The sequence below is a fragment of the Leptospira ainazelensis genome, from assembly GCF_016918785.1.
Lineage (GTDB): Bacteria > Spirochaetota > Leptospiria > Leptospirales > Leptospiraceae > Leptospira > Leptospira ainazelensis.
On the sequence record NZ_JAFFPT010000027.1, the window covers coordinates 1 to 57671 of the forward strand.

The window sequence follows — 57671 nt, forward strand, 5'->3', positions numbered from 1 at the left end:
ATTTTAGGAATTTTCCCAGATTGAAATAATCTTGTGATTCTCTGATCCGGACAGTAAAGATCGAAGTCTTTTAAACTGCGAAAGTTTGCTTCACTCGCATAACCTGCATCCAAGACGTATTGAATTCTTCTTGAATCTTCCTCCTTTGATTTTAAAGAAGAATAAGAAGTTTCTACCTTTTGAATCATCTTTTCCGCAAACTGAGTATCCGATTGTCCTGTCTCAACACACTGTGAGACGATCATGTTGGATTTGCAATCGACCGCCGCCTGAGCGTTGTAACCTACGAGAAAGCCGTTTCCTTTTTTCTGTAGATCGCAATTTCTCTCAAAGAGATGAATCCGACGACGGTCTTTGTGCTTTTTTAAGAATTCTACCGCTTCCTTTAACTTGTCTGTTTTCCGTTCTAATTCTTTTTTCTTTTTTTGAATTTTAGAATGTTCTAAATCTGCAGACTTCTCCCATTCTTTGAATTTGGTTTTACTAACTTCTTCGATTTGTTTCAGCCTCTTCTCAAATCTTTTTAAGTCTCCAAGATCGTCCGGATTGGCGTTTGCCTTGATCTTTGTTCCGTCGATCGAAATCGTTTCAAAGTCGATAAAGCCGCTTTCATATCCAAGAAATACCGTCTGGGAAAATAGATCCTCGATTTCATTTTTATGAACTTTTCGAAACTTGGAAATAAATGTATGATCCAATTCTTCTCCATCCAAAAGATAGATCAGCTCGGCCCTGAGTTTCGATAACCTGCAGAGTTCTCTCATCGAAAGATTGCCGATTAAGATGGAATAGAAAAGGGCCGAAATTACTTTCTTCGGAAAAATCGCAGGTCTTCCCGTTTCGTCATTTTGATAATTTTTCTCAAAATCCTCAAAATCTAAACGTTCCATGACTTTCTTAAATCCATGGATCGGATGTCCTTCTCCGAACAATTCATGAAAGTCTAAAACATGCATCCTTAGCTGATTCGGGTCTGTATTCTTGAACTTTGCCATTGTGCTAATCTAGCAGGTTCGTAAATATTGCACCTCTTTTTCAACAGGGTATTGGGTGGAGGGGCGGGAGGTGGAAAACTCCGGGAGATTTTTCTCTATCAGAAAAAACGTATCCTTGCAAGTAAAAAGTTTCCTCTCCCTTTTGTCGGAACTCCTACAAAGAGATCGATTTGGGTGTCATCGTTTCTAAATAACTTTCTCAACTTGTGGCTAAGGGTATGTTGTTTTTGGGAACTCAGCGCGTCATTTCCTATAGGTCAACCGCAGAAAAATTTTCACGGTAACTTTAAAGTAGGAACTCTAACAGTATTTCTTCAAACAAATAGGCTCGCAATACTATCCATTCTCTGTAAAAAAATCTTTTTACACCTTGAACAACGAGAATAAAAATAGAAGAAATTGAATTCCATTTTTAGAATATACTAAAAATTAATTTCAATTTCTTCAAAAGTCTCATTCTAAAGTTCCCTTAATTTGCGAAAAGATCGGGTCCGGGCACTCACTGAGTTTAATTCCCCCGGAGAAGGGGGGAGCGAAAGCCGCATTTTGCGGCTGAAGCGAGGGGGAAGCCTTTCCCCCCGCAAAGCGACCCATAGGAAAGCTTTGCGTTGAGTTCAAGCGACCCATAGGAAAGCTTTGCGTTGAGTTCAAGCGACCCATAGGAAAACTTTGCGTTGAGTTCAAGCGACCTAATTCCTATTTTAGAATCTCGTCTTGCCTTCCCATCAATTTGATTCCGAGCCTAGGTCCGATTTCTTGGACGATTCTGGAAGCGACGTAGTTTCCCCAACGGGTCGCCCTTTGCAGACTGTAACCTTGGGTCAGTCCATAAAGAACACCCGCCGCAAAACAGTCTCCGGCTCCCGTTGTGTCGAGAGGTTTTACCGGAAATCCTTCCACGTGGGAGATCGTTCCGTTCTCCGCAAAAAAAGCGCCGTTTGCAGAATCGGTCATAAATACGAGAGGAGCAAGACCCGCGATAAATTTGAGGGCTTCCTGTTTGTCTTCTTTTTGAGAAAGCGCCTTTGCCTCTTCCGCGTTGCAGAATACGATATCAAAGTAGTCTTTTGTTAAACGAATAAAGTCCTCTCTGGAACGATTCACACAAAACGGATCGCTGTATGTGTAGGCGACTTTGACTCCGTTCTTTTTGGATTCTTCCATCGTCAAAAGCGAAGCTTCTTTGGTTCCGGGTCCGTCCCAGAGATATCCTTCTATATAAGAAATCTTTGATGTTTTTAATTTTTCAACGTCTATATCTGATTTTTGTAATGTGATGGAAATCCCCAAGTGCGTCAACATCGTTCTCTCCGCGTCCGGAGTGGTGAGAACCACACAGGTTCCTGTATGCCCTTTGTCTTCGGGGGCGACTTCGAAAAAGATTCCGGCCTCTTCCATGTCCTTTTTATAAAATTCTCCGTAGGTGTCTTTTGAAACCTTTCCGGTATAAGTTCCGGTTCCACCCGAGTTTGCGATCGCGATCATCGTATTGGCCGCGCTTCCCCCGGAACGAAGTTCTCTTTTACTTCCTTCCAGCGCCGTCAAAACTTCCGCCTGTTTTTCCGCGTCCACAAGGGTCATGATCCCTTTGTCGAATCCCAGACGTTTGATAAATACGTCTTCCGTAGGAACTAAAATATCCACGAGTGCGTTTCCGACTCCGAATACGTCGTAGTGTTTCATCGGTTTATCCTTTTCTTTTCCATTCGATCAATTCCCAGCCTGTGTCTTCCTGAAAGAAAATCCCTTCTCCGCCCACAACTTCCGCGAGGAGTTTTAAGAATTCTTCCTTTCTCTCGGTGATCACGCCGCTAAAGAGAAAATGATTTGTTTTTACAGATGCAATTTTTTGAATATTCGCTTTTAATACCGCGAAGGTGATGTTTGCGATCAATAGATCCCATTCTTCTTTTTGGATCGGTTCAAAATCGAAACCGCCCTCTTCCACCACTAAAATCTCCGGTGAAATCTCATTGTCGTCCCGATTGAAGGTCGCCGACCTCACACCGTTTGGATCGATATCCACCGCGAGAATATGAGAAGCTCCCGACTTTGCAGCCGCCACGCTCAAGATCCCGGAACCGGTTCCCACGTCTAACACACGTTTGCCGGAAAGCCCGAGACTTCCCATTCTTCCCAAAACGAGTCTTGTGGTTTCGTGATGTCCCGTTCCAAACGCGAGTCCCGGATTGATGAGCATTGGAATGATCCCGGGAGGTGTCGTGCTCACTGCGATGTCTTTTTCCCAGGTCGGAATCACACGATAAGAGCCGATCACAAAGGGTTTATAAAATTCTTTATAGGCTTCTTCGTATTCTTTGGTTTCGATCCAACGGGATTCTAAGAAGAAATTTTCTCCGGCGTTTACTTTTAAGAAGATGAGAATTTTGGTTTCATTCTCCTTATCTTCTTCCGCCAAATAAACGCGGAACTTCGTATCGTCCGAGATGATCTCTTCGTTTGGAGCGCGCGGAACTTCCCGATCAAAGAGAATCTCGTAGTAGCCTGCGACCCCCGCTTGATCTAAGAAGTCTGTAAAATCGTCTGCGATTTCTTTCGGTATGGTAAGAATGATTTCTCTGTATCTCAACTTGTTTCCCGGGTCGTATCCAAAATTTCCGCTTCGACCGGACTGTCATCTAGGATTTCATCCTCAGAGATGAAAGTCCGAAAGTCTTTTACGATCCAAACCCAGATTCCGATAAAAAGCGCGGTGGAAAGCCATCCTCCAAATCGAGATTGAGGAAGGACAAAAAAGTTAAAAAGTCCGTGTTGTGAGACCGCGAGAAGAAAGGCTAAAAAAAGATAAACCGGTCTGTCCTTTGGTTCCTTCCGATTCGATTTCACAAAGGCCAGAGCAAAACAAAGATTGATAAGAAAGTGTGCGTTCGAAGATCGAATCGTGCGTCCCACAAACATCGCGATTCTATCTTCTTCCTTTGCGTTGAAGATATAGTTCGCGTTTTCGATTCCCGCAAATCCGAGCGCGACAAACCCACCGATCAAAACCATTTCTTTACGAAACGTGTAGGTCTTCCAATCAAAGGCGAGAAGAAGTCCCGCAAAAAGAATCAAAATTCCCTTACAAAATTCTTCCATCATCCCCGCTTGGATGAAGGCGATATGAGCCGTCTGTGTAAGAATATGCCCCGCCCGTTTGGGAGCGGCCATCTTTACCTCCGGCCAAAAGATCGGATGTAATTTTAAGACGATCTCCGTGGAAAGATAACCAAGAAAGATCGCAAGAAGAATTAGGAAAATTCTCTGCGGTGTGTTCTTTCCCGGAAAAATAAGGATCAGAAAAAATCCCCAAGGAAGAATGGAAAGAAACCCGAGGAGTGCGACGTCTACGCTCATAGTTCCTCCATATAACGTCCGTCATACATCATCACGAGTTCTTTCTGAAGAGGCGTGGGCATCGCTTCCGGATCGATGCTTCCGTTCCAAAAAAGTTCGGTGACTCTTACATAACCTTTCGTGCCAGGAGGAGGCATGAGAGGAGAAAGACTTTCTATGAGTTCCAAGGTCATCTGATCCTGTTCAGGATAACCGGAGGCTTCCACAAGATCCACGTCCACAACTTCTCCGTCCGGAGTCACCGTATAAGCGACCACGGAAGAATAGTTGCGAGGAGCCCTTCTCCAGTATTCCATAAAGGATTCCGGACCTCTCATCTTCGCGGAAATATAATTCGAATAGGTCGAAGGTAATTTTTTTCCTCGAACCTGACGGACTTCTCCTTTGACCCTTCCTTCGTCCGCAGGCTTGTCGTCCGGAATTTTATCTCCTTCCTTCTGGGTCGGGGTTTCGGTTCCGGATACAACTCCTCCGTTCAAACCTTCGATTTCGCTCGGAAGATTCGGATCGATAAAGTAGAATTCCATATTCTCCGGAGTAAAATGAGTTCTTTGTCTTTCCTGTTCTTTTTGTTCCTTCTTTCTCTGAAGGGTTACGGGAATGATCAGAACCAGAGAAATCAAAATCATATGAAGAAGAATACTGTAGGAGAGATTGCTGATGAATACGTTTCTCGGACTTGTATCTTCGGATTCCGGCTTTGCTTTGATCGTTCGATTGAGAAGAAATCGGGAAAGAAGATGGATCCCGACGATTCCCGTAAGAACCAAAAGAGCCGGAACGATACTCGAGGTGATCGCGAAAAATTTCTGATCTCGAATTCCCGGTTTTAAACCCATGGACATGAGAAAACGAATTCCATCCGCGGGTTCGAGCCAAGAAAAGAACGCCGTCGCAAAAAACAAAAGTAAGAGAAGAAATAAAAAGAGAATCGAAAATCCTTTCCAGAGATTTCCAAGATAGATATGCCCCCATCCCGGAAAGATCCAATCTCTCAACTTGGCGTATTTTTCTTTCCTGCGACCCCATTCTCCCTGAAAGCCTGAAAACTTTGCGACACGCGCGTGTTTTTCAAAAATTCTCCAGGGTCTTCGAAAAAGAAAGAAGGGTTTGCCTCGGCTGAGGAGCGTGTCTCCCGCGATAAGAACGGAGAAAAAATAGAGAAAGCTGTCTTCTACGATTCCCAGCTGACCGTATTCGAGACGATACGGATCTTGAAAAACCAATCTGGAAGTGAGATAACCGGCGACGAGAAGGACAAGAATCTTAAAGTGAAATCTTTCGATCTTTTCTTCTTCCACCACCTTGCCGCGGTTCGATTTCGCCTGACGTTCCCTTTCCTTTTTTAGAGAAAAAGAATGCCAAAAAAGAATGATGATTCCCAGGAAGACGTAAAATCCGATCAACCATTCCCCGAGTTCCATCACCAGAGAACGGACAAAGGCTTCTACGACCGGAAAGAGAATCGCGGATATTTCCAGAGGATAAAGAATACTCCAACAGAAGATCTGAAAGAGAAGAGATCCAAACGCGGAAGAACGGATTTCCTTTCCTTTGGGAAAGGAAAAAAGAACCCCCAATGGAAAAAAGATTCCCAGACCTAGAAAGGGGGAACTCCAGGACAAGAAATTGACACCGAAGATGACTAGTTTCTTTTTCAGGCAAGGTCTCCTTGGACGCTGCAAAACGGATTTCTATCAACCATTGGACCCGAACAAGGAGCGTAGGCAAACAAGAAATCCTTTCAAAGAGAGAATTAAAATACTTTATTCCCGAATCCAGAGCAAAATCCTGGGCACATGGAAAAGAAAGAAAGTCTCGATTCCTCTTTGAAGGAAATCGTATCCGTCTGCAAACGTAGAGGGTTTGTTTATCCCGGTTCTGAAATTTACGGAGGACTCTCAAACACCTTCGATTACGGTCCTTACGGAGTCGAACTTCTCCAAAATCTAAAACAACTCTGGTGGAAGTATTTTGTTCACTTAAGAGAAGACGTCGTCGGACTGGATTCTTCCATTCTTCTCAACCCAAAAGTCTGGGAAGCATCCGGACACGTTTCCAATTTTACCGATCCATTGATCGATTGTAAGAGCTGTAAGACCCGAATCCGCGCGGACAAGTTCCTAGAAGACCAAAAGGGAGAAGGTTTTGCGACCGGCCTCACCCTGGAAAAGATGAACGAAGTGATCAAGGAAAACAATTTCGCCTGCCCGAACTGCGGGCAAAGGGGAACGTTCACCGAGGCGAGAGACTTCAATCTGATGTTCAAGACTTCTCATGGCGCGAGCGCGGAAGACGCACTCGATATCTATCTTCGTCCGGAAACCGCACAAGGTATCTTTTTAAATTTTAAGAATGTGGTCTCCACCACCAGAAGAAAGATTCCCTTTGGAATCGCACAGATCGGAAAGTCTTTCCGAAACGAAATCATGGCTCGTCAGTTCGTCTTTCGGACGAGAGAATTCGAACAGATGGAGATGGAATTTTTCTGCGAACCGGGAACTCAGAAAGAATGGTTCGATCACTGGGTAAGTTATTGTATGAATTGGCTCACCGATCAGGTGGGAATCAAAAAAGAAAACCTGAGAGTGAGAGAACACGAAAAGGAAGAATTGTCTTTTTACAGCGAAGGAACTTCGGATATAGAATTCAAATACAACTTCGGTTGGGGGGAACTCTGGGGAATCGCTTCGAGAACCGACTACGATCTAAACCAACATCAGAAATTTTCAGGAGAAGATCTGAAGTATCAAGACCAGGTTCAGAATAAAAAGTTTATTCCTTTTGTCGTAGAACCCGCGTTAGGCGTGAATCGTCTTTTTCTCGCGGTCGTAACCGACGCCTATGAAGAGGAAAAACTTCCGGACGGAGAAGTAAGAACCGTTCTTCGTTTTTCTCCGAAGATCGCTCCCGTAAAAGCGGCGGTTTTTCCTTTGATGAAAAAGGACGGTCTTCCTGAAAAATCCAGAGAGATCTTTGCCGATCTTTCCAAACTCGGAAACATTGAATACGACGACGGCGGCGCGATCGGAAAAAGATACAGAAGACAGGACGAGATAGGAACTCCTTTTTGTATAACAGTAGATTATGATACTCTAAAGGATAATACCGTCACCGTAAGAGAAAGAGACAGCATGTCTCAAGAGAGAGTTCCGGTCGATAAACTTGCGACCTGGTTGTTTGAGAGATTGTAAGATTTTTTTTTGCAAAGAATTCGGCTCTTCCGATTGAGAAGGGCCGTTTTTTTGTACAGTCAGTCGGCGGGGATGGTGTTTAGGCGAACTTCGTGAAGTCGCGGGGTGGTGTTTCGGTAGGAGGTTCCGACGGCGTTTATACGAACTTCGTGAAGTCGCGGGGATGGTGTTTCGGTAGGAGGTTCCGACCGCGTTTAGGCGAACTTCGTGTAGTCGCGGGGATGGTGCTTCGGTAGGAGCTCCGATGGCGTTTAGGCGAACTTCGTGAAGCACCGTGGATGGTGTTTCGGTAGGAGTTCCGACGGCGTTTAGGCGAACATCGTGAAGCACCGTGGATGGTTTTTCGATCGGAGTTCCGACGGCGTTTAGGCGAACTTCGTGTAGTCGCGGGTGGTGATCTTCAGTAGGAGTTCCGACGGCGTTTAGTCGAACTTCGTGAAGCACCGTGGATGGTTTTTCGATCGGAGTTCCGACCGCGTTTATACGAACTTCGTGAAGCACCGTGGATGGTTTTTCGATCGGAGTTCCGACCGCGTTTATACGAACTTCGTGAAGCAGCGTGGATGGTGTTTCGGTAGGAGCTCCGATGGCGTTTAGGCGAACTTCGTGTAGTAGCGAGAGGGGCGGGCTCTTAGTAGGAGTTCCGATCGCGTTTAGTCGAACTTCGTGTAGTGGCGTGGATGGTGTTTCGGTAGGAGTTCCGATGGCTTTTAGGCGAACTTCGTGTAGGAGCGAGAGGGGCTTTGTTGTCGGAGTCGCGACCCCGCGTTTAGGCGAACTTCGTGAAGTAGCGAGAGGGGCGGGCTCTTAGTAGGAGTTCCGACCGCGTTTAGGCGAACTTCGCGAAGTAACGTGAGAGGCATTGTTGTCGAAGTTGCAACGGCGTTTATGCGAACTTCCTGAAGTCGCGCGAGCGGCATTGTTGTCGAAATTGCTACGGGGTTTATACGAACTTCGTGAAGTCGCGGGGATGGTGTTTCGATAGGAGCTCCGATGGCGTTTAGGCGAACTTCGTGTAGTCGCGGGGATATTTCTTCGGTAGGAGTTCCGACCGCGTTTAGGCGAACTTCGTGAAGTTGCAGGGATATTTCTTCGGTAGGAGTTCCGACCGCGTTTAGGCGAACTTCGTGAAGTTGCAGGGATATTTCTTCGGTAGGAGTTCCGACGGCGTTTAGGCGAACTTCGTGTAGTAGCGAGAGGGGCGGGCTCTTAGTAGGAGTTCCGACCGCGTTTATACGAACTTCGCATATTTCTGGTCTTATTTCTTCGATCGGAGTTTCGACTTTGCTCTTACGGGAACTCCAGGCGAATCAGTATTTTCATCGTAAAAAAGTAGCGTCAGAATCGACAACCGGATATTATTTCCTATTCTTCTTTTCATTGTTATTTGAAGTTCTATCGATTCATTTCTGCTTTCCATTTCTTAAAAAAATCAAACACCTTCTGACCCAATAAAGGAGGGACATCGAATAAAAAGGTTCTTCCTTTAAAAACTTCTTCTTGAAAGGGAAACTAGGTTGGAATTCAATATCTTTCTCTAGTTTATCTTTCTCGTTTGATAGAGAAAATTCTTATCCCATGGCAAAAATAAAAAAAGTGGTAGCGCCGTTCCAAATCGCAAACCTTCTCCCTGAACACAGAGAAAGTGCGATCGAACTCGTAAATCAATTCTTCCGTTTTGTGAATTCTCTCACGTTAGACGGTATTTTTAAAATTCGTCCACGCGCCGGAACCAAAATGATAGATGTCTACTTAAAACTCCGAGGAACCGGCAAAGTGCTTCTTCTTGGCGGCTTCTTAGGTGAAGAATTGGTCTCCATCCTCATTGCCCGAACGGAAGATAAACCCTATTTAGAAGAAAACAAAACTCTTTTTATCGATTTAGCAGTTACAAAACGAGGAAAACAAAAGTCAGGGTTTATGAAACCTCTTATCCTTTCTTGCGAATCCTGGGCAAAGGAACAAGGTTTTCAAAGCGTAGAATTGAGAGCAATTTCCGAAAATGAAAATGCCGTTTCTTTCTGGAAAAAAATGGGCTATGACCCCTTTTACATTCGTTTTAGAAAATCGATTTGATTTTTCGCACCAGTAACGTTTAAACTTTTTTTTGGAGAATAAAAGAAGAATGATTTACCTCCTTTGAACGATCGCTATAGATCATCAAATTGTAGCCATGCTATTTTTGTTCTTGATTGCAAAACGGATTCGAGAATATAAATCATCTATCCAAAATGGATAGTTATGATCCTTAATTTTAAGTACGTTCTTGTTGGGTGAAATAATTACTCTTACATTTTCTTTCCCGACTTTGGCTACCAATGCAAACAATTCTTCCGCAACGTCATCCCCCATTGCCAAACATCCTATGGATACGTCCTTCCCATGAATAAAAATATCTCCGCCTAATGTGACGCGCCCGTCTATTAATGCTTTTTCTTTATCATAGCTATTTGGGTAATCCAATTTTAAGGAAAGATGGAAACGACTATTCGGATTCAGTCCAATGATATCGTATATTCCTTCCGGAACTTGCTGATCCCCTTCTAATAATTTAGGACCAGGAAGTCCGCTTGCCTTCCTGATTCTATAACTCGTAATCCGTTTAAAATCCGAGTTCGATTTTCCCCACAACTCTAATATCTTTTCCTCTTTATAAACGATAAGCAACAATGCGTTCGGCGGAAACTCAACTTGTGAAGTTCTAAATAAATTTTGATATTTGAATTCGATTCGCGCCCCGATTCTCTCCATAACATCTTCTACAGTTTGTTTCCCTCCTCTTCCAATTTTTAAATTTAAGAATCCCGAATAATCCAGACTTAAAATTAAAACTAAGGCGCCTGCGAGAGAGAATAGAAATAAGATTATCTTTTTTTTCATTGATAAATTCTCTCCATCCTGTCGCTTAAAAAAGAGACCCTCTACATTGGCGTCAAGTTCCTTTGCTTAGGGTTTGCCATGAAGTCTCCAAACTTACATCGATACACCTCTCGAACCGAAGCGTTAAACAATGTATCCAACCCTTCGCGAGCACGGATCTGCAGGACGTAACTGGCAGGAGCAAAGAGTAGTTACTTCTTTCTTCGATACTTCCTCTCAAATCTGGTTTGGAACTTACTTTGCCAATATTTAAGTTCAGCTTCGACTGGAATGGAACGAGAAGATAAATTCTCCCATTTTCCCGAGTACGCGGCGATTATCAAATCACCGACTACAAACGGCCTCTTATTTTTATTAAAGTAACTAATCTTGTAGGCATAAAAACCGGAATCAATTCTAAAGAATTTTAGGATTCGCTCGATGATCAAGCTCAAGAGAAAAAATGGTAAATACAAAAAGAGAAAGAATCCACGCCGGAATGAAATATCACCCTCTTCGTAAAAATATTCTTTGAAGTTAAGGGATGACCAATCTATCTCTATGTAGCGATTAATATCGTTCAATAGATCATCAACATCATCTCCATGTAGTCCTAGGTCATTATTTAAGGACAGATTGAGATCGATCGTTTCCATCTCCTCTGCTCTATTTCGAACAATGCATATAAGTATCCTTTTAGCAATTTTTAGCATTCGTTTCTTTTCATGCTCATTATATTCCATCTACGAATTTCCGTGCCTATCTTACACAATGAAAAAGACTTCACGAAGTTCGCATAAACGCCGGGTTTTTCAACCCCCGCACCAAGCCCGGCAATTTCACGAAGTTCGCATAAACGCCGGGTTTTTCAACCCCCGCACCAAGCCCGGCAATTTCACGAGGTTCGCATAAACACCGAGTTTTTCAATCCCCGCACCAAGCCCGGAACTTCACGAAGTTCGCATAAACACCGGGTTTTTTCAATCCCGCCCGCACCAAGCCCGGACCTTCACGAAGTTCGCATAAACGCCGAGCTTTTCAATCCCCGCACCATGCCCGGACCTTCACGAAGTTCGTATAAACGCCGAGTTTTTCAACCCCCGCACCAAGCCCAACCTTCACGAAGTTCGTATAAACGCCGAGTTTTTCAATCCTCGCAAGCCCAACCTTCACGAAGTTCGCATAAACACCGAGTTTTTCAATCCTATCTGCCAAGCCCGGACCTTCACGAAGTTCGCATAAACGCCTTCATAAAAACCACATCAACGATACGACGAGAGCAATACCGCGCACACAAACCAAAAAGCCCAAAAACTTATTTTTCCTGCCTTAAGATTTTGTCTCATTTCATTCGCTAAACTTTCTTATCGAATGCAAAAAGAAATTACGCGTAATGGATATCGATTCAAAAAAGGAAACAATCTGTTACCCTTCTCGAATCACATCGACTTCGACTTTTAATTTGTGTTTTCCGCCTCCGAATAGAATTCCTTTGAGAGGAGAGACATCCGCAAAATCTCGACCGATAGAAGTAAAGATGTATTCTTCGCTTAACATTTTTCCGTTTGTTGGATCGTAATCCACCCAACCGATCCCGGGAGAATAGATAGAAAACCAAGCGTGTGACGCGTCCGAACCTTGGAGCTTGGTCTGACCAGGAGGAGGAAAGGTTTCTATATACCCGGAAACGTATCGACAAGGAATGCCAACACTTCTCAATGCGGCGATCGAAAGATGTGTGAAGTCTTGACAAACCCCTTTTCGATTTTTCAAAACTTGAGCAGGCGGAGTTTGTATCGTGGTAGCGCCGGCTTTAAATTCAAACGATTGATAGAATTGAATCGTATAATCCATCACGGCTTGTAAAAGCGGTTTTTCAAAATCCATCATCTCCATCGCAAACTTTGCAAAAAGAGGATCTCGGATTGCAAACGCCGAGTCCGCGATGTATTCCAGCGCTTCCAAATCCTCTCTTAAATGTGAAGCGGCCAAAAGTGAAGGAATTTCGGAAACCCTCGGAGAATGATTCAAATCTCCATAATCGATAGGATGTGTGCTCACCCGACTTTCTGAAACGATCTCCAAGGATTGATGTGAGTCCTCAACGGAAAATGAATATACCAAATTCCCAAAATAATCCTTTCTATAACCGGAGACGGAAGGCCCCGGATGAACCCTCAGCTTGAGATCCTTACAATCCTGATGGCGATTGGTCCCAGGACACATATGCGCGAGATTATGACAGTGGGAAACTTCTTCTTGATAGCTGTATCGGGTAACGTGTTTTACTGTGTAATCAGCCATCGTTGTAATCTCCAAGCTGAATCTGTTCTTCCAGGTAACGGAAATATCTTGCGCTGATCGAATCGGATAAGGAAGCGATCTGATAGTTGATATCGTTCAACCATCTTACGATGCTCAAAGAAGGATTTACGTATTCAAAAAGACGTTTTGCATCCTCTTGGATAAATCGATTCCGAACCTCGGAGACGATTCTTTCCTCCGCGGTCGCCTCTTCTTTTTCGGAGTGAGGAAGATAGGAAACGTATTCTCCGAGTTTACGCAATTGATAAGCCAAGGATCTCGGGTTAGTTTCGTCAAAAAGAAGAATATCCAAAACGGATTCGGCTTCGATTCTATATCTATATCTTCTTCTATAAGTGATCTTGATATCGTTGATATTCAACAAGGCTTCGAACATACTTTTGTTATACAGAGTGGATTGGTTTAAAACCGTCGTCACAAGTCGGATCGTGTAAGAAGCTCTTTCGATCCGTTTCCCGATATTCATAAAATACCAGCCTGTTTCCCGGGACATACTCTCGATACCGAGACCGGACATGGAAGCAAGTCTTGTGATCAAAAGGATCAGATATTCTAAGATCTCATCGTAAGAACCGTATTTAAAAGAGTCGTCCGCTTCGATCATGGAAAGAATGTACCGGCTGTCTTCCGAAAGTCGATCTCTCACAGACTTGGATGATCTAACATAGGCGTTCAGATCCGAACGAATACTCCCAGTCTGTTGTTGAGAGAAAACTTGAGAAAACATCTGTTCTCGCGCGCCGTTCAACGGATCTTCCAAATTCAGTTGTAAAAATCCGGGATACGTCGCCGTAACGTGAGTCGCGATCTGAAGGAGAAGTTGGACGTGGTCCTTTTCATACGGTTCGTCCATATGAATCATATTCAAAATGACTTCGCGTAACAATCTCGCCTGGTTTTCCGAACGTTCCGCATAACGTCCCATCCAGAACATATTGTCCGCGACCCTGCTCGGAATACCGGCCCCGCTCCGTCTGATCTGCATTCTTTCGGTCTTTCCGGGAAGAAGAGTGACGTCTTTTTTCTCTTCCGAAGCCAGGATCCAAAGATCCTTAGAGATAGCGCCGGTTTGATTGGTGACCACAAGATCGTTAACGTTCTCGGTGACTCTTACCAAACCTCCGGACATCGTCATATAACCGTTTTCCGATAGAGTCGTAAACGCCCGAAACACCGATCTTCCCTGGATAAAACTTTCACCCGAAAGAACCGGACAAGTGGAACCGTTTACGATTTCCTGAGCTACGTATTTTTCCGGATGAGCAAAAAGTTTTTTCCAGATTCTTTCTCTTTCGCTATTGGGAATGGAAGAAAGAAAAACACCAGGCTCCATCGGATCTCGAACCGCACGTTTGAATACGAATCGATCCGGATAATCCAAAACTTCCTGTCTAGATTCCGAATTTCCCATCCAAAGGGTTCTCACGTTAGGCAAAATCAGATCTTCCGAAAGATAATATCTGCAAAGAGAGGATAAGAACGGATGGATCGCCCGATTCTCCAAAAAACCGGAACCGATCGGATTTGCAACACGGACGTTTCCTTCCCGAATCACATTCAAAATTCCTGGTACACCCAAAAGAGAATCTCCTTTGAGTTCGAGAGGATCCATGTATAAGTCCACAACTCTTCGAAAGATCACGTCGACTTGCTGCAGACCTTCGACAGTTTTGATAAAAACGAAATTATTTCTTACGGTTAAGTCTTCGGCTTGTGCAAGGGTAAAACCTAAGTAACCCGCGAGATACGCGTGTTCAAAGTAGGTTTCATTTCCTGCGCCGGGAGTTAATAAAACGATGACGGGTTCTCTTTCTTGAACCTTCGATAAGGACTGCAAAGCCTTTCGCAAAGAACGAAAATAAAGTGCGACTCTATGCACTTGGGAATCCCTGTAGATCGAAGGAAAAATTCTGGAAAGAACGATCCGATTCTCCAGAGAATAACCGGAACCGCTTGGAGCTTGGATTCTATCCCCAAGAACGACAAAATTCCCGTTCTCTTGTCTCGCCAAATCGGAAGCCATAAAACAGAGTTCGTTCGAAGTCGAATGACCGAAACCGTTGCACTGTCTTAGAAAATCCGGTGAACTAAAAAGAATCTCGGGTGGAATTTTTTTATCATAGAATAATTTACGCGGCCCGTAGACGTCCTTAAAAAGCGCATCCAAAAGTTCCGCTCTTTGAACGAGTCCTCTTTCAACACCTTCCCATTCCTTACTTTCCATCAGAACCGGAAAAAGATCCAAGGACCAGAGACGTTCGACGGCGCCGGGTTCTTCATAGACGTTATACGTCACACCGTTTTCCTGAAGAATTCGAAGCGAATCTCTTTTTCTTCGAACCAATTCTTCCGGAGATAAGGATTCAAGAGAGTTGATTAAGAATTCGTATTTTGTCCTAAGTTTGCCTTCTCCGTCATACAATTCGTCATAGATGGACGGATTCGGGTTGTATCCTTCCCGCAGATTCAATCTTGCGTTGGTTGGGTTGACCATAAAATTCTGAACCATCTTTCAAAGTCCTTACATTTTGGCGATTCTTTACGGAGTCTTTTTTTTCCAACCGGGACCGGGCGCCAGACGCAGATCCAAGGTAAATGGAGAATGCGGATGTGCAAGATTCTTCGGACGACTCGTAGCTCCGGCCGTATGTCCCTGATCCGAAAAACGACTGATTCTTCTGCTCTCCGCTTCGAAAGAATTAACCGGAAACGTATCATACGATCTTCCGCCAGGGTGGGAAATAAAATATTTACAACCGCCGATCGACCGTTCGCTCCAAGTGTCCCAGAGATCGAAAACCAGAGGATTTGTGATCGGAAGATTCGGATGAAGAGTAAAAACGGGAGCCCAGGCCTTGAACCGAACTCCGGCGACGGCTTCTCCGTTTTTTCCGGTCGCCCTCAGAGGAACTTCGTAGCCGTTACACGAAAGAATATACCGGCCTTCAGTCCATCCGTCCACTTTGACTTGAATTCTTTCCAAAGCCGCATCGACGGCCCTGGAAGTTCCGAAAGAATTGGCCTCTTCCCCTAAAACGTCCCAGGGTTCCAACGCCATTCTTATTTCGACCCTGATCGTATCCTTTTGAATGTGACCATATTCAGGAAATCTAAATTCAAAAAATGGAATAAAGTCGTCTTCGTAAAAAGGATAACCGTTCTCTTTTAGATCTCTGAGAACGTCCTTAAAATCCTCCCAGACATAAAACGGAAGAAGATACTTATCGTGAAGTTCGGTTCCTCTTCGGATCGGCGCGTGTTTGTAAGGTTTCTCCCAAAAACGGCACAACAGGGAAAGAACGAACATCTGCTGCACGACGCTCATCTTATAGTGAGGCGGCATTTCAAACGCGCGGAATTCCACAAGACCCAAACGACCAGTGGAGCCGGTTGGAGAATAGAGTTTATCGATGGAGATTTCGGAACGATGAGTGTTACCCGTGATATCAACTAGCAGATTTCGGAAAAGACGATCCACGAGCCAAGGAGGAACGCTTTCCAAATTGTCAACTTGTCTACAAGCGACTTCGAATTCATAAAGAATATCCTCTCTTCCTTCGTCCATCCGAGGAGATTGCGAAGTGGTTCCGATAAACAAACCCGAGAACAAATACGAAAGAGAAGGATGGTGTTGCCAATACGTCGCGAGACTTCTCAAAAGATCCGGTCGCATTAAAAACGGACTTTCTTCCGGAGTCAAAGCTCCTACCGTGATATGATTCCCGCCGCCCGTTCCGGAAGCCCTTCCATCGACTTGAAATTTTTCAGTGCTGAGTTTTGTTTCCGACGCTCTTTTATAAAGAATTTTTGTTTTGTTTTCAAGTTCGGCGAACGAAGTAGAGGGATGCAAATTCACTTCGATTACGCCCGGATCCGGAGTGATTCTAAAAAGTCCGATTCTTGAATCGCTCGCCGGCTCGTAACCTTCGAGACGCACTTGAAAACCGGAAGCAAGAGTCGCCTGTTCGACGCTTGCGATGAGATCGACCCAAACGTCAGACGTAGGAACCGGAGGTAAAAATACGTGTAGAATTCCGTCCCTCACTTCCACAACGAGAGTGGACTGAATCGGCAATTCCTTTTCTCCAAACATCTTAGGGGAGGAATCCACCCTCTTTCGGATTTTTTCCTCCAAAACTTTTCGAGAAGGAAGTTTGTCTTTTTTTTCAATCGAAGTAAATTCGGGAATTTCTCGAAAACGATCGCTGATAGAAGAAAACGGAATCCTAAGACCCGCCGGAGAATCTCCGGGAATCAAAAAAAGTTTTTCCCTTCTGAAATCCCAAACCGAACTTTCCCACTCATTATTTACATAATTATAATATACTGGAATAGCAAAAGCGACTTCCTTTTTAAAACCCTTGTCCAAAACCTTGAGCAGTCTCTGTCTTTCCAGAGTATCGAACGCGGTAGCAAGTTTTTTTTCGAGCTCAAAGGGAAGATTGGCTTCCTTCCAAAGATAATAAAGATTATCTTCATACATCGGAATCATATACGAAAGATCGATTCCGAGAGTTCTACAAATCGCACACGCCAGAGTTTCCGAAGCTTTGTGCGGATCGATCTCTTCCTTTTTCTTTTTTGGAGAATCGGGAGTGTCTATCAAAAGAGAATCGTCGTTCCATAGCGGAACCTCGTCCTTTCTCCAAAGACAATTCATACTCCAACGAGGAAGCGGTTCTCCCGGATACCATTTTCCTTGGGAGAATTGCAAAAGAGAACCCGCGGTAAAGTCCTTCTTCAAACGAAACATAAGTTCTTTGGAAAGCCTAAACTTCTCCTCTCCGAGAGCCTCGTGATTCCATTCCGAACCTTCTCGGTCTTCGTCGGAAATAAAGGTCGGTTCTCCGCCGATTGAAATTTTCAGTCCGAGATCTTTTATCTTATGATCGAGAGCTTTGCCCCTTCTAAGAATATCGTTCCATTTGGATTCCGCGTATGGAAGTGTGACCCGAGGACTTTCTAAAATTCTTTCGACCTCCATTCTAAACTCAAACTTTGTCTCTGCCGGGTCCGCATAACCGAAGATAGGCGCCGCACTCATCGGTTCCGGTGTTGCGGCTAACGGAATATGACCTTCTCCGGTGAGAAGTCCGGAAGTGGGATCCATTCCCACCCAACCCGCACCCGGTAGAAAAACCTCCGCCCATGCATGCAGATCGGTAAAATCTTTCTCAGGACCTTTCGGACCTTCCAAAGGAGTTTGATCCGCTTTCAACTGGATGAGATAACCGGAGACGAACCGTGCAGCCAAACCGAAATGTCTCAGAATCTGAACCAGCAAAAAAGAAGAATCTCGACAAGAACCCATTCTTTTCTGAAGAGAATCCTCGCAGGTCTGGACTCCCGGCTCCAACCGAATGATATAACCGATGTCAGACGAAATTCTTCGATTGAGCTCGACGATAAAATCGATGATCCTTTTTTTTTCGGTGATCCCGTCGGCTCTTAAAGTTTTAAGATAAGATTGCAAAAGTGTTCCGTTTTCGGAGGGAGTCAGATAGGGAGCCAATTGTAATTTTAGAATTTCCTCATATTCGAAAGGATAATCCTCGGCGTAGGCTTCCACAAAAAAGTCGAAAGGATTGATGACCTTCATATCCGCGATCAGATCGACGAGAACCGAAAGTTTGTCGGTTTTTTCCTGAAAAACTAGTCTTGCTTGAAAATTTCCAAAGGGATCCTGTTGCCAATTTAGAAATTGTTTTTCGGGTTCCACCTTTAAGGAATAGGAAACGATATTCGTCTTACAATGAGGCGCCGGACGAAGACGAATCACATGAGGAGAGAGCGTAATCTTTTTATCATACTGATAGATCGTTTCGTGCGTAAGAGCTACTCGAATGGACATAGAATGTTTTCCGCCTAAGTATCGATTCCAAAAAAACTTCGATTACAATCGAAAGTAACGTTCATCGATTCGATCGTGAATCCCGTTGATCTGAAGTTGAAGACGATCCAGATATTCGTGCATTCCGGAGCTGAAAATCTCATCGACCGAAGTATAACTGAGCTCGGACAATAAGACCCCTACTCTTTTTTCAGCTTCGCAGGAATATTCGTCCATATCGGTTCCGCTCAGAAGTTTTAGACTTTCGAAGATTTTTCTTAGGGAAAAACGCACCGCCCTCGGAAACTGTCTGTCGAGAATCAAAAATTCTGCGATGTTTTTCGGAGTGATTTTTTGATAGATCCGATTGAACATCTCGTGTGCGCTCGTCGACTTCAAAAGGGAAAGCCATTGAAGAAGATCCAAATTGGAACCCACGTCATGCGAAGGAAGAAGAATAAAATACTTCATATCCAGGATACGAGCCGTTTTATCGGCTCTTTCCAAAAACCTTCCCAACTGAGCGAAATACCAGACCTCGTCTTGCGAGATCGTGGCCTCTTGACATCCGTAAAAAAGAAGACACTGATTTCGGATGGTCTTAAAGAATTCGCCTAACGCGGAAAGATCCGTATCGGAAAAATGTTTTTTCGATTTAAAGTTGAGATAGAATTCGTTGATTACTTCCCACATCGGCGTGGAAATATTCTCCCGAATTGTTCTCGCGTTTTCTCTCGCCCTTACAAGACAATTGATAATCGAATTCGGATTGTCGGTATCGAAAGTCATAAAATGGATCACGTTTTCTTTCGAAGCTTCCGCGAACTTTTTTTGAAAGAGCTCGTTGTCGCCCGTCGTAAATACGAGAGGCATCCACTGTCTGTTTACGTCTTCGTTTAGATCCAGGGACAATTGAAAATTTACGTCAATGAAGCGGGAATAATTCTCCGCCCTCTCCATATATCGGTTCATCCAATATACGGACTCAGCTACTCTGCTCAGCATAGCAACCTCTCTCGTTCTGATTTATGTGTATCGTTTTAGCCTTCGCCCATCACCCAGGTATCTTTTGATCCGCCTCCCTGCGACGAGTTGACAACAAGAGATCCCTTTCTAAGGGCAACACGAGTCAAACCGCCCGGCATCACATAGATGTCTTCTCCGTAGAGAATAAACGGCCTGAGATCCACGTGCCTTCCTTCCAATTTATCTTCAATCAGAGTGGGAACCCTGGAAAGACTGAGAACCGGTTGTGCGATATAATTTCTCGGATTCTGATCGATGAGCTCGCAGAATTCTTCCTGTTCTTTTTTGCTCGAACGGGGACCGATCAACATTCCGTAGCCGCCGGCTCCGTTAGCCGCCTTTACTACGAGATTGGCTATATTCTCTTTTACGAATATTCTATCCTTTTCATTGGAACAAAGATAAGTTGGAACGTTCGGAATGATCGCCTCTTCGCCAAGATAGTATTTGATCATCGCAGGAACAAAAGTGTATAAGACCTTATCGTCCGCAACACCGGCGCCTGGAGCGTTTACGATCGCGACGTTTCCTTTTTTATAAGCTTCGAAAATTCCTGGAACACCCAAAAGGGAATCCTTGTTAAAAACAAGAGGATCCAAGAAAGAATCGTCGATCCTTCTATAAATGACGTCTACGATCTTGAGTCCACGAGTGGTCCTCATATAAACCTTTTCGTCTTTGACAACGAGGTCGCTTCCTTCCACAAGAGGAACTCCCATCTTTTGAGCCAGGAAAGAATGTTCATAGTAAGCGGAGTTATAAATCCCCGGAGTCAACACCGTAATCGAAGGATTGGATTTACCGCTCATATATTCGAGCATTCCTCTGAGACGAATCGGATAGTCGTAAGTAGGACGAACTGAAAGACTTGCAAAAAGTTCAGGAAACGTTTTTTTCATCACTTCACGATTTTCTAATACATAGGAAACTCCGGAAGGACATCTGAGATTGTCTTCGAGAACGTGAACCGTACCATCTCCGTTACGAACCAAATCGGTTCCTGAAATATGAATCCAAGTTCCTTGGGGCGGGTTGATTCCCTTACATTCCTTGAGATATCCGGGCGAAGAATAGACGTATTCCGCAGGAACGATTCCGTCCTTGATGATCTTTTCGTCGTGATAGATATCGTTGATAAAAAGATTGAGAGCTCTTGTCCTTTGTTTGAGCCCTTCTTCCAACTTTCTCCACTCGTGTGCGGTGATGATCCGGGGAATGATATCGAAAGGCATGATCCTTTCTTCCTCTTCCTCGTCGCCATAGACGTTAAAAGTGATTCCAAGAGATAAAAGGGCTTTTTCGGCGCTTGTCTTCCTTCGGACCAATTCCCGATCGTCCATGGTTTCGATTCTCGATTTTAGAAAATGATAACTTTGGCGAATTCCGCCTTCCGGAGAAAACATCTCATCATAAAAAGAATCGGTCTGGTAATTGGTCAGAAGCATAGTAAGTACCTCAATAAGAATGTCCCAAATTGCGCTCAATACGCAAGCAGTTTTTAAATATGTTGTTTAATTTTTAATTATATAATTTCATATTGCTTATTTTTTAATCATTTTGACAGACTTATCAGAGAATTTTTTAGAAAAAGAGCGTTTTCCCGAAGAGAAAAGTCACGTGGAAATGGAGAATCGGCTCCTTTTTGGTTTCGTGTGAGCCTCCACAAAACGAAAAGCCCCTCGCCGATTACGAGAATCACCTTTTTAAGCCTTTTAAAATCAAAGAAGTTAAGTTTATAACTTAGAAACACAGACCTTGGATCGGGAAACTCAAAACGTAAAACTCCGGCTAAAAGGCGCGCGCTTAAAGTTGGCTCGTACGCGTACCGAACTTTCTTTTGATAGAATTGCGAAAAAAACTCCCACCCCTCCTTTGGTTCGTTCTTAAATGGAGAAAACCAAAACTATAATTTCGGATAGGCCAAAAACGATTCTACTCGTATCGCTTCGTTTTGGAGGATTGGCGGCAAGAAGTAAAATAGAGGAAAGATTGAATTCCCAAAAGGCGTTTAAAAAATCATTCAAACATTAGAATATTCTAAAATGCGTGACTGAAGTCTAAAAAAAACTGAGTATCTTCCTTTGATTTTGCAAAATCGAGAAGGATCACTGTGGCCTGATTCCATATAATTCTCAAACCGCTTCCCCAGGAATGTTTATAACCTACGAGGCCTAGATTTTTTTCCGAATTCCAAACCCTGCCTATGTCGAAAAAAGGAACTAAACTCATTGTAAAGAGTTGATCTCCGATTTTAAAAGTGACGAATCTCCATCGAAGTTCGGCGCTTCCAAAACCGACCATAGGCGCCACAAATCGATCCTGTCTGTATCCTCGCATCGTTTGAAGTCCTCCGATCCCCGTAATCGGGCCGTCCAAACTCCATAGATAACGCACTTCGGAAAACGGAGCCCCCGAGGATGTGTAGCCTAACGCGCCTCTGGTGGCAAAAACCAATTCTTCGAATACGCTCGGAAACAGCTTATGAAAGTATTTTGTCTGGAAGAAAAGTTTATTATAATTAAAGTCGGAGCCGGTTCTTTTGGATACGTTGGCTACGTTCATCTCGATCAAAATCCCTCGATCCGGGTCCGGTTCAAAGTCTCTCGTATCGTAAGCGATTCCCGCCCTCATATAAACGATTTCACCGCCGTTATAACCTTTTATCTTTCCCGCTTGATAGTCTTCCGTGAGTTTTGATTCTCCATTGGGAACCGAGGTTTCCCAGATACTACCTGCGAGATACGGATCCTTGGATGGATTCCATTTTCCGTCGGAATGACCGATGATATTTTTGGAAATCTCGTTTGCCAAAACCCATTTGAACGCTTTCCAAAACGTATAGTCGATACTGTTGAACAAGGTAGTCGAGTTGAATAGATATTGATTGTATCCCTGATCGCTCACGGTCGGTGTCACTTCCGATCCCGCCCTTGCAGGACGAATGTAAACTTGAGAATTTTCATAATCGTCGAAGTTTGCGTTGTTTATGGAACTCATACCCGGCTGGTTTCTAGGACGATACGAAAGAGAATTTAAGGAAGACTCTCCGATCCCGAAGTATTGAGAATTGGGATTGTAATCCAAACCAAGGCTGCTCTTCCATCGAAAAGCCGTATTTGCGATATAAGGAGAATCAAATTGGATAAAATGATTTTTCACTCCCTGGTTTGTTTGAAAAAGTTGAATCGTAAGTTTGCTTCGATAAGGTTCGTATTCGTAATACGGATCGTTTTTTTTTCCGTTAAAAAAGAGGGTGGCTCGGATTCCTCCTCCCTGACCACGAACCGGGTCCGAACTAAAAAGCGGGAGCGCGGTAATATACATCCCTTCCTTTTTTTCAGCGAGTTCACCCGGATCGAGTCTCTTACTTTCATCCAAAGGAATTCGTGCGCTCGGTTGATTTTGGAGTCCTTCCGCAAAAATAGAAACGGTATTCCCAAAGATTACAAAAATCCCAGTAAAAATAAAAATTCTATATTTTTCGAACATGGACGCGGATTTCTTTTACAACCAAATGGGGGAAAGAATTTTGTTTGTATAGGTTTATTCCTGCTAGGTTTCGACTTTCTTATGGTTTGGAACCCCCCACGGTCCGGAAAATCCTCTCCGTTTGGATTTTGAAAATCCTATTTCGTATCCATCCGGCAGAAAAGCCCGCCGGCAAACCCAGTCTCTGAGAATACAAACGGCGTTTTTGAAATTTTTGATTTCGCTTAACAACAGAGTGGAAAAAAATTTCTTCTTTTTTTTGTATTCCCGTCTTTGTTTTCTTTCGATTTCAAAACGGCGTTTCTCCCATTGAGAACGCATCCACGACTCGTTCCGTTGAACCGAAGAACTGCGTTTCCTCCTTATCAATTTTATCGAATTATAATGCAATCAAGACTCTACGTTATAATTGTGCTACTATATTCAGTCTCAAAAGGCATTGAGAACCGATGCGGAGACCTAACATGAAACCATTTTTATCCTTACCTATGATTCTCGTTTTATCCTTTTTTTCTTTTGTCGATTGTTTGGATAGAGGTTCCAACAACCTCCCTCCGATCTTTTCCTATATCGATCTCAAAAGCGGAACCCCGACGGTTCCGTTCGGCGTTTCACAAATCAGTCCGGGCTCGAGCGTGAGCGGAGTCACTTTGAATACTTCGATTCAAATAGGCTTTAATCGAAATTTGGATTCTTCCACGATCAACTCGTCGACCTTTCGTTTGGTTCAAGGTTCGACTCCGATCCCGGGATCTTTCAGTCTGACAAACGCGGGAGTTGTCTTCACACCTTCTTCTTCCCTTGCGTCCACCACCGTTTATACGGTAACTCTTACCAAGGAAGTCAAAGCCGCGGATGGATCCTCTCTTGGAGATGATTTTTCCTGGAACTTTACGACTTCTTCCACGGTGGATACGACGGCTCCGATCGTTTCCCTCACGACTCCCTTAGTTTCCGCGGTTTCCGTTCCGGTCAATACTTCCGTCAGCGTCGCGTTTAGCGAGACGATGAACTGCGCCTCCTTAAACACGACCTCGTTTCAACTAAACAATGGAGCCGTCGTCGCGGGTACCGTTTCTTGTTCTGGATCCACGGCAACGTTTACCCCTTCCGCGGCTCTCGCCTTTAACACGAGTTATACGGCAACGATTTCGGTGGGGGCCCAAGATCTCGCCGGAAATCCGATAGCTTCCGCCTTCAGTTGGAATTTTACGACCGGGTCCGCTCCGGATTCTACCCCGCCTACCGTTTCTTTTGTAAACCCCTTGAACTCTTCCGTGGGTTTTGCAATCAACGGTTCTCTTGCGGTTGCATTTAGCGAAACTCTCAACTGTACAACTTTGACGACCGCGAGTTTTGTTTTAAGCGACGGATCCGCAGTCGCCGGAACCGTCTCCTGTCTTGGAACCACCGCTTCTTTTAATCCCACGGCGGCTCTATCGTATAACACGAATTACACGGCAACGATTACGACTTTTGTGAAGGATCTTTCGGGCAACTCCCTTGCGGCTCCGTTCTCTTGGAGTTTTACGACCGGGTCCGCTCCGGATTCTACCCCGCCGACGGTTTCCTTGGTGTCCCCTTCCAATTCTCTTTCCGGGGTTGCGGTCAATACCAGTGTAAGCGCGGTTTTTAGCGAGTTTGTGGATTGTACGACTCTGACTACCGCGAGTTTCACTCTCAACGGCGGTTCCGCAGTCGCTGGTACTGTGAGTTGTTTGGGAACTTCAGCCACCTTTACTCCGAGCGCGGTCCTTTCGTATAACACCGCTTACACGGCTACGATTACGACTGCGTTGAGAGATCTAGCGGGGAATTCGATCGCGGCGACCTATAACTGGAGTTTTACTACGGGGGCCGCTCCGGATTCTACACCGCCGACGGTTTCGGTTACAAATCCTCTGAATTCTTCCGTAGGATTCAGCGTCAACGGAGTGATCAACGTCGCATTCAGCGAAACTCTAAACTGCGGCTCCGTCACCGCCGCGAGTTTTACTCTAAACGACGGATCGGCTGTGGCAGGAACCGTCGGTTGTTCCTCCACGACCGCGACGTTTACTCCTATATCGACACTTTCGTATAACACGTCTTATACGGCCACGATCACGACTGCGGTTCAGGATCTCGCTGGAAATTCAATCGCTGCTTCCTATATTTGGTCCTTTACAACCGGTTCCGCGCCGGATGTTACGGCTCCGACCGTTTCCATCGTAAATCCGATCGCTTCATCCGGTGGAGTCGCAACAAACACGACGATCACGGCTGCGTTTAGCGAAGGAATGGATTGTACTTCCTTGACGACCGCTACGTTTACTCTCAATAACGGAGCCGCCGTGGCCGGAACCGTTTCCTGTTCCGGAACCAACGCGGTTTTTACTCCGAGCGCGGGTCTTCTTCCGGGGACTTCTTACACGGCAACAATTCTGATCGGGGCCAAAGACTTGGCGAACAATTCGATCGTTTCAAACTATAACTGGAGTTTTACGACCGGAGCCCTTCCGGATACGACCTCCCCGTCCGTTTCGATTCAAAATCTTATGAACAAGAGTCTTTTAGAGACAGGATTTGTGATCGGAACCGCTTCGGACGCAAGCGCTGTTTCGCTTGTGGAAGTTTCCATCGATGGAGGCGCTTATACGACCGCATCCGGAACCACAACTTGGAACTTCAAACTTCCGTCCGGAGCCGCCACTTGGACAACGGGTTCGCAACATACGATATCGGTTCGAAGTACGGACGCGTCCGGAAATGTTTCAACCATAACCTCCGCGCAAGTAAGAAAGGGAACCAACAAGGACGTAAACGGAGACGGTTATGTTGATCTTATAAGCGGAGAATACGGACAAGGCCTTGTCTACATATTTCATTCTTCCGGAACCGGGGGAATCACTGCGACCAATGCAAGTTTAGCAAATCGTTATATTGTCGGATCGGTAACGGAAGAATTCGGTAGAACGGTTACGTTAGGAGATCTCAACGGAGACGGTTACGCCGACGTGATCGTCGGAGCTCCGGCGGCAAACGCTTTTGCGGGAAGAGTATATGCTTTCTATTCTTCGGGAAGCGCGGGGGTAAACATCTCCTTTGTCGCGTTTGCATCGGCAAGAATCGACGGAGTCGCTGCAGGCGAAAAATTCGGAGCCGCGATCGATACGGGCGACGTAGACGGAAACGGATACGCGGATCTTATCGTAGGAGCTCCCAACTCGACAACTTCTCGAGGAAGGGTTTATATCTTTCATTCTGCGGGAGCCGGCGGAATCGTAGATTCAAGCGCAACTACCGCGGCCTGCACCTTAACCGGAACTGCTTCCAACGATCTATTCGGAAATTCAGTAGCCTCCGGAAATATCAACGGGGATATCTATGCCGACGTAGCCATAGGTTCTTACGGTTACAACGGTCAAAGGGGAAGGGTTTATATCTATCACGGAAGTTCTACGGGTCTCGGCGCAATCAGCACGACACTTTCGAACGGAACCGGAGTTGTAGGAGACCAATTTGGATTCTCCATCGCGGTCGCGGACGTAAGTGGAGACGGTTATTCCGATCTCATCGCTAGCGCTCCATTTCTAAATAGCGGCCGAGGTCACTTAGTGATCTATTCTTCCAGCGCAACCTCCGCCGGAATTTCCACGTTCACAGGTTTGGGAGCCGCGACTTATATCATCCAAGGAGTTACGGTCGACGATCATTTCGGCTATTCTTTGAAGGCGAGAGATCTGGACAACGACGGAAGGGCCGATATCATCGCAAATTCTACTCCGAATTCGCCCGCCCAAGGACTTGTTTCCATTTTTATGACTCCTCTCGTTGGCTTTACAAACGCAGGCACCGCCTCTCTTACCATGACCGGACCGTTGAATGATCTCTACGGATGGGGACTTGCGACGGGAGATATAAACGGAGACGGATATGCTGATCTTTTGGTGGGTTCTCCGGGTTACAACAACGGAACGTTTCAGGGACGAGTCTATATTTTCCATTCTTCCGGGACGGGTTTGACCACGAATTTACCCGCTTCCGCTTCGAGAATTATAGACGGTTCCGGACTCAACGGTGGAACCGGAAACTGGTTTGGAATCAATTCCTATTAAGAACTTGTCCTAAAACCTGTCGAGCGCCTAGGAGAAACAAGGCGCTCGAGTTTCACAAGAATGTAGGAACTCCAATGAAAATTTATCAACAATGCATCCTTTAGAAAGTTCATAAATTGCTAAAGGGACTGAATCTGTTGGAACTCCATCGTTTTTACTGCGAGCCAAACAGAGTTCTCATACGGAGAATTTTGAGGTTCTGGGCAAGTTTTAAGAATTTTTTGAGAAAGGCTTTTTTTGAAATCCAGGACAGAAAAAAAAAGCCCTTTTGTTTTTCGACAAACCGGACGAAACAAAAAGACAAAAACTCTTTTGTTTCATTCTTATCTTAGAATCCGAACGGATTTCCAAAAAGAAATCATCCTTTGAATTTCTAAAAACGAAGGAAGAAAGAAAAAACTTTTTCTTCAAAAAAAAAATCAAAACAAAAGAATTTTTCTCCTTTCTACAAAAAAAATTCATAACCGCCAACAACCGATCTCTCATTAAAGAATTTTTCAATTCCCATTACGTCGTTTGCCATTCCAAAAGTAATTCCTTCGGTTTAGAAAAAACTTTCAGTCGCAAATTCGAACCAATCACGCTGTCGGATGATAAAGTTTTCACGTTATAACGCAACCGGATTTTAACGTGTAATTTTGATATTCTTTCGGTCAGTGGAAGAGTCGATTCTTGCGACGAGAGGTGAACAGTTTATGAAACATTCAACAAAAGTAATTTTGATACTTTTTATTTTCCTATTTCAAAATTGCGTGAAAGGTTCTAGTTCGCAAAATCCACTGTATGCTTTTCTTACGTTTCCCGGAGGCGATGCCGTTTTTGGAGTCTCCCAAATCACGCCGGGTTCAGACGTTACAGGTGCTCCTCTCAATACATCCATCCAGGTTGGGTTTAATCAAGAGATTGATCCTTCCTCCATCAGCAACTCCTCATTCCGATTGACCCAAGGTTCCACACCCATAACCGGAACGATAACCACCACTTCAAAGAGCGCGATGATTACTCCTTCGAATCTTTTAGCCTCCTCTACGGTCTATACCGTTACGCTCTCGAAAGGGATTCTGGCAAGCGACGGTTCCACTCTGCCCGAAGATTATTCCTGGAATTTTACAACTGCGTCCACGGTGGATGCGGTTGCACCCGTCGTCTCTCTAGTTACGCCGGCGAATTTACTGACCAATGTCGGAGTCAATACAAACGTAACCGCAGTCTTTTCAGAGGTGATCAACTGTGCGACCCTAACTGCCGCAAGTTTTACACTCAACGGTGGTGCTGCTGTAGCAGGAACCGTAAATTGCGCAGGGACATCCGCAACCTTTGATCCGACACCCGTTCTCGCTTACAATACAATCTACACCGCGACTCTCACAACGGCTGTCAAAGACCTCGCAGGAAATTCGATTCCTGCAACTTACTCTTGGTCCTTTACCACAGGAGCTGCCCCTGATTCTACTTCTCCTGTCGTTTCCTTAGTCACACCCGCAAATCTATCCAATGGCGCAGGAATCAATGCAAACATAAGTGCAGTCTTTAGCGAAGCCATGGATTGTACCACGATCACTACCGCGAGTTTTACTTTGAGCGATGGGGCCCCAGTCGCAGGGACCGTAAATTGTTCCGGAACTTCGGCGAGCTTTGATCCCACATTAGCTCTTGCTTACAATACAAACTATACAGCAATTCTTACGACCACGGTAAAAGACGTGTCCGGGAACCCAATGACCGCAAATTATTCCTGGAATTTTACTACAAGTGCAGGGCCGGATATGACAGCGCCAGCCGTCTCTTTGGTTACGCCGGCGAATTTACTGACCAATGTCGGAGTGAATACAAACGTAACGGCAGTCTTCAGTGAAACAATGGACTGTGCAACCCTAACTACCGCAAGTTTTACGCTCAACGGTGGAGCTGCTGTAGCAGGAACCGTAAATTGCGCAGGAACATCTGCAACCTTTGATCCGACACCTGCTCTCGCTTACAATACAATCTATACGGCAACTCTTACAACGGCCGTCAAAGACCTCGCTGGAAATTTGATTCCTGCAACTTACTCTTGGTCCTTTACCACAGGAGCCGCTCCTGATTCTACTTCTCCCGTCGTTTCCTTAGTCACACCTGCAAATCTTTCCAATGGCGCAGGAATCAATACAAACATAAGCGCAGTCTTTAGCGAAGCCATGGATTGTACCACGATCACTACCGCGAGTTTTACTTTGAGTGATGGGGCCGCAGTCGCAGGGACCGTAAATTGTTCCGGAACTTTCGCGACCTTGGATCCAACACCCGCTCTTGCATACAACACAAACTATACGGCAACTCTTACGACCACGGTAAAAGACGTGTCCGGGAACCCAATGACCGCAAATTATTCCTGGAGTTTTACAACCGGAAATGCACCGGATATCACCGCTCCTTCGGTAACAATTGTAAATCCTTTAAACGGAACGACAGGAGTCGCAGTGAACTCGAATATCACAGTAGCCTTTACTGAATCGATGGATTGTACCACGATCACTACGGCGAGTTTTACTTTGAGTGACGGGGCTGCGGTTCCGGGAACCGTGACCTGTTCAGGCGCTACCGCGACCTTCGATCCAACCGCAGCTTTAGCCCCGGGAACTTTGATTACGGCCACCATTGCAGTAGGAGTAAAGGACCTAAGCGGAAATCCTATTGCCGCACCGTATTCTTGGTCCTTTACAACGGGAGCCGCGGTTGATGTGACTCCACCTACGGTTACGATCGGAAATCTGAAAAATAGAACAATCCTTGAAAGCGGATTTATTATTGGAACCGCCGCAGACGATAGGGCGGTTTCCTCCGTAGAAATTTCTATCGATGCCGCTCCTTATATTAATGTCACGAGCGGAACCACAAACTGGATCTATCAGCTTCCGACGGGAGCCACCACCTGGAAAACGAATTCAGTACATACGGTTAGCGTTCGCAGTAAGGATTCGGCAGGTCTTTATTCAATTACAACGACGGTTACGAATATCCGAAAAGGAATCAACAAGGACATTAACGGCGATGGTTACGTCGATATGGTATCGTCCACCTACGCGGGTATTGTTTATATCTTTCATTCCTCCGGAACTGCAGGGATCACCACGACGATCTCTTCTGCTGCCAGTCGGTATATTGTTGGAGGGCTAACCGAGGACTTTGGAAGAAGCGTAACGTTGGGAGATATAAATGGGGACGGATACGCGGATCTAGTTATAGGCGCACCTCTTTATAGCGTAGCCCTAGCGAACCGAGGAGCAGCGTATATCTTCTACTCTTCAGGAAGCGCTGGAATTACCATCTCCTATGCAGGATTTGCCTCCGCGAGAATCGTAGGCGCCGCCACCCAAGATAGATTGGGTTCCAGCATAACTACGGGCGATATCAACGGGGATGGGTATTGGGATCTGGTGTTAGGAGCCCCGGGTTCCGGAACCAATGGGAAAGTGCATATCTTTCATTCAACGGGTACGAACGGAATTACCGCAGTGGATACGACAACGGCAAACTGCAACTTAACAGGCGCGGCCAGCGAATCCCTTGGAAACGCACTCGCCTCGGGAAATATCAATGGAGACGTTTACGATGACATTGTTATAGGAGCATACAACAACAACGGAGCGAGAGGTAGGGTTGTCGTTTATCACGGAGCGGCGGCGGGATTAGGAGCTGTAAACACAACTCTCGTAAATAATACCGGTAGCGCCGGTGGTGACTGGTTCGGATTTTCCATTGCCACCGGAGACGTCAATGGGGATGGATTTGCCGATGTGGTTGCCGGTGGAATTATGATCAATGGAGCCAGAGGTCAACTCTACGTATTTACTTCCAACGGGGGCAGTGGAATATCCAATACCACAAATCTTAGTTCGGCCCCGCTCATCATTCAGGGCGTGAATGCAGCCGCGCCGGGACCTGCGGACGCACTCGGAGGCTCTATTGTGGCAAAAGATTTGGACACAGACGGAAGAGCGGACATCGTCACGGCCGTTTCCAATGGTGGCAATGGAACGGTTCATGTATTTATGACTCCCGCTACTGGGACAATCGGCGCTTTTCTCAATACGGGGAACGCGACCAGATCCCTTGCCGGAACAGGTGCATTCGGACTGAGCGCCGCGACTACGCTGACTTGCCCGATTTCAGCCGGAGATGTCAACGGAGACGGTTATACGGATCTCTTGATCGGCGGTGGTGCGGGAGTCTATATCTTCCATACTTCCACCACAGGTATGAGCACAAGTGATCCAAATTTTGCTTCGAGTATCATCAGCTCCGCTCCGGGCGGAGGGATCGGAAGCGTTACCTTCTGATCAAATCGTATTCTGGCGGAGATTCGGATCAAAATAGAAACGTTTTATCCGCTGTAAAACGTAGATTCTAAGAATTGAATTAGTAGATCCTAATAATAGAATCTATTAATCTTTCTGAACAAACAAACAGAGAATTCCCTTATTCGATGATGGACAAAGTATCTATCCTTCCATAAAAGGCCTCGAATCTTTTATGGAAGGATGGGCGTTTAACGAAGCTTACAGTCTGCCAAAATTAAGAATTTTTTATTCCTGAGAATTCGTGTTCCATTCTTGACCTTGATTCCCTATCGATCGCAAAAGGGAAAAACCCAATCCGATAAAACCGGCGCCGAATAAAATGCCCGCCAACAGAAACAACCAAGTCCATCCACTCGCAAAAAAGTCGAAAGAACCGAGTAGAACGGAAAGAATCCAAAAACTCGGAATCCATTTGGAAAGAATATTCCACTTCCATGAATCGATCCCGATCAAAACCAAACCGAAGGAAAGAATTCCCGCGCCGTAAGGATAGACATTCCACCCCGCCGCAGATTCATCCGGTCCTATGAGTAAACCGATTCCGATCATGGAAAAAACAAATCCTATCCACGCGGAAATTCTTAGCTGTTCGTGATAACGAAAGTAAAAACCCAAGACTGCAAAAAGAATACAGATATCGATAGCGGAATAAAGTATTTCCAAATAGAAACCTGATAAAAATTCTACGGCAAACGAAGCGACGCCGCGCAGACATCCCGCCGCAATCGCCGAATAAGCTCCCAAACTTACTAAAAATTCCTTTTTCATACATCCCTCCCATTCATTCTAATTTTAGAATATTCTAATGGAGTTTTAACCTTTGATACGAAAAACAGAGCCGCCACATTAAAAGCGACGGCGAAAAAACCGACCACTTCGAAATTTTGATAGGGAGAATGAACGTCTTTGACGGAAAGAACCGCTCCTCCGATGGAAGCCCCGATTCCGGAAGCAAGATTTTGAATCGCGGAAACAATCGTCATAAATCTTCCTCTTTGTTTTTGATCCGCGCTGGAAGTGATCAACGCCATCGCCGGAATCAAACGTGCGGAAACCAGCGCGAAAAAACCGCTTGTACAAAGAACAGTCAACACAATCGAACCGGGTTTTAGATTTGTGAAAAAAAGAATCGGAACACACGCAAGAGGAACCAAAATATAAAACATTCTTTTTTTACCGTAACGATCGGAAAGAGATCCGATCATCCTCGCCGAAAAAAAAGTGATCGATCCTCCGATGAGATAAATGAGAGACAGGTGATCCTTGGAAACTCCCACGTTCCTTTCCAAATAGGGAGCAAAAAATGGAATGACCGTAAATCCTCCGAGAATCACGGAACCGATCAACAGATACGATGGCAGATAACGTTTCGAACCGAAGATCTCTCTAAGACCCTGTAGATTCGATTCTTCCTTGTTTTGTTTTTGTCCGACTTTGGGTAAGATCAAAAACATCGCCAGTAGAATCAAAAGACTGACGAGAACTATCGAAAGAAAGATCGCGTTCCATCCGAAAAGACTTGAAATTTTCAAACTTGCTGGAACGCCGATAACTGCAGAAGCGGAAAACGCCGCCATAATCACACCGGTCGCCCTTCCCCTTCTCTCTTCCGGAATCAAATCTCCCACAAATGAAAAAAGGACGGAACTTATGATTCCTCCGAACGCTCCCGCGAGAATTCTTCCCATAAACAAGATCCAGTAAGAATCTGCAATTCCACAAAGAAGGGTTCCCAGGATAAAACCGGAATACAAAAAAAGCGCCGAAGTCCTTCGATGGAATCGATCGATAAACAAAGAACTCAAAATTCCCGCAAAAAACGCGCTGTAAGTATAGGAAGAAATCAAAATCGAAAATTCTTTCGGAGTGATTTGAAACTGATTTTCAAAGTTCCTTCCCAAAGGCATCATGATCATAAAATCGAGGATGTGGGTAAACTGGATCAAAGACAAAAGAAAAACAAAACAACCTTCAGAGGAAAAAAATCCTTTGGCCTTCCTGAACAAAAATTCCGATTTGGATCCGAATTCTATTTCCTCTTGTTTTGACAAATCGCCGAATCGAAACCCTTCCCCCGCGTTCGTCGCGGGAATAAGTCCAATCTCATCATTCATATTCTTGACTCCGTTATTCATTGAGTTAAGAATACTTCGAAAAACAGCGCTTCTCCTTGAATCGTATAAGATAGAAGATGGCTTTGGATAAAAAGCAAGAAATTGACTTTTTGAAAATCCAAATTCACTTGTAAGTTTGGTTCGATCGGATTTATATCGGATTCGTCTATGCTAGAATTTTATTCTTCTTTTGCGGAAGCCTTGATTCAATTCGGAGGCGGACTCGGTTTACTCATGGGCTTGGGGCGATATCCGGCGCTCAAAGAAAAAAACCTCCGAACCTTTTTTGTTTCCGCGCTTTTTATTTCCGTTGGAATCACTCAGTGTATTCTTTCCGGATTTTTTAGCGGATGGATCTTTCAATCTCCGATTTGGATCGTTCTGCTTCCGATCTCGATCGCAACATACGGCCCCGTCGAACACTTTTACACAAACTCTCTTCTAAAAGAAAAATTCGATTTCGGTTGGAAGGAAGGACTCCATCTGGTTCCTTTGATTCTGATTTTTCTCTTTGAAATTCCATTCTTTCTAAAAACGGCAGATGAAAGAACAAAAATCGCGGGCGATGTCTGGTTTCAAAACGGATCGGATCCGATCAATCTCCTTATCTATTTTTCAACCTTCTGTGCGACCGGTTACAACCTTTATCTTTTTTGGATCTACTTTCGAAACTCGAAAACCGCTCCGATCCTACCAGCGTTTCGTATCGGAATTTTTTTGATTCCTTTTCGTTTGATCGCGACGTTGTTTCTTATCTATGGACACTATTCTTTAAACTTTACTCTCTTAAAAACCGGCGGCGTTTTGATCAGCATTCTTCTCATCCAATTGTATATTTTTTCCGTCGGAAACCCGGAATCTCTTGCCCTGTTTATCCAAGAGGTAAGAAAAAACCGTTATGAACGTTCTCTTTTGATCGGAGTGGATATGGAATTCATCCATAAAAAACTGAACGAATTTATGGAAGAACGTCAACTCTACAAACAGGAGGATCTTACTCTCAAAGAACTGGCCGACTCGGTTTCTCTGACGGGTCATCAGCTTTCCGAATTTTTAAACGAGAGGATAAGAATGAACTTTCCAAGTTTTATCAACCAATATAGAATTACGGAAGCTCAAAAACTTCTTCTCAAAGAACCGAAACGGACGATTCTTTCGATCGCTTACGAAGTCGGTTTCAATTCAAAGTCTTCTTTCAACCAAGCCTTTCTTCGTTTTACGGGGAAAACTCCCAAAGAATTCCGTAAAAAAAGATCGGGTTTATAAATCCCTCCCTCGTTTTTCGTACTCATTTATAGATCCAGCCGAATCGACTTCGCAAAAAAGATAAAATGCGAAATAGAAAATTTTTCTTTTTCGAAAACGAGGTCTCTCCTATGAAACAAAACGATTCTATTTCTTACCAAATCGATTCCGCTCAAACTCTCGTCTTAATCTCCGCTTTCGGAATTCTTCTTTCATCCGAACCTCTTCTATTTTTGGTGTTTGGTTTGTCTTTGCTTGCGAATCGGAAATGGATTTTTTCCTTTTTGGAAATTCAAAATTCTTACTTAGCCGTTTTCGACAAAGCCGATCGAAAAAATGAAAAGTTCGAGTTCCTAGAAAAAACATTCGTATCGGAGAATATTTCGATTCCCGAAAAAAAGAATCCGTTTTTGGAAGGTTTGGATTTGGAGCAACAAAAAGAAAAATTGGAACGTCTGATGACCGAGGAAAGACTTTTTCTGGATGAAGAACTCAGACTTCCTTCTCTGGCCGAAGAAATGAAACTTTCCTTACACTGTCTTTCCGCGTTGTTAAACGAAGTCATCGGTAAAAGTTTTAACGAGTTCGTAAACGGATTTCGAATCGAAGAAGCAAAACAAATGCTCATAGAAGAAGAGGACCGTTCCGTGTTATCGATCGGTCTTGCGGTCGGATTTAATTCCTACTCCGCTTTCCTAAGATCTTTTATCAAATTCGAAGGAATCACTCCTAAAAAGTTCAAAAAAGAACAACGCGAACATCTTAAAAAAAACGTTCTATCATCTTAAAGTTTCACAAGATAAAATAGGATTCTGTGATATTCTTTTTTCCATGAGGTATCATTCTCTATCCCGGAAGGAAGATGACTCTTACGACTTCTGACAAACGGAAGTTTTTGAAAACATTTTGTTAATAACTCAAGGTCGATTGGGAATGGATCGTAAAATTGAAATTCAATCCTACCCGGATCGTGAGAAAATCCTTCCTGATTTGGAAACATTACGAGTTGAAAAATTCAAAGAAGGATTTACAAATTCCAAAAAACGTAAAGAAACGATCTCTTAAAAAGGATACAAGGGAAATCGGATTTTCATATCCGGATTGAAATCGCGGAATCTATCTTTTTGACCGTAAGCGATTCCAATCAAAAAAAGGCTTTTGAACACTCTTGTGATGGATTGTGATTCTGTGCTTTTGGGTTTGGGAACGGCGGACGGAGAAGAATACGACGGTGAAGAGAATTCTATCCTCAAATGATTCGGGATGAAACTGGCCTAACGCCTGAAAACGTTCGCAACGTTTATAAACTGAAATTTTCCGCTTATGAATAGTTATTCAAATCGGAATCGTTTTTCGAAAATAAATCGGTTCATCCCCCGACGTGGATCATAACCTTACCCACAAAAAAGTTAAGTAAACAATTTCGAATCAGGAGATCCCAATCAGAGCTTTTGTAGGAGTTCCGACAAAAGCTCTGAGAGAGAATTCTACTTGCAAAAAATATGATTTTGTGATAGAGCAAAGTCACCCGATTTTTTCCGCCACCCGCCCCTCCACCCAAAATTTCAGGGCGGGGCGCGCGACTTTTCACGGAGGATTGTCGTTGTTCCGACAAACTCTTATAAAGATTCAGTTCCCTTATGGGTACGTGGATGGGCCGTAAAAAACCGTAAGAAAATCAGGATAAGATCTTTGTTCCCGGAATTTCCAAAACGAACTTCGAACCGAAAACGGTCGCCGGAGTCGTAAAACCGGCTTGTGTTTTACCCTTCTCCACCTTAGCAATGGCGGCTAACGCAGATTCCATCGTAAATTCGTAACCTTCCGCACATCGCATCCGAATCGAAACCTTTTTGGAACTCGCTTCCGTCCAAGCCTCACCCCAAAGAAGAACGGAACCGTGCTTTCTTTTTTCGTCGTCCGGGCCGCTAACCGTAATCTCCACGAGTTTCTGGACTCCTTTCAAAATCAGAGAACTTTTGAGAAGCGCTGTAGTGGGTTGTAACCATTTTAAAAGTTTTGCCTGTGCGGCCGGCAAAGAAGAATAAACCGTGATATTGGGAATTGCGGTGGATATAAACGCGGTAAACACGTCTCCCCAAGGAATCGCAAAAAACTCTGCGTAACTGCCGCTGACTTCTACGATTTTTTTTAGACTCAACTGAGGAATGTTTTCGATCTTTCCGTTTCTTCTCACCTTACTTCCAAAAGGCAATTGTGCGAGCGCGCTTTTGAGAGTTCCTCTGGAAATATCGGTAAAGCCCGAAAATCCGAGTTCTAAAAAATGAGCCTTGGGTAGTTTCTCTTTCAGCATCACCGCAAGACAATCGGTAGGAACGATGTCAAAACCGACTCCCGGAAGGAGCATTACTTTTTTTGCAACTGCCTTGGAAGAAAGCGCATAGAGTTTTTCATAAACCGGAATTTCTCCCGTGATATCCAAATAATGAACGCCGGCTGCGATACAAGCATTCGCCATAGGAACCGCAGTCTCCACAAAAGGGCCTGCACAGTGTAAGACGGCAAAACAGTCCGCGATCTGGCTTTCGACTTCAGCCGCGTGATCCAAAGAAAAAATTCGATAAGAAAGTCCGAGTTCTTCCGCGAGAGGGCGAATCTTGAGTTCCGATCTTCCCGCAAGAACGGGTTTGAATCCCCTTTCCGCAGCTTTTCTTGCGATCAGCTCGCCCGTATAACCGTTTGCTCCGTAAAGAAGCCAGTTCTTTTTCTTAGCCGCCATAAAGACCAGATATTGCGTTTGGGGATGAATTCGTCAAGTTTTGAGGGAAATTTATAACATAGGAAGGAAAGAATATTACGAAGAGAATTGACGATCAAAACTTTTTGTGGATCCTTTTGACGAGAATTCGATTCTCCCTCGTCCTTTGACAGATAAAATGAACATTCTTTTAGAACCAATTTCGGAAAGACATGCGGATTCGATCGCGATCCACGCGAATTCCGAAAACGTATTTTCCGGTTTGAGAGGAGTGTTTCCGTTTCCTTATCTTCTTCAAGACGCACTCGACTATATTCATTCCAGTCTTCGGGATTCCAGATCCAGAACCTTTGCGATCGTATATGAAGAGCAGGCGATCGGAGTGATCAATTTGATATTTAAGGAAGACGTCTATCGATTCAACGCGGAGATCGGATATTGGATCGGTGAAAAATTTTGGAATCGGGGAATTATCACAGAAGCGATCGCATCCATCATAAATATTGCATATACGGAACACGGGCTCCACAGGATTTACGCGGAAGTTTTTTCCAACCGCCCCGCCTCGGTAAAGGCCCTCGAAAAAAACGGTTTCGTTTTGGAGGGAACCCAAAAAGACGCCGTTTTTAAGAATGGGATCTTTCTGGATCAATGGATCTATGCACGTCTACGTTCCTCAAGATAAGCCAAAATCCGTCTCCATAAAACTTCCAACACTACAAAACATCCTGGAATTTACGAAAGAATCGGAGTCCTGTGAAAACTTTCTTAAGAGGGGACGGTCCTCCGTTTTGTGTTCAATCTAAAAAAGAAAAACGAATTCGGTTCAAAATATAAATAAATACCGAAAAGAAAAGTTACGGAATCGACCGATCCTGTTTGGGATTGTTGGCGTTTAAAAATGGAAAAACAATAGAAAAATTTTTTAAGGATAACTTCTAATTCAAAATCAAGAAACTCCGTCCGATAATAGATGATAACGCTATAGATAAATAACAGTAACCAATCAATGAATAAGATGACAGAGGAAGAAATACCAGAGTATAACATCTTTATGATGTGCGAGAAATTGAACGATCACTCACTCACGAATTTGAGTTCCGATTATTATTTTAGGAATTGCCGACCTGAAGAATTGGAAATATGGAAAGCCTTTCCTTTCGATTCAGAAACTGTACCCGCGGAATATCAAGATTTTATGAATCAGATTATTATGGACTCTTACGGTTCGGATATGAAAACTTTTTATAAGAACACAATTTTTGTGTGCAACAAAGATGATAAGCCGATAGCAACTTGTTCGCACTGGAAAGCATACCGAAAATTCAATTCCATTCATTGGTTAAAAACTTTAAAGCAATACGAAGGGCAAGGTTTAGGAAGGGCCGTACTTTCAGAAATTATGCGAAAATTTGTCAAAGAAGATTACCCCATTTACATTCACACTCAACCGGGAAGTTTTAGAGCCATTAAACTTTACTCTGACTTTGGCTTTAAACTATTAAAGGGAGGAAAAATCGGACACAGAACAAATGAACTTGAGGAATGTTTGCCTATTCTAAAACAATTTATTCCAGCCAAAGACTTCGAAAAGCTAACGATAGTCGATACTCCGGTAGACTTTATTAAATTGACCGAAAATGAAACAACCATTCAATTCTGATCCTCGAAAATGTCTCACTCGAACGAATTCAAAAGGATTTATTTTTCTTTGTGAAAAGTCGGTTTCAGTACGAAATTTAAGATCTGCAAACGAACCGCAAAGACTATTTAGTAAGAGTCATCCATTCCTGCGAATGAAACTTGAGACAATCGAATCTTGTCAAAAGAATCGAAATTCCCGGAACCGAAAAAATACCGTAAGCGGACGACGTTGCAAAAAAACGGAGATTGGATTCGTGTCTCAAGTTATGCAAAAAGAAAAACATTCCTCTCAAAAAAAACCATAACCTGATCTGCAAGCGGGTCAAAACTTCCAAAGAATTTGTCAGAACAACGACAATCTTCCGTTAGGCGAAACCTCGACCAAGGATGTCTTTAATTATAACAAACGTAATCTTAAAATTGGCCGATGGAACCCTGGTTCTATTTTTTGAATTGACTGATCCGGAATTAGAGGAATAAACTCAAACCAGAACTAATTTGGGCGGCTTTATGGAAATCAATCTAGTCACGATCGCAATTCCATTCTTCTTTTTACTCATTTTTATAGAAATGGGATATTCTGCGTATCGCAAGCGAAAACTCTATCGATTGAACGATTCAATCAACGATCTGTCTGCGGGAACCGCGAGCGAGGTAATCGGAGTCTTCACGAAGATGGTTACTTTTACCGCATACATCTATCTTTACAACAATTTTAGAATTTTCAACCTTCCGTCTTGGCCGGGTGAGGCAATGTCGATCGTTCCCGCGGGAGTATTCGGACTCGGTTCCACAACCTGGGCTTGGATCCTTGTGGTCGGAGTTTGGATTCTTTGTGGAATCGGATACGATCTCGCCTACTACTGGAACCACCGTCTCAGTCACGAGGTTAACTTTCTCTGGGCGGGACACGTTGTGCACCATCAGAGCGAAGAATACAATCTAACGGTTGCATTGAGACAAGCGGCTTTCCATGGAATTTTTACCTGGGTCTTTTACCTGCCGTTGGCTCTGATCGGTTTTTCACCGATCGTCCTGATTCTCAACGGACAAATCAGCCTGATCTATCAATTCTGGATCCATACAAAAGCGATCGATAAACTTCCTCGTTGGTTTGAAGCGGTCTTCAACACCCCTTCCCACCACCGAGTGCACCACGGAATCAATCCAAGGTATATCGATAAGAATCACGCCGGAATTCTGATCGTTTTCGATAAACTATTCGGAACCTTCGAACCCGAAACCGAAGAACCGGTTTACGGAACGGTCAAACCGCTCCAGAGTTTTAATCCGATCTGGGCAAACCTGCACTATTGGTCCGAAATGATCGAACTCGCTTGGAAATCCCCTCGTTGGTCCGATAAGATCAAGGCCTTTTTTGCGGCCCCCGGCTGGAGACCCAAAGAACTCGGAGGACAATATCCGATTCCCGAAGTATCCGCAAAAACATTCCATAAATATGATATAGAAATTCCCAAAGGGTTGAGTATTTATTCTCTCGTTTGGTTTGTTCTCACCGTCTCCCTAGCCTTCGGAATGCTCCTAAAAGTAAAAAGCCTTCCTTGGTTCAATATCGGAGTGATCAGCGGAATTACGCTCTTCTCCCTTCTCACGTTAGGCGGAATCTTAGAAAGAAAACGTTGGGCTTTGTTTGCCGAACCGATTCGTCTGGCGATTTTAGTCGTGGGAGCGTATGCGCTTTCCGGCGTTTTTAATATTACGATCGGAACATTGGCCTTGAGCGCGATTTCCGCGATTTGGTTTTTGAGTTATCGTTCTTCCTTTGTGGAAGGAAAGGAAATCGATCCGGTCCAAGACATTCTGAGAAGAACCGCCTAAGTTTCCTTAGGCGTCTGTCTTATGGCGGAACCAAACGTTCGGTTCCGCATATTCTCCTAAATTTAAGTCTCGGTCGATGACGACCGGGACAAGACCTCCCGGAATCGCAAACTCGCCCGACTTCGGAAACTTCAAGTTGGTCCATTCTTCCCATTCCAAAATCGTTCCTTGGATCCACATGGATTTTTTTTCGACGCGGATTTGTTTCGCGCCGGCCTTTTCGTGAACACGAATCCAAGGATCTTCCGAAAAACCGTCTTCCCTTTTTCTTTCTAAATATTCTTCCATGGATAAGAATGGAAATTTTTCTTTTTGATTCGGTCTTACGCAGGCGAACAAATGGAGAATGCCCTGAGACGCCGCATTCTTTTTGAGCGCCGAAAGAATCGTATGAGACAAACTATAGCCTCTGAATTCCGGAAGAATTTCGATCGACCAAGCGCTCGCTGAATTGGATCGAACCCCGTTTTCCAAATCTTCTATCCCTTTTAGAACCGATTCCCCCCAACCTTTTGGCAAATTCTCCTCGTCACCGTCCCAAAAAAAGGGAACTAACTTTCCGGTTCCGGCGATTCTTCGATCCTTTGTGAGCGCGACACAATGTAGGTTCGAAAATTTTTCCACAATCAACGAATAAGATTTTTTTCCTATCGGATCCTGGTTTAGAAAAACGGGCCAAACGTCGAGGTCCAATTCTTCTTTGGAAATTCCTTCGTCAAAGGCTTGGGCAAATGTGATCAGTTGAAATTCCATTCTTAAATTCAAAAAAGAAATAAGAGAAGAATTGAAAACAAAAAAGCCCCCGATTCCGGAGGCTTTTAAAAAAAGAAAGGACGAGTGAAAATTAAGGAACCGTCGCAAAGGTTACCGTAATCGCGTCCACATAGGCTTGTGTAAGAGTGTCCCAACTGGAACCGGCTGGAGTTGTAGTCGCTGCCGATTTTCCTACGGTTCCCACTCGATCATACAAAGAATCCACTCTGGAAGAAGGAACGTAATCCGTTGGAATCGCGGAAGAAGCCACACCCTCCGCAACGAATCCGTTAAAATTAAACAGACCATAGGTTGGTGTAAACGGAATAAACTGATTCACGGTCGATGTGCAAGTAATCGCTTGTCCGGATGTGATCGCGGCTTGTTCCAATCCTCCCTTCGCGGTTACGTTTAGATTTCCGTCCAACTTTTGGCTATAGGCAAGTTTGTAGTATTCTCTTCCGGCTCCGGGACAAAGACCCTGGTTATGCGCGTAACCGAGCGCGGTTGTTCCCGCATTGATCGGAACTAAGTCCGTGGTTCCCGCAAAACTAACAACGGATTTGAAACAAAAGATCGTTTGATTGTCCATCTCTTCCAAGATCACTCTTCCCGTATCCACGTCTTGACCCAGCGCATCCGCACCGAGGGTTCCTTTCCAAGAATACGTCTGAATCAAACCTTGATTTGCAAATCCGGTAACAACCGGTTGTACAACATAACTTTCGATGATCGCGGTCGCACCGCTCCAACGAACCGGATCCAAACGACTCAATTGATAGAGAAGTACGGCCCCGTCTCCACCCGCTTCTCTCGGATTATCATCGAAGAAAAATTGGAGCGCGGCTTGATTGTCGCTCGTGGAACGAAGCTCGAAAAAATTCGTATAAGACGCGGCGGCGGCTAACGTAGTCGGTTTGTAGGAAACCGCTCCCGAATTCAATTTTAAACGGAGAGTAAAGGATTGTCCGCTCATAACTTGATTGGGGAGAGTGAGGTTTACGGTTGTTCCCAAAGGAAAATTTTTACGGATCGCAAAGATCAAATCGTCCATAAAAAGGGAGTTCCCTCTCGCCCAAGTCGCCGACTGACGCACAAATCCCCAGGTGTCGGCGCTCGCTTTGAGAGGTTGTAACAATTCCAGACGCACCGGAAACGGTTTTGGAGAATCCTCTCTTACAAAAAATGGAACTCGATCCGAACGAAACGTAAGTCCGGTTCCGAGAAAAAGAAACACAGCGAAAGAAAAGTAGATCCAAGTTTTTTTCATGGTCGGTTTCCTCATTGAGCGATTCCCTTAGGGACTATGATAAAAAAACCGGTTTTACTTTGTTCCACATAAGGTTGACTTGCGATCCAAAGAAGAGCTCCGATCTGAAGGTCGTCATTTTTTTCCTCTTTTTTACAAGCTCCGAAAAAAAGAGAAACCACAACCGCCGCGGTTAACATTCCCGCAGAAAGAAACATACGAAATTTCTTCATAAAATATCCTCCCTCGTACACCGAGGTCCATACTCAATTAACAACAGATACATTTGTTATTTTCAAATGGAAAGAATTTGTATCCTTTTAAAAGTATCCAAAGCAAACGTTTAGTCAATCAGATTCTCTTCATACGCCCTTCTAAGCGAATATCTTTTTTAGTAGTTTTTTATAACAAAGAATGCACTCAAACAAAGCCTTAATTCTATTCTTAAGAAATCCGGTATTGGGTCGGGTGAAAACCAGACTCGCCAAAACTCTCGGCGAAAAAACCGCTCTGAAAGTTTACGAACAACTTTTGGAAATTACAAAAGAACAAATCAAAAATTTAGAAATTCCCGTTCGGCTGTATTTTGATTCGATTCCGGATTCCGGTTTTTCGGATTGGGGAAAGCGGACGAGTGTTCATCTTCAAACCGGATCGGACCTCGGGGAAAGAATGAAGAACTCATTTTTAGAAACGTTTCAAAGCGGAACCGAAAAAGTTCTGATCATCGGAAGCGACTGCCCCGATCTTGAAACAAAACATATCCGGGAAGCGTTTTCTGCGTTGGAATCCAAAGACGCCGTGATCGGTCCGGCCAAAGACGGAGGATATTATTTGTTAGGTTTAAAAACCCTTGCTCCGGAGATTTTCACTGAAATTCCCTGGAGCAGCGAACGCGTTTTTGCAATGACATTAGAAAAATTGCAACTAGCAAGAAAGGACGTCCGGATTCTTCCTTTATTAAACGACATCGACGAGGAAATCGACTTGGATCCGTATCTCTTATCGGGGAAACTTAAAATCTAAACCGATATAAAAGATCATTCCTTAAGAGATCGATTCGAATTCTACAATAAAGGGTTTTCTTTTAAAAACGATTCTCCAGAATACGTCCATGCGATTTTTCCGGAACCTGAAGGTGTTCTTTTGGATTTTAATTTTTTTCGGAATCGTAACGCCGAACGTCTCGGCAAAAAATTCGGAAGTTTCCACAAACGCGTTTCTAAAACTCAAAAACGTTAAGTTTCGTTTGGAAGATCGGATCTATTTTACGGTAAAAAAACTGACAGTAGAAGCGGTCTCGAATCGGCAAGGTTCTCCCGTTAACTTCAACGATCCCTCCTCATTTCATCTCAATCTTTTTCAGGGTGAAACCGAATTTGAAATTTCAGTCTTGGAATTTTTATTCAACGAAAACATAAAAACGTTTCCGAACTTTCCATTACGAAATTTGAAACTATCCACGATCGAAATCGACGGTAAAAGAAAGATTCGAATTTTAGGAGAATATAAACTTGTCTTCTGGGTGGACGTGGAAATGATCTGCAATCTCGAATTGGTGCCCAACAGTTCGATGTTGATTTTGAAATCGGAATCGATGAACGCCGCCGGAATTCCGGGAGCGGGAGATCTTCTTTCGTATGTCGGAGTCGGTCTCAAAACGCTTCTTCCGATTCCGGAAGGTCGAGGATTGGAAATCATAGAAAAGAGTTTTCACATCCAATCGTTTCTGCTCTTACCTCCTCCGCGCATCCAAGGAACGATCCACAATCTCGAATTGTTGTCCGATCGAATTCTCATTCGGTTTGATTCTCAAAAAATTCCTTCGCTTCCGAGGCTTACGTTTCTGCCCGGAGTTCCCAATCAGATCGCGATGTCCGGAGGTGAAATCCGAGTCGGTTCCGTTTTTTTAAAGAATACGGATCTGCTTCTGATCGACCAGGATCCTTCCGATCTTCTCGACTTTCACATGAAAAATCTTCTCCTCCAACTTTCTCTCGGGAATCTCAACCTAAACTCAAAGGGTGAACTCAAAGTATTTCTTCCGGATTACGAAGATTTAAAAAAGTAGAATTTAATTCCAAGGCGAGTTATAGAAAGGTCGTCCTCAAACCGGCGCTTTCCGATTTATTCCGTTGACTTCCCCGACCGCTCAAGAAAGCTGTTGGAAGTCCTAATCCGTTCTTCCTGAACCGTTTCTGGATCCATAAAACTATAAACAACAGGTAACGTGTTGTGAAAAAACTTATTTCCATTCTTTTCCTTTTTTCCCTATTCCTTCCCACTCTGCTTTTTTCCCAAAATTCCGCAGAACCGAACCCGTCGACACAAGAAGGAACAAACCCCGCTCCTCCGGAAGAAACTCCGTCAGACGAAGAACAGATCTCTTCCACCGTGAAAAAATTGATCGGCTTTATCCGTTATAAGAAAAATGAAAAGGCGATCGCGATCATTCACGTAAAACAGTTCAGCAATCAACTTCTGAAATCATCCGGCAAAATCGCGGACGCGGATCGTAAGGAATTCGAGGAAGCGATCTCCGATTTTATAGTTCATCGCAGTTTTCCGATCGCTCATAAATACTTCGATAAGATCGACATCAACTATGAAAAACCCGCGATCAAAGGCGACAACGCGACACTCGCTTCTTCGATCATCTGGAACGGTTCGGAAAGAATCACTTTCTCTTGGATCTTAAGTAAGATCGACGGAACCTGGTATGTCACCGACTTCTTAAACGAAGGCAAATACGCTTCCGAAACCAATAGAACCAAATCCGTGGATCCTTCGATCAAAAAGAACGGCATCAAACAAACCATCGCGCTTATCAAAAGAGAAGCAAAGAACTAAAACAAACATGAGAAAGCTTCTTTCCGGACTTACCGATTCCATCCTCCTCAATCCGATCCGTTCTTGCAGCGTGTTGGCCGTTCTTCTGCTTCTTTCTTTTTGGCAGGCTTCCAAACTTACGGTCAACAGCAACAATCTCGATCTTCTTCCCAAGAGCAATCCTTCCGTTGTTAAAACACAGAAGGTCATCGAGATGATCGGCGGAAACGGATTTTATATCGTCAGTCTCAAGTTCAAAGACGAAAAGGGAATGACGGAGCATCTGACCAAGGCTTTTGCCGCTAAGAAAAAAGGTCAGAACGAGGTTTGGGAACAGGAACTCAAAGAAGCCGAAAAAGTAAAACAGAAGAACGCGAGCTACTACAAAGAAAGAGAACTCGCGATCAAAAACGCATCCGATCAGTTGAACGAAAGACTCTTAAAAGAAAAGGAATACGTTCAATATGTTTCCTATCGATACAACGTTTCCTTTTTGCAGAATCGTCTTCCTCTCTTTTTAAAAACCGAAGATCTTTTGGAAGTCCGCAAACGGGTCAAAAGAAAAATCGACGAGGAAGTCGAAAGAGCCAATCCGTTTTTTATCAAACTCACGGACGAAGAATACAATCCGGACTTTAACGACATTCTTTCCAAATATCAAAAACTTGCAAAAAGAGATATATTCGACGAATATAATATTTCACCGGATAAGGGAATGTTGATCTTTTTGATCAAACCCGCCGGCTCTTTTACAAACATCGAATTCAACATCGCCCTCGATAAAAAAATCAAAGAAGTCGTAGCCGACTTAAATCTGGACAAAAAAGGAATTCTAGTAGGTTATACGGGAACGTATCGTCTTCACTTGGACGACTACGAAACCCTGATGGCCGCGCTCAAACCGATAGCGGTGACTTCCCTCATCGGAATCGCGGTTTTACTCCTTTTCTTTTTTAGAAATCCGCTTTTTATCGTTATTCTTCTCGTATCCCTTCTTTCGGGAATTTTATTCTCCTTTGGATTGACGACGATCGTGATCGGACAGCTCAACTCGGTTACGAGTATCATCGCTTCGATTTTGATGGGACTCGGTATCGACTATGGGATCCAATTCTTATATAGATTCCGGGAAGAATACACCCGCAAACAGGATATGCTTCGTTCCATCAAGGACACGATCTATCATACTGGGATCGCCTCTTTTATCTCGGCGTTGACCACAACTTCCGCGTTTGTAGTCCTCGCGTTCTCCGAGTTTAGAGGTTTTAGCGAATTCGGAATCATAGCGACTTACGGAATTCTGATCATCGCGGTTTCGATGTACGGAGTGACCGCGCTTCAAATCACTCTTCTCTTTCGTTTGTTTCCTTCTCTAAAAAAACAATTCATCCTTTCCGTAAAAGACCAGACTACTTCCCCTCTTCTGTATCGTTTTTATAAAAAACCGGGACTTCTCACGTTAATCGTCATTGCGATCGTTGTGGTGATTTCCTTTTTTAGTTTTAGTCCGGGGATTCACTTTAATTACAACGGACGAGACCTGATGGTCGACAATTTGGATTCGGTCAATCTTTACGACGAGATCGGAGACAGATTCGATATCAGCTCCGATCCTCAGGTGATCGTAGTCGACACTTTGGAAGAATCCGAAGCCGTCTTCGATTACATGACTCCGGTTCCGAACGAGATTGCGGGTTCCGTGGATCAGGTAGTTTCTCTTTGGAACTTCGTTCCGCCGAAAGGACAACAAAGGGCAAACCTCAAAATTCTAAAACAACTTCAAACCGATATGAAACCGGTCAAAGCCGGATTTCTCAAACCGGAACAAAGAAAGTATCTTCCGGTTGTAAAAAAATATCTGAGTGTAAAGGAATATTCTTTGGCGGAAGTTCCCACCTACTTCAGTTCTCAATTCAAGGAAGTAAAAGGCTCCAAAGAAAAAGGACATCTAGTTTTTATCTATCCTAAGGTGGCTCTCTGGCACGGACAAAAACTTCTGAAGTTTTTCGATGCGGTCGGAGAATTACACTATCCTAAACTTTCCAGAAGAGTTTTGAATACGATTCTTTACGACAACAACGGAAACGTAAGCATCGATCAAGTCAAAGACAACTGGACTCCGACCGAAGAACGCCAGATCGTAAAAGCGCTCAATTCTTACTCTGCGTCCCAGTTTAAAAATCTGGGTCTTTTGGAAGGAACCGTCGACTTTATCCTAAAGACGAGACCGTTTAACACTCTAAAAGAAGCAAGGTCGCATCATTATATTTCCAACACGGCGGGAAGTTTGATTCTTTTTGCGAACCTCATCAAGATCGTTCAAAGGGAAGGAGTCGCCGCTTTTCTCATCACCTTGGTTTTAGTCGTAGTAGTCTTGATTTTATTCTTCCGAGGAATTATTCCTGCGCTCATCTCTTTGATCCCGCTCGTTCTCGGGATCTTCGTAACTCTGGGAATTATGGCCTTGTTCCGAATTCAATTGAACTTTATGAACGTCCTCGTTTTCCCGGTTATCGTAGGTTACGGAATTCAAAACGGAATTTATATCTACTATAGATTCCGAGAAGATCACGACGTAGTCCGTGCGATGTCCATGGTCGGCCCTGCGATCATCGCGTCCACGTTAACCACTCTTGTAGGCTGGAGTTCTCTTTTGATCGCGGATCAGAAAGGACTCAAGTCGATCGGAGTTGTAGCGAGTATCGGAATCGCCTCTTCGCTGATCATCGCGCTTACTCTTGTGCCCACCGTTTTGGAAATGGTCTATCGTTCCCGCAAAGAAGAGGAAGAAGAATCCAAACCTCTCGGTTTTAGCGAAGAAGACGAAAACGGTTCCACCCCTTCAGGATCGAAGAACGTAGACACACCGGCTTCTTCCCCGAAAAAGAAGGCGGCAAAGAAAAAAACTCCCGTCTCCAAAAAGGCGGCTCCTAAAAAGAAAAAAGGATAATTTAAGAATGATTAAAAAGTTTATCATCTTTATCACCCTATCTTTTGTTACAGCAAATTGTACGGTGAAATACGTCAGATCCGTGCCCACATGGGAAAAGGATCTCGGGACGTTCAAACGTCTGGCGGTCCAGGTTCCGGCCGAAAGTGAGACCGGAGAGTTCGAAAAAAAATTGGCCGCAAAGATCACCGAAAATTATCTTTCTCATCATAAGGAATTTATCATATATCCTTACAAGGCGGGAACTTCCTTCTGCGGAAGCTCGGACAAAAAAGTGCAGGGAATCTTTCAGTTAAAAATCATCGAAAAGGAAACTCCTGAAAAAGTAAATCTGACCGCGCTCGGGAAAGTCATCCACTGTCAAAAAGGGGAAACTCTCTGGGAAGGTTTGGCTCAAAATTCTTATTCGAAAAATACGGAAGAGAATCTTTCGTTGATCAACACATATACCCAGCTCTACGGAAAAGAAATCGCAGGAAAGGTAAACCCATACTTTTTCCTGCTCCAGACTCTTTTGGAAAAATTAGACAGCCCGATTTTGAGTGAAGACGAAAAAGACGAGAAGATAGAAGTCGAAGCGAGATAAAACTTATTTCGTAGAAGAAGGGGCGGAAAGGGTTTCGAGAAACGTGTTGTATTCCACACATTCCGGAATCTGATACGTGACGATAGAACCGCAATCCGCCCGTTCGACACTTTTGATACAGAGTTCCGCGTCCAATTTTAGATCGTCGCTTAATTTTTTGAGAACGATCGGCTCCGATTTATCCACGTCGTAATTGAAGTCGCTGTAACACTGCGCGTGATCCGGATAAGTCAAAGCGGCTTCCTTACGATGGACCCCTTCCAGAGAAGACAAATAAGGCTCCTTACAACGACTCATCTGCGAACAATACGCGTCCGCTACCTTTTTATAGACTTCCGCAGAAGCGGCTTGAGAGACGGCTCCCCCTTTCCCGCAAAAAATCGCAAAAACCGCGATTAAGGCGATACTAAAAGTCCTTTGTAAAAGGGCACGCATATCGAAAGGATAAAGATGGAACCCTCGTTGGCAAGTTTTTTCCTAACTTAAGAATCGGATTCAAGAGCTCGAATTTTTAAAAGAAGGGAGTAAAAACAAACTTCAGTTTTCGAGTTTGATTCCAAAAAGATCCGCGCTGTTTTTCAAAAAGACCTTTTGTTTTACTTCATCGGACAAAGAAGAATTGAGAAGATTCGAAATCGGATGACTGAGCGCGTATGGAATGTTGGGAAAATCGGAACCGAAATGGATTCGGTCCGGAAAACGTTCTAAGATCGTAAGATAAGGATCGGTTTGTTCGCCCGTAGCGAGAAAATCAACGAAGACCATCGTCGTATCCAGACGAAGTTCCGGAAAAAGGGACATCAACTCAACGTATTCCCAGACTTCGCTCGCACCCATGTGAGCTACTATCGTCCTCAATTCCGGATAACGTTGAATAAACGACCGAAAATACCGAATGTTTGTATAAAGCCCCGGAAGAGGGGCGTCGCCTGAATGAATCACAAGAGGGATTTTTTTATTCTCCAAATAAGAAAATGTATCCGAGAGTTCGGGCCGGGTTAAATCCAACCTTCCCACTTCGCAATGAAGTTTAAAACCGCGAAAGCCGTATTCCTCAACGGCTCGTTTTGTATATTCAAGACAACCCGGTTCGGGAAAAAACGTTCCAAAAAGAATCGCACCCTTGGTATTCGAATGATTCTCAAACACCCAACGATTGAGACCTTCGGACATTTTTTCCTTATGCGCGTAATTCAAGGTCGTAAAAAAACGAACCTGATTTTTGGCCAAAGATTCGAGACGTTGGGTTTCCGATTCTCGGTAGGCGATCTCCCAATTGACCCCGTCGAACCACTTCCAGATTTGTTTCATCACGTATTCCGGAAAAAAATGAGTGTGGATATCGATGATAAACGGAAGTCCGTATTTTTTTAAAAGAAGAAGATGGGACGGAGATTCTTCGTCTCTAAGCGGAGGGCGATTCTCCGGATGTTTCCAGGGAAAGGGAGAAGGAAGAATCGAATGAGAATCGGAGGAAAGAATATGATGACAACAAGGAAGCATACCAAGAGTTTTTTTTCCCCCTAACATGAGTCAATCGATTGTCTCTTTTTTCCTTGACGGACGTCGAAGAGAACGTTTCTATTATGGAAATTTTCCGGGGGGAATTATGAATCCAATTTTTCAATCATTGAAGATAGGAACCGTCTTTTTTTGGATCTTAGTGGGAGCAAGTCTGTCGGGCGCTCTTCTTTTCGGAGAGCCTTTGGACTTTCTCATCCGCGCGGTCGGAATCGGAACTCTCGTAGTACATCTATTCGAGATCGTATACTTCTGGTTTACTCTCAAACACAAGTCTTCCAATCCGATTCTGGACGCGCTTCAGATTTTGGTTTTTGGCGTTTTCCACATGATCCCTCTAAAAAACAAACAAGCATAAGAATCCTCTCTTCAAGACGCAATTTTTCCCGTTCCATTTTACGGAGAAGAATTGCGACGGACCGGTTCCTTCTTCGATTTCCGGCCCAAGATTATTTTAGAATTTTTGAATATACTTCGTTTAGAAAAAGTCTGTCTGAATCGATCGAACCGGGCGGAACGAGTTTTTTAAAAATGAACCGTTCCCACAAAGTAAATCACCGTGGAAAACTTGTTCGAATCCGCAAAAAAAATATCTGTCGTAACTACGGCTAACCTCGGGAAAAATCGCGTTCTTGTATAGGAAACCCATCGGGAACTATAAACCGATTTTTTGGGACAAAGCTCGGGGTATTTTGCCTTATCAGAAAATCAATATTTTGGAAACACAAAGTCTCGGATGTAGGAACTCCCCACAGCGATTCATTCCTTAGAAAGTTTATAAACCTCGAAGGAGACGTAATCTGTAGGAACTCCTTCTTTTTGTTTGGTATTGGCTCCGATTGACGTAGACGGTTTTTCTTTTGCGGTTTAGAACAAACCCTTATTTCAAGGACAAGATCAGGTCGTCCACAATCGTTTCACTCGGAGAACTCCGATTCCAGACAACCTGCATATAATCCTTCAGTTTCGGATTTTCAATTCCGTTTGAAACCTCGACCCATTCGGATTCTTTCAGATTTTTTTTCCATTCGTTTAAGAAACGATAGAAATTTCGAACCAAGGGAAGACAACGTTCTTTTTTGGAATTACAAAACAGAATCTGAGATTTCAAACTTTTCAAAGAAGAATCCTTTGCAAAAACCGAATAAACCTCTCTATCGATCGAATCCGAATTCTTCTCTATACTTCGATTCAAATAAATTCCGGCCAAAATTTTACCGCCGTCAGGACAGACTGCAATAGGAACCTTCTCGGTATTGGCGACTATCAAACCGTAATTTTTGGAAAACTCAGGACGATTTAAGAATTTGGAATATTCGCAGCTCCATGGAAAATGGACTTCCAAAACGTCCGGCTGGCTGACGTCGATATACGAAATCACTCGGTCCTGATTTTTTTTGTTCGCGGCTAAATAACCGAGATCGAATATATTAAATTCCTTATAAAAGCTCAACGCACCCAAATCCGCGATCGCAACAAGAGGCCTTACGATCTCCTCTTTTTTCGCGATTTCCGAAATCTGTCCCCTTCTCTCCTCGAAAATCTTGGAACTACAACAGAGATCATAGGACTTGAACTTGTAATTCTTATAGGATAAAAAACCGGCAATAAGGACCAGCGGAAGAATCAAGAATTTCCGTTTTTCGGTGATCGCACCCGCTCGAATCACAAACAGGATCGCGCCTACTACAGCGAGCCAGGTCATCGGTCTTGCAGGATCGAGTCTGTAGTTTCCAAAAATAAACGGATGCAAAAAACCGGGAACCGCGAGCGAAACCGCAAGGATCACGAACAATCGCTCTCGCGAAGAGATTCTCTTAAAAAAAAGAAGAAACAAGGAGATTGGAATCAGCAAAATCCCGTTTTGTTTAAAACCGAACTTAAAGATCTCCCAATTTTTAGAAAGAGCCGGGTTCAAACGGATCAGATTGTAAACGTTTTCACCGAGAGAAAGTTCCTGCGCCGTCGATGTGTTGGGAAAGATCTTTCCGAAATATAAAAATCGAATTCCAAAAAATACGATCCAGAGTCCGCCTGCGATCCAGATCGGAAGCGTTTTTTTCCAAGAGACACGATTTCGAAACGATATAAAAAGAAAAACGACGCTGATAAAAAAGAGATGAAACACACTTTCGATTCTCACGAGGGTTGCCGCAAAAAGGAGCAAGGAAGCTCCAAACATCGAAACGTCTTTTCCGTTTGCGATTTGAAAAAGAATCAAAAGATAGACCGTATAGAAAAGATGCATCCAAGGATTCTCCATCCCCGACGCGTGCCACGCAAGAAACGTAAACGAAACCGAAAGTAAAAGTGTAGTCGATAAAACAAAACCGAAATTCTCCCAAGCGGAAGTTGTCTCGCGGACTTCTTCAAAAAGTCGATAGAGAACGACGCCGAACAAAAACGTAGTCAACCACCACTGCAAAGTAAAAAACGTAGTATAGTGAATCGCCGCGAATTTATAGACAAAAGCGAAGATTAAAAATTCCAATGGAGAAGAATAACCTTCGATCAATTCTCCACTCGGATTAACTCCGATAAAACCGAAATCGATCCAATTTTTGGCGTGACTCAAAGTGATAATTCCGTCGTCCCGATTCGAGTACAATTCTTCGGGAAAAAAACCTAAGACGATTTTAAAAACGAGAAGTGTAGCAAACCCGGAGAGAATCGGAAAGAAAAATCGATTTTTGAGTAAGAAATCCGAAATCTTTTTTTTCAAATCCATCGGTAATCGCCCGTCCTGTAAATAAATTCAAACACTCTTTGCGGTAAAACTAACAAGGACGGGTTTTCAAAAATTCTAACGGGGCAAACGATTTAGAATATCAAGATATTCTTTTGCCATTCCCAAAACCACTTCTTTCGCGGGAATCAATCCTTCGATCTGGGCCACTCCGTGTCCCGCCGACCAAATATCCCGCCAGCGTTTGTATTCCTGATCCAGATTCTGAGACTCTCCGCTGTGAGAAAGATCTCCGGCCTTCTCCACGGATTTTTTGAGCCAGTTCGCTGGAATTCCCGAAATTTTTTCCGTATAGACAATTTCTTCCGGGCCCGAGTCGATCAACATCTGTTTGTAACCCTCGGACGCCATCGCCTCCGGAGTTGCGATCAATCTTGTTCCCACGTAAACCGCATCCGCTCCCAGTGCGAGAGCGGCGACCATCTGAGCTCCGCTGGAAATCGCTCCCGCGGCAACAATCGGAAGTCCCGTTTCTTTTTTTAAATACGGATAAAGACTAAACGGAGAAATGTTTCCCGCGTGTCCTCCGGCTCCTTGTGCAACTGCGATTAGAGCGTCCGCACCTGCTTTTGCGACAATATTCGCGTGCCTCAAGGTAGTCACGTCACAAAACACTTTGGAACCTACGCTTTTTGCCTCGCTCACAACGGTTCGAGGACTTCCCAAACTTGTGATCAAAAGTTCGACCTTGGCGTCGAGAACTACTTCCAACTGCTTTGCCCAATTCGGATTATGCGATTTGTGAAGAATCAAATTTACTCCGATCGGTTTTTTTGTTTTGGAACGAATCTCTTGCAGAGCGTCCTTGAGTTGTTCCGGAGAACGATAATTGAGAGAAGGAAAACATCCGATTCCACCGGCCTCGGAAACCGCAACGACCAGATCCGGATAGGAGACTAAAAACATAGGAGCTCCGATAATCGGCAAATCGATTCCGAGCATTTCCGTAATTCGAGTATTCAATTTCATTCTGAGAATTCTTTGGATAACAGTCGTTTTAAGCAAGGAGGATTTTTCTTCCCAAAATGAAACCGTTTCGAAATTCTGATCGTATGATCGTGATCGCGTCCTCCTATAAAATTTTTGAAGAAAGAATTGAAGATTTCAAAAAAGTCAGCCAAGAGATGGCGAAAGAATCCCTCGAAACCGAAGACGGAGTTTTGAGACTCGACGTTCTTCAGGCGGATGGAGACCCCGGCAAATTTTTATTTATGGAAGTGTATAAAAGCGAGGCCGCTAGAAAAGCCCATCTCGAAACCCCCCAATTTATTTCCTGGAGAAGAGCGGTCCCGGAATGGTTGAGCCAGGGAAGCACTTCGATTCAATATCTCCCGATCCAGATCGATCTTCCCGGCTAACGCGCGTTTTATCCGGCGAGAAAGTAAGTCGAAACCGTTCCCTTTCCTTTGATTTCGACTTCTCCCCTTTTTTCCAATCGGAAGATGGAAGAAGCCGCTAAAAAGTATTCTTCCGTTACGTGAATCTTTCCCGGAAGTCCGTGCGATTCCATCCTAGAAGCGAGATTGACCGAATCTCCCCAAAGATCGTAGATGAACTTTTTTCTTCCGATCACGCCTGCGACCACCGGACCGGAATGAATCCCGATGCGGATGTTTAAGTTTTCCCGGATGAGTTCCTCATTCGTATTCACTTCTTTTAATATATCCAGAGCGAGGTTTCCGATTCTTTCGATATGATCTTCGCAGGCGATCGGAATTCCGGCGGCGGCCATATATGCGTCGCCGATCGTTTTGATCTTCTCCACTCCCCTGTCTTCCGCGAGTTCGTCGAGTCTGGAAAAAAAACGATCGAGAAGCCCCGCGAGTTCGTCGGGCGTTTTACGCGCGGCCAAAAGTGTAAACCCTACGATGTCGGCAAAAAGAATCGAACACTCGGAAAAGTATTCCGAGATCTGAGAATTTTCGTTCTTGAGTCGATTTACGATCGCGTCCGGAAGAATGTTTCGAAGAAGGAGGTCTGATTTTTCCTTTTCGTTCTCCAAATCCTTTGTTTGTGTTTCGATCGTCCTTGCTTGGAGAAACAATTTTCGGGTGGTCAGTTCCAAAGTATAACCGGCTATGACCGCGAAAAATTCTGAAAACCATATTAGAAAACTATAAATCGTCTTCTCTTGTTTCGGCATGGTTGCGTCGGTCAGAAGAAAGTATTGATATGCCGCCAAATACGAAGCTGTAATAAAAAAAGCGGGAAAGGTCCGGATTCTTAAAACCAAAAAGGCGTAATAAGAGACGATGATCAGGATCGTAAGAAGAATCGCGTGCTGATCTTTGATAAAGGTGTATCCTGCGTAAACAGCGGTAAAACCTCCGAGCGTATTGCTCAACATCGACATAGGAACCATCGTCCTTCTAAATTTTTTGAACGTAGAAAGAATCAAAACCGCCCCAAAGACCGAACTCCCGAGCAGGATCCAAAGAACCAGTTTATCGCGGATGAGAAGAACGTCGTAAAAGAGAAGAAAAATTGCACAGTATCCCGCCACTGCCGAAACGGCGCCGATCCGAACAAAGGAGGCGACATGATCCCGAAGAAAGAATCGAAATTCTTTTTCCAAGTTCGGATCTAAAAATCGAAGGATATAACTTTGAAACATTCTAAGATTCTGACTTTAGAAGAAGGGCGCGCAAGACCTTTTCGAACAAAAGCTTTGGACTTGACAGGGATTTTGATTTTTATATTCTGTAACCAGACACTTTACAGATATGACCAGCCGGTTTACAGTCGCGATTCACATTCTTTCCCTGCTTTCGTTAAGCGAAGGTAAAACCAGAACGTCCGAAGAACTCGCGAAAAGTGTGAACACAAATCCCGTCGTTATCCGTAAGATCCTTTCTCTTTTGAAAAGTCAGGGAATCGTTCGTAATCAGATGGGTCCTAACGGCGGTTATATTCTCGCGAAGCCTTCGGCCGAAATCAGCCTAAAGGAAATCTACGAAGCGATCGACGAGAAGATCTTTCAGATGCACTCGAAAACTCCCAATAAAAAGTGCATCTGCGGTCATTCGATCCAACCGATTTTGACAAAGGTCTATGAAAAGGCGGAGCGCGTTTTAGAAGACGAACTGGGTTCCACCAATTTGGATTCGATCACAAAAGAGATTCTTACTTTTTCAAAAAAATGATTTTTTTCAGAGCTTCCGCTTAGGCTCTTTCGCAAAACCTTACAAGAAATTCTGGAACATCTGCTAAGATCATAACCTTACCCACAAGTTAAAAAAGCGATTTCGAATCAGGGCGATCCAATCAAAATTTTTTAGGAGTTCCTACGAAGGCAGGAGGAAGTTTTTTACTTGCAAAGATAAGTTTTTTGTGATAGAGCAAAATCTCCCGGAGTTTTCCACCTCCCGCCCCGCCACCCAAAAAACTCAGTGCGCCGCTCTCTAAGGATCGCGCCGCAGGGCGGGGATTTCGTTTCATGGAGGACTGTCGTAGTTCCGACAGATTCTTTGATTCAGTCCACTTTGTGGGTAAGGTTATGGCTAAGATGCGCGAGTTCCCACAGATTACGTCCCTTTTGCGATTTATGAAACTCCTGAAAAACGAGTTGTTTTAAAATTCTCATTGGAGTTCCTACATTCTAAGATTTTGAGATAAGCTTTTTTTAAAATCGTTCCTGTTGGAACTTTCCTCAGTTTGTTGCCGGTTGACTCAGATTGAAAGGCTAACCTTTTTCAATCGTTTGAACCTTGTAGGAACTATGACAAAGAACTCAAAAAAAAACCTGCGCGATTCTCTTTTGTTCCCGTAAGAATTTGAAACTTTTTCATTTGTTTTGTAACTTTTTTGAATACGAATTAGAACATTCGGGTCTAAGAAAATGCCGGAGGTTTTTTCTATGATTCAATGGGTTCAATCGGATTCCAAAGACCCTTTCCCCAAAAACGTCTCAAATACTTCTTCTTCGGAAAGGGAAGAAGACCTGATGGATGCGTATTCCAAAGCG

The 57671-nt window shown here is 44.0% G+C and carries 45 protein-coding genes and 1 pseudogene (1 of these 46 running past the window's edge); 19 read left to right on the top strand and 27 right to left on the bottom strand.

What is annotated here, in order from left to right; all coding sequences use genetic code 11:
- From JWG44_RS22250 to JWG44_RS07695, 5 genes are all read right to left on the bottom strand, one after another.
- Positions 1–995, bottom strand: a 995-nt coding sequence (locus tag JWG44_RS22250) for a transposase (protein ID WP_232371544.1), incomplete at its 3' end; no start/stop codon positions are given.
- A 696-nt stretch (positions 996–1691) separates the two neighbouring features.
- Positions 1692–2678, bottom strand: coding sequence for an adenosine kinase (locus tag JWG44_RS07680; RefSeq protein WP_205274380.1), 987 nt, complete (start codon positions 2676–2678; stop codon positions 1692–1694).
- Positions 2679–2682: 4 nt separating this feature from the next.
- Positions 2683–3585 carry a 50S ribosomal protein L11 methyltransferase gene (locus JWG44_RS07685; protein ID WP_205274381.1) on the bottom strand — a complete coding sequence of 301 codons (903 nt, stop codon included), beginning with the start codon at positions 3583–3585 and terminating at the stop codon, positions 2683–2685.
- On the bottom strand, positions 3582–4352 hold the full coding sequence (locus JWG44_RS07690) for a PrsW family glutamic-type intramembrane protease (RefSeq protein ID WP_205274382.1): 771 nt from the start codon (positions 4350–4352) through the stop codon (positions 3582–3584). Before JWG44_RS07690 ends, JWG44_RS07685 begins: the two co-directional genes overlap by 4 nt.
- Positions 4349–5977: an energy transducer TonB family protein gene (locus JWG44_RS07695; RefSeq protein WP_205274383.1), complete on the bottom strand. Its 1629-nt coding sequence runs from the start codon at positions 5975–5977 to the stop codon at positions 4349–4351. The genes JWG44_RS07690 and JWG44_RS07695 overlap by 4 nt, the downstream gene beginning before the upstream one ends.
- A 174-nt stretch (positions 5978–6151) precedes the next feature.
- Between JWG44_RS07695 and JWG44_RS07700 the strand changes: the two genes are divergently transcribed.
- Positions 6152–7546, top strand: coding sequence for a glycine--tRNA ligase (locus JWG44_RS07700; protein WP_205274384.1), 1395 nt, complete (start codon positions 6152–6154; stop codon positions 7544–7546).
- Positions 7547–9124: 1578 nt separating this feature from the next.
- Complete coding sequence (locus JWG44_RS07705; protein WP_205274385.1) at positions 9125–9622, top strand: GNAT family N-acetyltransferase; 498 nt, start codon at positions 9125–9127, stop codon at positions 9620–9622.
- A gap of 84 nt (positions 9623–9706) precedes the next feature.
- On the opposite strand, the gene JWG44_RS07710 is transcribed toward JWG44_RS07705, so the two are convergent.
- The 9 genes from JWG44_RS07710 to omp85 form a co-directional block, all read right to left on the bottom strand.
- Positions 9707–10426: a L,D-transpeptidase family protein gene (locus tag JWG44_RS07710; protein ID WP_205274386.1), complete on the bottom strand. Its 720-nt coding sequence runs from the start codon at positions 10424–10426 to the stop codon at positions 9707–9709.
- Positions 10427–10617: 191 nt separating this feature from the next.
- Positions 10618–11148, bottom strand: coding sequence for a DUF1493 family protein (locus JWG44_RS07715; RefSeq protein WP_205274387.1), 531 nt, complete (start codon positions 11146–11148; stop codon positions 10618–10620).
- A gap of 295 nt (positions 11149–11443) precedes the next feature.
- Positions 11444–11620: a hypothetical protein gene (locus JWG44_RS07720; protein WP_205274388.1), complete on the bottom strand. Its 177-nt coding sequence runs from the start codon at positions 11618–11620 to the stop codon at positions 11444–11446.
- Positions 11621–11830: 210 nt separating this feature from the next.
- The gene (locus tag JWG44_RS07725) at positions 11831–12709 is read right to left on the bottom strand and encodes a transglutaminase family protein (RefSeq protein WP_205274389.1); all 879 of its coding nucleotides are present in this window, start codon (positions 12707–12709) and stop codon (positions 11831–11833) included.
- Positions 12702–15239, bottom strand: coding sequence for a circularly permuted type 2 ATP-grasp protein (locus tag JWG44_RS07730; protein WP_205274390.1), 2538 nt, complete (start codon positions 15237–15239; stop codon positions 12702–12704). The genes JWG44_RS07725 and JWG44_RS07730 overlap by 8 nt, the downstream gene beginning before the upstream one ends.
- 30 nt (positions 15240–15269) lie before the next feature.
- Positions 15270–18581 (bottom strand): transglutaminase family protein, encoded by a 3312-nt coding sequence (locus JWG44_RS07735; protein WP_205274391.1) that lies wholly within the window; start codon positions 18579–18581, stop codon positions 15270–15272.
- 42 nt (positions 18582–18623) lie between these two features.
- A complete protein-coding gene (locus tag JWG44_RS07740; protein WP_205274392.1) occupies positions 18624–19565 on the bottom strand; it encodes an alpha-E domain-containing protein in 942 nt (313 codons plus the stop codon).
- A gap of 35 nt (positions 19566–19600) precedes the next feature.
- Positions 19601–21031: a circularly permuted type 2 ATP-grasp protein gene (locus JWG44_RS07745; protein ID WP_205274393.1), complete on the bottom strand. Its 1431-nt coding sequence runs from the start codon at positions 21029–21031 to the stop codon at positions 19601–19603.
- A gap of 592 nt (positions 21032–21623) precedes the next feature.
- A complete protein-coding gene (omp85, locus tag JWG44_RS07750; RefSeq protein WP_205274394.1) occupies positions 21624–23075 on the bottom strand; it encodes an Omp85 family outer membrane protein in 1452 nt (483 codons plus the stop codon).
- 464 nt (positions 23076–23539) lie between these two features.
- Between omp85 and JWG44_RS07755 the strand changes: the two genes are divergently transcribed.
- Together JWG44_RS07755 and JWG44_RS07760 are read left to right on the top strand one after the other, a co-directional pair.
- Positions 23540–27172, top strand: a complete 3633-nt coding sequence (locus JWG44_RS07755) for an Ig-like domain-containing protein (protein ID WP_205274395.1) — start codon at positions 23540–23542, stop codon at positions 27170–27172.
- Positions 27173–27867: 695 nt separating this feature from the next.
- Positions 27868–31491: an Ig-like domain-containing protein gene (locus JWG44_RS07760; RefSeq protein WP_205274396.1), complete on the top strand. Its 3624-nt coding sequence runs from the start codon at positions 27868–27870 to the stop codon at positions 31489–31491.
- Positions 31492–31737: 246 nt separating this feature from the next.
- Here JWG44_RS07760 and JWG44_RS07765 read toward each other — a convergent pair whose 3' ends face one another.
- On the bottom strand, positions 31738–32280 hold the full coding sequence (locus JWG44_RS07765; protein WP_205274397.1) for a hypothetical protein: 543 nt from the start codon (positions 32278–32280) through the stop codon (positions 31738–31740).
- Positions 32277–33626 (bottom strand): MFS transporter, encoded by a 1350-nt coding sequence (locus JWG44_RS07770; protein WP_205274398.1) that lies wholly within the window; start codon positions 33624–33626, stop codon positions 32277–32279. Before JWG44_RS07770 ends, JWG44_RS07765 begins: the two co-directional genes overlap by 4 nt.
- A 168-nt stretch (positions 33627–33794) precedes the next feature.
- On the opposite strand from JWG44_RS07770, the gene JWG44_RS07775 reads away from it, so the two are divergent.
- From JWG44_RS07775 to JWG44_RS22455, 3 genes are all read left to right on the top strand, one after another.
- The gene (locus JWG44_RS07775; RefSeq protein WP_205274399.1) at positions 33795–34892 is read left to right on the top strand and encodes a helix-turn-helix domain-containing protein; all 1098 of its coding nucleotides are present in this window, start codon (positions 33795–33797) and stop codon (positions 34890–34892) included.
- Positions 34893–35002: 110 nt separating this feature from the next.
- Complete coding sequence (locus JWG44_RS07780) at positions 35003–35659, top strand: helix-turn-helix domain-containing protein (protein ID WP_205274400.1); 657 nt, start codon at positions 35003–35005, stop codon at positions 35657–35659.
- A gap of 145 nt (positions 35660–35804) precedes the next feature.
- Positions 35805–35936 (top strand): hypothetical protein, encoded by a 132-nt coding sequence (locus tag JWG44_RS22455; protein WP_269752201.1) that lies wholly within the window; start codon positions 35805–35807, stop codon positions 35934–35936.
- A 613-nt stretch (positions 35937–36549) separates the two neighbouring features.
- On the opposite strand, the gene JWG44_RS07785 is transcribed toward JWG44_RS22455, so the two are convergent.
- Positions 36550–37611: a saccharopine dehydrogenase family protein gene (locus JWG44_RS07785; protein WP_205274401.1), complete on the bottom strand. Its 1062-nt coding sequence runs from the start codon at positions 37609–37611 to the stop codon at positions 36550–36552.
- 145 nt (positions 37612–37756) lie between these two features.
- Between JWG44_RS07785 and JWG44_RS07790 the strand changes: the two genes are divergently transcribed.
- Positions 37757–38275 carry a GNAT family N-acetyltransferase gene (locus tag JWG44_RS07790; RefSeq protein WP_205274402.1) on the top strand — a complete coding sequence of 173 codons (519 nt, stop codon included), beginning with the start codon at positions 37757–37759 and terminating at the stop codon, positions 38273–38275.
- Between the two features lie 333 nt (positions 38276–38608).
- The gene (locus JWG44_RS07795; RefSeq protein WP_205274403.1) at positions 38609–39253 is read left to right on the top strand and encodes a GNAT family N-acetyltransferase; all 645 of its coding nucleotides are present in this window, start codon (positions 38609–38611) and stop codon (positions 39251–39253) included.
- Between the two features lie 103 nt (positions 39254–39356).
- Here the strand turns inward: JWG44_RS07795 and JWG44_RS07800 are convergent, their stop codons facing one another.
- Positions 39357–39551, bottom strand: coding sequence for a hypothetical protein (locus JWG44_RS07800; RefSeq protein WP_205274404.1), 195 nt, complete (start codon positions 39549–39551; stop codon positions 39357–39359).
- A 193-nt stretch (positions 39552–39744) separates the two neighbouring features.
- Between JWG44_RS07800 and JWG44_RS07805 the strand changes: the two genes are divergently transcribed.
- Positions 39745–41073, top strand: coding sequence for a sterol desaturase family protein (locus JWG44_RS07805; RefSeq protein ID WP_205274405.1), 1329 nt, complete (start codon positions 39745–39747; stop codon positions 41071–41073).
- Between the two features lie 6 nt (positions 41074–41079).
- Here the strand turns inward: JWG44_RS07805 and JWG44_RS07810 are convergent, their stop codons facing one another.
- The 3 genes from JWG44_RS07810 to JWG44_RS07820 form a co-directional block, all read right to left on the bottom strand.
- A complete protein-coding gene (locus tag JWG44_RS07810; protein WP_205274406.1) occupies positions 41080–41826 on the bottom strand; it encodes a hypothetical protein in 747 nt (248 codons plus the stop codon).
- 91 nt (positions 41827–41917) lie between these two features.
- Positions 41918–43111: an LIC_12337 family protein gene (locus tag JWG44_RS07815; protein WP_408611913.1), complete on the bottom strand. Its 1194-nt coding sequence runs from the start codon at positions 43109–43111 to the stop codon at positions 41918–41920.
- The gene (locus tag JWG44_RS07820) at positions 43108–43308 is read right to left on the bottom strand and encodes an LIC12338 family lipoprotein (RefSeq protein ID WP_205274408.1); all 201 of its coding nucleotides are present in this window, start codon (positions 43306–43308) and stop codon (positions 43108–43110) included. The genes JWG44_RS07815 and JWG44_RS07820 overlap by 4 nt, the downstream gene beginning before the upstream one ends.
- A gap of 181 nt (positions 43309–43489) precedes the next feature.
- Between JWG44_RS07820 and JWG44_RS07825 the strand changes: the two genes are divergently transcribed.
- From JWG44_RS07825 to JWG44_RS07845, 5 genes are all read left to right on the top strand, one after another.
- Positions 43490–44101 (top strand): TIGR04282 family arsenosugar biosynthesis glycosyltransferase, encoded by a 612-nt coding sequence (locus JWG44_RS07825; RefSeq protein WP_205274409.1) that lies wholly within the window; start codon positions 43490–43492, stop codon positions 44099–44101.
- A gap of 112 nt (positions 44102–44213) precedes the next feature.
- On the top strand, positions 44214–45146 hold the full coding sequence (locus JWG44_RS07830; protein ID WP_205274410.1) for a hypothetical protein: 933 nt from the start codon (positions 44214–44216) through the stop codon (positions 45144–45146).
- A gap of 164 nt (positions 45147–45310) precedes the next feature.
- A complete protein-coding gene (locus JWG44_RS07835) occupies positions 45311–45925 on the top strand; it encodes an ABC transporter substrate-binding protein (RefSeq protein ID WP_205274411.1) in 615 nt (204 codons plus the stop codon).
- Between the two features lie 7 nt (positions 45926–45932).
- Positions 45933–48854 carry an efflux RND transporter permease subunit gene (locus JWG44_RS07840; RefSeq protein ID WP_205274412.1) on the top strand — a complete coding sequence of 974 codons (2922 nt, stop codon included), beginning with the start codon at positions 45933–45935 and terminating at the stop codon, positions 48852–48854.
- Between the two features lie 7 nt (positions 48855–48861).
- Positions 48862–49440, top strand: coding sequence for an MXAN_6521/LA_1396 family lipoprotein (locus JWG44_RS07845; RefSeq protein ID WP_205274413.1), 579 nt, complete (start codon positions 48862–48864; stop codon positions 49438–49440).
- Between the two features lie 3 nt (positions 49441–49443).
- On the opposite strand, the gene JWG44_RS07850 is transcribed toward JWG44_RS07845, so the two are convergent.
- Both JWG44_RS07850 and JWG44_RS07855 read right to left on the bottom strand, forming a co-directional pair.
- Positions 49444–49875 carry an LA_2478/LA_2722/LA_4182 family protein gene (locus tag JWG44_RS07850; protein ID WP_205274414.1) on the bottom strand — a complete coding sequence of 144 codons (432 nt, stop codon included), beginning with the start codon at positions 49873–49875 and terminating at the stop codon, positions 49444–49446.
- 102 nt (positions 49876–49977) lie between these two features.
- Positions 49978–50943 (bottom strand): amidohydrolase family protein, encoded by a 966-nt coding sequence (locus JWG44_RS07855; RefSeq protein ID WP_205274517.1) that lies wholly within the window; start codon positions 50941–50943, stop codon positions 49978–49980.
- Between the two features lie 106 nt (positions 50944–51049).
- On the opposite strand from JWG44_RS07855, the gene JWG44_RS07860 reads away from it, so the two are divergent.
- Complete coding sequence (locus JWG44_RS07860) at positions 51050–51319, top strand: DUF1145 domain-containing protein (RefSeq protein WP_205274415.1); 270 nt, start codon at positions 51050–51052, stop codon at positions 51317–51319.
- 522 nt (positions 51320–51841) lie between these two features.
- On the opposite strand, the gene JWG44_RS07865 is transcribed toward JWG44_RS07860, so the two are convergent.
- Positions 51842–53689: a hypothetical protein gene (locus JWG44_RS07865; RefSeq protein ID WP_205274416.1), complete on the bottom strand. Its 1848-nt coding sequence runs from the start codon at positions 53687–53689 to the stop codon at positions 51842–51844.
- Between the two features lie 75 nt (positions 53690–53764).
- On the bottom strand, positions 53765–54676 hold the full coding sequence (locus JWG44_RS07870) for an NAD(P)H-dependent flavin oxidoreductase (RefSeq protein WP_408611914.1): 912 nt from the start codon (positions 54674–54676) through the stop codon (positions 53765–53767).
- Positions 54677–54759: 83 nt separating this feature from the next.
- On the opposite strand from JWG44_RS07870, the gene JWG44_RS07875 reads away from it, so the two are divergent.
- Positions 54760–55065 (top strand): putative quinol monooxygenase, encoded by a 306-nt coding sequence (locus tag JWG44_RS07875; protein ID WP_205274518.1) that lies wholly within the window; start codon positions 54760–54762, stop codon positions 55063–55065.
- On the opposite strand, the pseudogene JWG44_RS07880 reads toward JWG44_RS07875, so the two are convergent.
- Positions 54974–56321 (bottom strand): annotated as a pseudogene (locus tag JWG44_RS07880) (adenylate/guanylate cyclase domain-containing protein). The gene JWG44_RS07875 and the pseudogene JWG44_RS07880 overlap by 92 nt on opposite strands.
- A gap of 109 nt (positions 56322–56430) precedes the next feature.
- Here JWG44_RS07880 and JWG44_RS07885 point away from each other — a divergent pair.
- A complete protein-coding gene (locus JWG44_RS07885) occupies positions 56431–56850 on the top strand; it encodes an Rrf2 family transcriptional regulator (protein ID WP_205274418.1) in 420 nt (139 codons plus the stop codon).
- Positions 56851–56971: 121 nt separating this feature from the next.
- On the opposite strand, the gene JWG44_RS07890 is transcribed toward JWG44_RS07885, so the two are convergent.
- A complete protein-coding gene (locus JWG44_RS07890; RefSeq protein ID WP_205274419.1) occupies positions 56972–57145 on the bottom strand; it encodes a hypothetical protein in 174 nt (57 codons plus the stop codon).
- 418 nt (positions 57146–57563) lie between these two features.
- On the opposite strand from JWG44_RS07890, the gene JWG44_RS07895 reads away from it, so the two are divergent.
- Positions 57564–57671, top strand: partial view of a S1C family serine protease gene (locus JWG44_RS07895; RefSeq protein ID WP_205274420.1) — the 5' end (the start) only. 885 nt of this gene lie beyond the right edge of the window; 108 of the gene's 993 nt are visible here — the first part of the coding sequence; its start codon is at positions 57564–57566; its stop codon lies off the right edge, out of view.

Coding starts and splice junctions, on each gene's coding strand:
- JWG44_RS07680 (WP_205274380.1), bottom strand. CDS start 2,678: ATGAAACACTACGACGTATTCGGAGTCGGAAACGCACTCGTGGATATT.
- JWG44_RS07690 (WP_205274382.1), bottom strand. CDS start 4,352: ATGAGCGTAGACGTCGCACTCCTCGGGTTTCTTTCCATTCTTCCTTGG.
- JWG44_RS07700 (WP_205274384.1), top strand. CDS start 6,152: ATGGAAAAGAAAGAAAGTCTCGATTCCTCTTTGAAGGAAATCGTATCC.
- JWG44_RS07705 (WP_205274385.1), top strand. CDS start 9,125: ATGGCAAAAATAAAAAAAGTGGTAGCGCCGTTCCAAATCGCAAACCTT.
- JWG44_RS07710 (WP_205274386.1), bottom strand. CDS start 10,426: ATGAAAAAAAAGATAATCTTATTTCTATTCTCTCTCGCAGGCGCCTTA.
- JWG44_RS07715 (WP_205274387.1), bottom strand. CDS start 11,148: ATGGAATATAATGAGCATGAAAAGAAACGAATGCTAAAAATTGCTAAA.
- JWG44_RS07725 (WP_205274389.1), bottom strand. CDS start 12,709: ATGGCTGATTACACAGTAAAACACGTTACCCGATACAGCTATCAAGAA.
- JWG44_RS07730 (WP_205274390.1), bottom strand. CDS start 15,239: ATGGTTCAGAATTTTATGGTCAACCCAACCAACGCAAGATTGAATCTG.
- JWG44_RS07735 (WP_205274391.1), bottom strand. CDS start 18,581: ATGTCCATTCGAGTAGCTCTTACGCACGAAACGATCTATCAGTATGAT.
- JWG44_RS07740 (WP_205274392.1), bottom strand. CDS start 19,565: ATGCTGAGCAGAGTAGCTGAGTCCGTATATTGGATGAACCGATATATG.
- JWG44_RS07745 (WP_205274393.1), bottom strand. CDS start 21,031: ATGCTTCTGACCAATTACCAGACCGATTCTTTTTATGATGAGATGTTT.
- omp85 (WP_205274394.1), bottom strand. CDS start 23,075: ATGTTCGAAAAATATAGAATTTTTATTTTTACTGGGATTTTTGTAATC.
- JWG44_RS07755 (WP_205274395.1), top strand. CDS start 23,540: ATGAAACCATTTTTATCCTTACCTATGATTCTCGTTTTATCCTTTTTT.
- JWG44_RS07760 (WP_205274396.1), top strand. CDS start 27,868: ATGAAACATTCAACAAAAGTAATTTTGATACTTTTTATTTTCCTATTT.
- JWG44_RS07765 (WP_205274397.1), bottom strand. CDS start 32,280: ATGAAAAAGGAATTTTTAGTAAGTTTGGGAGCTTATTCGGCGATTGCG.
- JWG44_RS07770 (WP_205274398.1), bottom strand. CDS start 33,626: ATGAATGATGAGATTGGACTTATTCCCGCGACGAACGCGGGGGAAGGG.
- JWG44_RS07775 (WP_205274399.1), top strand. CDS start 33,795: ATGCTAGAATTTTATTCTTCTTTTGCGGAAGCCTTGATTCAATTCGGA.
- JWG44_RS07780 (WP_205274400.1), top strand. CDS start 35,003: ATGAAACAAAACGATTCTATTTCTTACCAAATCGATTCCGCTCAAACT.
- JWG44_RS22455 (WP_269752201.1), top strand. CDS start 35,805: ATGGATCGTAAAATTGAAATTCAATCCTACCCGGATCGTGAGAAAATC.
- JWG44_RS07785 (WP_205274401.1), bottom strand. CDS start 37,611: ATGGCGGCTAAGAAAAAGAACTGGCTTCTTTACGGAGCAAACGGTTAT.
- JWG44_RS07795 (WP_205274403.1), top strand. CDS start 38,609: ATGACAGAGGAAGAAATACCAGAGTATAACATCTTTATGATGTGCGAG.
- JWG44_RS07805 (WP_205274405.1), top strand. CDS start 39,745: ATGGAAATCAATCTAGTCACGATCGCAATTCCATTCTTCTTTTTACTC.
- JWG44_RS07810 (WP_205274406.1), bottom strand. CDS start 41,826: ATGGAATTTCAACTGATCACATTTGCCCAAGCCTTTGACGAAGGAATT.
- JWG44_RS07815 (WP_408611913.1), bottom strand. CDS start 43,111: ATGAGGAAACCGACCATGAAAAAAACTTGGATCTACTTTTCTTTCGCT.
- JWG44_RS07820 (WP_205274408.1), bottom strand. CDS start 43,308: ATGAAGAAATTTCGTATGTTTCTTTCTGCGGGAATGTTAACCGCGGCG.
- JWG44_RS07825 (WP_205274409.1), top strand. CDS start 43,490: ATGCACTCAAACAAAGCCTTAATTCTATTCTTAAGAAATCCGGTATTG.
- JWG44_RS07840 (WP_205274412.1), top strand. CDS start 45,933: ATGAGAAAGCTTCTTTCCGGACTTACCGATTCCATCCTCCTCAATCCG.
- JWG44_RS07845 (WP_205274413.1), top strand. CDS start 48,862: ATGATTAAAAAGTTTATCATCTTTATCACCCTATCTTTTGTTACAGCA.
- JWG44_RS07850 (WP_205274414.1), bottom strand. CDS start 49,875: ATGCGTGCCCTTTTACAAAGGACTTTTAGTATCGCCTTAATCGCGGTT.
- JWG44_RS07855 (WP_205274517.1), bottom strand. CDS start 50,943: ATGCTTCCTTGTTGTCATCATATTCTTTCCTCCGATTCTCATTCGATT.
- JWG44_RS07860 (WP_205274415.1), top strand. CDS start 51,050: ATGAATCCAATTTTTCAATCATTGAAGATAGGAACCGTCTTTTTTTGG.
- JWG44_RS07865 (WP_205274416.1), bottom strand. CDS start 53,689: ATGGATTTGAAAAAAAAGATTTCGGATTTCTTACTCAAAAATCGATTT.
- JWG44_RS07870 (WP_408611914.1), bottom strand. CDS start 54,676: ATGAAATTGAATACTCGAATTACGGAAATGCTCGGAATCGATTTGCCG.
- JWG44_RS07875 (WP_205274518.1), top strand. CDS start 54,760: ATGATCGTGATCGCGTCCTCCTATAAAATTTTTGAAGAAAGAATTGAA.
- JWG44_RS07885 (WP_205274418.1), top strand. CDS start 56,431: ATGACCAGCCGGTTTACAGTCGCGATTCACATTCTTTCCCTGCTTTCG.
- JWG44_RS07890 (WP_205274419.1), bottom strand. CDS start 57,145: ATGAAACGAAATCCCCGCCCTGCGGCGCGATCCTTAGAGAGCGGCGCA.